Raw genomic sequence first — 48,845 nt, forward strand, 5'->3', positions numbered from 1 at the left:
AGATCCTCGCCAAGGTCCGCTGGGTCCAGACCAGCATCAAGCAACTCGTCGACAACAACTCGAAGTAACGACAGCAGGATCACGAGACACTAGGCTCTGGCGGATCTCAGGTAGGAGTACAGCGGCGCCCGGGCCATCACGGGGGTGGGCCGCAAGCGGGACCACGGCCGACAGCCCGCACCGCTTCATGTACAGCCCCCTACGGGGAAGATCCAAGCATTGGGTACCCGGAGGCGGCGAAAATCGGGCGGCATGGCCCGGCCAGCACACAACATGGCGACATGACGCCGCGGTAGTGGGCGCAGATACGTCGGGTCGAGGGGTGTCCCCGGTGGTGCGCCGGAGGTCAGGCGGCGCGTCGCGGCCGGGGGCGAGGACTGGAGGGGGGTCACAGCTACGCATGCCCCGCCATCTCCTCCAGGCATTCCGGCAAGGGCCACTGTGCATGTGCCAATATTTGCATCTTTGCGCAAATAATAGTTAGGTCGCAGTGCTGCGGGCCGATGTTGGCGCATACCCACTACCGCACTTCACAGATGCCCACCAAGGCGCAGGTCCCGTTCGCAGCCGAGACTTGCGGCCGCCCAGCAGCCCCGGTCCGTATCAAGATCTTGTGGACGCTGCGGCAAGGTGAATCGTCGGTGACCCGTCTGGCCGGCGCCACACCGACCGCGGCCGACCAGTACGTGGCCACGCCCCGACCGCATTGCGTACGGCCCGCGCAAAATGCTCGCCCGCATCGACGCCATCCAGACCGACATCGACGACGTGGACGCCCAGATCGAGGTCCACCTCGCCCCTTTTGCCCACACGGCGGCGAGGCTTGAGCAGATCCCCGGCATCGGCCGCGTCGCTGCCAGCGCCGGTCGGACAGAGACGTTCCTCGGCGAACGGTTCCGGCGCATTCGCCGACGGCGCGGCCCGCAACGGGCCATCGTCGTGGTCGGCCGCTCCGCGCTCGTCATCATCTGGCACCTGCTGTCCAACCCCGAAGCCAGCTATCAGGACCTCGGCGTCACGTTCTACGACACTCGCATCAACCCCGAACGCCGAGCCCGGCACCACATCCGCCAACTCCAGGCGCTCGGCTTCGACGTCACCGCCACCCTGCCCAACGCCGCGTAACCGACACGATCCGTCAGCGAACTGACCCGTCCCGCTCCGCTGCGCTACGCGGGACCGCTGCTGCGCGCCCGGGTTGCTGTGGTTTTCGTACTAGACATCCACGAACGTAGCGTGAAGGAGCCCACCTGCCATCCCAGGACGGACCGAAAGCCCAGGTCAAGTGTCGGGTCTAGATACCCTCGCAAGAGCCGCATCCGTTGATTGTCTGCGATCTCTTAGACCGCTTGAGCCCTGATGTCTGCCCGACTGGATGTTGAGAGTTATTGTGCTGCGAGCCAGCATGATCCGGCATAGGACGACCCGGAGTAGGAGCGAGGCGTGCAACCGAGCAATCAACCGAGCAGCGACATCGGGATTCCCGGGTATGGCGACTTCCGGTTGCTCGGCCGGGGTGGCTTCGCGGCCGTCTACTCCGCCCGGCAAATCGACTACGACCGCCGCGTCGCGGTGAAGATCCTCGACATCGGGATCAACGACGACGGCCTGCGCCGCAGGGTGCAGCGCGAACGCGCGGCGACCGGGCGGCTGACCGGACATCCCAACATCATCACGATTCTCGACTCGGGCTTCCTCGCCGACGGACGGCCGTTCCTCACGATGGCGCTGTGCCCGCAAGGTTCGCTCGCCGACCGGGTGACCCGCGAGGGTCCGCTGCCAATCGCCGATGTCCTGCACGTGGGCGTGCTGATCGCGGGCGCGTTGGAGACGGCGCACCGCGTCGACGTCATCCATCGCGACATCAAGCCGGAGAACATCCTCATCACCCCGCTCGGCGAACCGGCCCTCGCCGACTTCGGGATCGCCACCGTCGCTGACCAGCGCTCGATGACCCGCAACACCCAGGCTTACACGCCGAATCACGCGCCGCCGGAGGTGCTGCGCGGAGAGCCCGCCGGGGTCGCCTCCGATGTCTACAACCTGGGCTCGACGCTGTATCAACTCCTTGCGGGGCATCCGCCGTTCGCCCTCTCGGGCTCGGCGGGGCTCGCCGTCTTCGTCGACAAGGTACTCAACTCCGAGGCTCCGCCGCCCCGCGACGACCTGCCGGAGTCGCTGCTCGGCGTACTGCGCAAGGCCATGGCCAAGGACGCCGCCGCCCGGTACACGACCGCGGCGGAGTTGGGCGAGGCGCTACGCGGGGTGCAGCAGGAGCTGCGCCTCCAGGTCGATTCCCTGCCGGTTATGGCTATCTCCGCTGAGGAGGAACGGACCGCGGCGCCGAGAGCGGACGCGACGGTGCTGCCGCCCACGCCGACAAGCGTGCCGCTGATGCCTGGATTGGCCTCGTTCCCCGAACAGCCCGGCCAGGGGCAGGCAACGCAGCTGGGACTGGAAGCGCCACGCGGAGCAGCCACACCACAGGGACCGGACGCGACGGTGCTCCCGCCGACGCCGGGCATGACGTTCGCCGGTTCTCCCGCCGGCGGCTCCGCGACGCGGATGGCCGCCCCGCCGCCGCCTCCGGTGACGCCACCGGCGCCTCCGCGATCGGACGAGCCCAAGCCGCGACGGCTCCTTGTGCCGGTGCTGATCGTCGTGCTCGTGATCGCCGGGCTGGGCGGCGGTGCCTATGCGGCCTGGACCTTCGCCAGCGGCAAGGGCAAGTCCACCCCGCCGGCAGCGGCGCCTTCGACGGGACCGAGTCCGGCGTCGTCAGATGGCCCTGCCAGCGCTTCGCCTTCGTCTGCAGCGTCCCAGTCATCATCGCCGTCGTCGACCCCGAAGCCGACTGGCCCGATGATGACCTCAATCGTGGTCAAGAACATCACGTGCCTGGTCAACTCTGAGGGCGGTCCGTGGGAGGGTCAGTTCGATGTTTCGTGGGCTGCTGTGCAAGCGGACCACGTCCAGCTATATGGCCCGACGGCCAAGGACTCGCTCGGCGGGTTCGACGGCGCGAAAGGCGACGCGACATTCGCCTTCCCCTGTACGCCCAACGGCACCTTCTTGTTGCGCGCGGTTCCGCAATCGCAGTCGACGGCTGGGCAGCTCAAGGACTACCAAGGCAAATGGCCAGACGGAACGGACGTGACCAGTTTTACCGTCTCAAACGCTCAGTGCGTAGGTGGCGAGGCGAACGTGGATCTGACCTGGAAGACTCGCAACGCGACCGCGGTCAGCGTCTTCGTCGACGGCGTCCGCAAGATCAACTTGAACGCGTCGGGCACGTACGGTCCTTTCAAGATCGACTGCACGCCAGGTGCGGCCACCGTGTTGCGTGTCGTGGCATATAACGGGCCCGCGTACGGTGGCTCACGTGACAAGACCCTGAAGTGGTGACCCATGGATGTCCTTCTCACCGTTGTGGATACGACGGCCGTCGAGCATGACTTTCGCCTGGTCGCCGACGGGCGGGCCGATGCTGCCACGCTGCTAGAGGGCGTACGCCGGACGCTCACCGGTCCCGCAGTGGGGCAACGGATGTTCCTCGATCGGACGGGCGCCGAGGTGGTCGCCGGGAAATCGATCGCGGACCTGGGCGTACGCATGGGCGATCGGCTGCTGCTGACCGGCCCCATCGCGCCACCGTGGCTCGCCGCCAGCAGCGTGAAGGCCGCGTTCGAGGTCGTGATCACCGGCGGTCCCCAGGCGGGCAGGCGCCTGCCGATGGCGGCGGGCGCGAGTGTCTACGTGGGACGTGACGCGGCTTGCCAGATCGCGCTGGACGACTCCGAGGTCAGCCGCAGGCACCTGCACATCGGCGTGGGCTCGCGTCAGGTGACCGTGACGGACCTCAAGTCCAGCAACGGCACCTTTGTGGACGGCGTACGCGTCGACGACGCGGTCACAGTTGAGCCGGGGCAGGTGATCGCCGCCGGCGCGACGACGTTGACCGTGCGGCGGCCAGATCCGTCCACACCGGAAGGAAAAGTCCGTGATGGGCGGATCGCCTTCTCGCGGCCGCCGCGTGTACAGCGACCGATCGAGAAGCAGGAGATTACTGTACCGAACGCCCCGGCGACCCCGCCAAAGCGGAAGATCCCGCTCGTAGCGGCGCTCGTGCCGGTGGTGCTCGGCGTCGGCATGACCGTCGCGATGGGCAGCCCGATCATGCTGCTCATGGCGCTGGCCGGACCGGTCATGCTCGGCGCGACCTTCTGGGAGGACAAGCGCTCGGGCAGGCGCGACTTCAAGGCCGCGACCGAGCAGTACGCCGCCGAGTACGCGACTGCGAGCGAGCGGGTAGCGAGCGTGTACGGCGACCTCAGCGCGGCGCGCTTGGCCGCCGCGCCCAACCCCGCCGACCTGACCGCCCGGGCAGTGCGGTACTCGCCGCAGTTGTGGGAGCGGCGGGCGGCCGATCCGGATTTCCTGACGGTCCGCGTCGGTACCGCCGACCTGCCCAGCTTCCTGAACCTGCGGATACCCGGGGATGCCGAACCGGACGAGCGCGCGGCAGCGCTGCTTCAGGCGTACTCCATTGACAGAGGCGCACCGGTCGACGCTGATCTGAGCGCGGTCGGGGTGTTGGGTGTCGCGGGGCCGGAGCGGGACGCGCTGCTGCGGTGGCTCGTGGTGCAGTACGCGATCCTGGCGAGTCCGCGCGAACTGGCGATCGTCGTGCTCGGCGCGAACGAGCAGTGGGCGTGGACGCGGTGGCTGCCGCACACGGAGACGCTGACCGCCGGGTTGCCCGGTGTACGCACGGTGGCCTTCGAACCGCAGGACGCCCGCGCGGTCCTCCAGCTGGTCGACGACCTGGTGCAGCAGCGGCGGATCACGCTGGAGCGGCGCGGCGACCCCGGCGCCTGGCTGCCGAACGTGCTGCTGGTCGTGGCCGATGACGCCGGGGTGCCACGCTCGGCGCTGTCGCGCGTGCTGGCCGACGGGCCGCAGCTCGGCGTATACGCCATCGCGACCGCCCCGACCGCGCAGACCCTGCCGGGCGAGTGCCGGGCGATCGTGCGTACCGGACCGGGGCACGAGACATCAGTGACGGTCGCCGTGACGGGCCGGACGATCGACGACATCGTCGTAGACGGGGTCGCGCCGCAGGTCGCCGCCGACATCGCGCGCAGGCTCTCCCCGCTTGCCGACAGCTCGGCTGCGGCCGCCGCCGGAGACCTGCCTCGACAGGTGCTCCTGCTCGACCTGTTGGGTCTGCCCGAACCGGACGCCGCCGGGATCACGCGACGGTGGCAGACTTTCGGCAACGACGGTCTCGGCGCTCCGATCGGCATCGGCCCGCGTGGGCAGTTCACCGTGGACTTCCGGCGGGACGGTCCGCACGGGCTGACGGCCGGGACCACGGGTGCGGGCAAGTCCGAGCTGCTGCAAAGCATGATCGGCTCGCTCGCGGCCACGTACCCGGCGAGCCGCCTGACCTTCATCCTCGTCGACTACAAAGGCGGTGCGGCCTTCAAAGACTGCGTCGGGCTGCCGCACACCGTGGGCTTCTTCACGGATCTCGATGCCCATCTGGCCCGGAGGGCACTCATCTCGCTCAATGCTGAGCTGCGTCGCCGCGAGGAGGTCCTGCGTGAACACGGCGCCAAGGACCTCATCGAGCTGGAACAGCGGTTCCCCGTCTCGGCGCCCGCAAACATGATCATCATCATCGACGAGTTTGCTTTCTTGAAGAAGGAATTGCCCGAATTCGTCGCGGGCGTCGTGGACATCGCCCAACGTGGACGGTCGCTCGGCGTACACCTCATGCTCGCGACGCAGCGCCCGGCCGGGGTCATCGATGACAACATCCGCGCTAATACCAACCTGCGCATCGCCTTGCGCGTAGCTGACGAGGGCGACAGTAACGACGTTCTCGACCGGCCCGACGCCGCCCGCATCCCCAAGAGCCTGCCCGGTCGCGGCTACATCCGCGTCGGACACAGCGACATCAGCCTCGTGCAGAGCGCCTACGCCAACGCGCGTACCTCTGCGGGCACCCAGGCCAGCCCGACCCTGGTCGCCATCGCGCCGCTCGGTTCCGGCCTGCGGGAACAGCCAGCCGCGCGCGGCTCTGGCGGCGGGGGCGACGACCAGCCCACGGACCTCCAGCGTCTTGTCTCAGCGGTACGCACAGCGCATCAGACGGGCGGCGTCGCCGACCAGCCGCGCCCCTGGCTCGACGCCCTCGCCGGCCACTACGATGTGCTCACCTTGCGAGGCAATGACTTCGCCGTGCCACTGGGCATTGTGGACCTGCCGGAGAAGCAGGCGCAGCAACCGTTCCTTGTGGACCTCACGGCGCTTGGGCACCTGCTCGTCTACGGGACCGCGGGATCGGGCAAGACGCAGGTGCTGCGTACGCTCGCCGCCGGGCTGAGCAGCCTCGACCCCGCCGACGTGCACATCTACGGTCTGGACTTCGCCAGCGGTGGCCTGCGGCCGATCGCTGACCTGCCGCAGTGCGGCGGTGTCGTGGGAGCGGACGAGCCCGAGCGGGTCGACCGCCTCTTCGCGATGCTCGACGGGGTCATCGCTTCTCGCAAGCAACTGCTGGGCCAGACCGGCTCCTCGTCGCTCGCGGAGTACCGGCGCAAGACCGGTACGCGGTTGCCCTTCCACTTCGTGCTCCTCGACGGATACGCAGCCTTCCACAACGCGTACCTGAACGTCGATCGGGGAGAACTCGTCGATAAGCTCGCCCGGCAGATCGCGGACGGGCGGTCGGCGGGCGTACTATTCGTGATCACAGCCGACCGGCGCAACGCGATTCCGTCCACATTATCCGGTTCGATCTCGGCTCGGCTGGTGCTGCGGATGGCCGACGCCGAGGAGTATGCCGCCCTCGGCTTGCCGATGTCGGTCGCAGCTACGGAACTGCCGCCCGGTCGGGGGTTCTTCGGCGGCGACGAGGTCCAGATCGCGGTGCTCGGGCCGGACGCGTCGGGTGCGGCGCAGGCGGCCGCTCTCGCCGCCCTTCCCCGGCGGGCTTCCTCGGTCCGGCCGCCCGCGGTCGCTGTCCTCGCCGACTCCGTTCCGCTCGCCGCCGTCGAAACGGGACCGTTGAGCGTACCGTTGGGGGTTTCTGGGGTGACGCACTCCGTCGTCTCCGTCGACCTCGATGACGTCCCCGTGTTCGCGGTTTTCGGACCCGATCGCTCCGGGCGCTCCCAGGCTCTGTCCACTCTGTGCACTGGAGTCCAGGGACGGTTGCCGGGCATCGAGGCGTACCTGCTGGCTCCGCGGCGTACCCCGTTGACGGGTTTGGCGGGCTGGACCGAGACGGCGGTCGGGCTGGACGCGTGCGACGCACTGGCCCGGCAGCTGGAGGCCCTGGTCCGCGAGCGTGCCGCCGGGCCGGGTACGCCGTGGCTCGTGGTGATCGACGACGGCGAGGAAATGGCCGACTCGATGGGTGCGCCGGCGCTGTCCACATTGGTACGCCGAGGCCGCGACGCCGGCATGGTCCTGCTCGCCGGGGCGGCCGTCCACTCGGTGCACCGCTCCTTCGGCGGCTGGCTGACCGACCTGCGCAAGGCGAAGCACGGCGTGCTGCTGCGGCCCGAGGTGGACGTGGACGGGGAACTGTTCGGCATGCGCCTGCCGCAGAAGGCCAGCCGCCGTTTCCCGCCCGGCCGTGCCTACCTGGTACGTCGGGGCGACATCGACTACGTCCAGGTCAGCATCTGAGCCGTTGGCCCGGCAAACCTCCTCCGGGCCAACGGCTCAGATGGATCAGACAGTGACGTGGAGGGAGGCGAAGATCGCCCGGAACGTCACCGCGTAGTCGTCGGCGAAAGCGGCGGGGCAGGTCGAGTAGCAGTGCAGGAGATGCTTAGTGCCCTGGCCGACCAGCAGCGCCGCCTGTGTCTGGAACAGCGGGAACGGTAGCTTCTCGCTGCGGAACGTAACCGCCGACAAGACCGCGTCGCGCCCGTCGATGGTCTCGTGCCGCCGCCCGTGCAGCTGCGGTTCGAGCATATTCGTCTTGTTCGACTCGGCGGCGGCCTCGAACAGCTCGTCCAGCGACGCCTCCGTCAGTACACGCGAACTCAGCACCACGAGATTGACGGTGAAATCGGCGGGGGAATGCGTGTCGACCGCGAACGCCGACGCTGACGCGTGCGCACGTTCCTGCCAGCTTTCCGGCAGACTCAGCCGGAAAGCCGGCGGAGCCGGTGACAATAGGCTCGGATAGGTCAGTTCCATGGCGGTCCTCCGACCGGGTTTCCTGCGAGAAAGCGAGCAGCCGCGGTGAGCGACTCGCTAGCGGCTTGGTCGGGCGAGGTGGCGGCGGCCAACGCAGCCGAATGGTCGGCACTGGGCTGCCCCAGTACGCTCTCCAGCGCCCGCTGCGCCGTATCGCGAGCGCCGGAGTCGGGTTCGTATCCGGCACTGGCGCTGACGCCCACGCTAGCGCCGCCGGAGCCGGGTTCGAATCCGGCACTGGCGCTGACGCCCACGCTAGCGCCGCCGGAGCCGGGTTCGAATCCGGCACTCGCGCTGACCCCAGCGGTTACCCCGCCTGCCGGATCAATCCCTGCGCTGGCGCTGACCCCAGCCGCGTCGGCGGCGTCACCCAAGGCCCCGGCCGCGTCGCCGAGGCCCGCCCCGTCGAGGAGCGAGTCGCTCAGGCCAGGCGGGTCGAAGAAGTCCGACACCGCGTCCGCCACGTCGACGGCGGCGTCCGCGATGCTCGAAGCGGCGTCTCCGACCAGGTCCAAGGCGCCTTCGATCGTCCCGATCGGGTCGGTGATGGCATCGCCGATGGCGCCGAAGATCTCCTTGGGCGAGATCGACAGGTCGAGGGAGAACCCGGCGCCGATGCCGAGCGCGGCACCGACGTCGAAGTTGAACCCGACCTTGTCCCACGACACCGTCCCGCCGCCGTGCACCTCGATCCCGATGCCGACCTTCCCCGAGACGCCGGCCTTCGCGTTCCCGGCGCTGCCACCGATGGTGGCACCCACTCCGGCGGACGCGCCCGCCTCGGCGCCAAGCCCGGCCGAGGCCGAGACGCCGTCCGTCCCGACCGAGACCTCGCCGTGGCCGTGCGCGTGCGCACCGGCCTCTGCTTCGGCATGGCCGGTGGCCTTGCCAACCCCGTCAACGGTTACGTCGCCCTGCGCGCTCGCCTTCGCCTCGGCCGACGCTTCAGCGCTGCCCGAAGCCTTGACGCCGTCTGGTCCGATTGACGCGGACGCCTCGACCTCGACTTTCGCGGCCACGGACGCGTCGGCCTTGCCCTTGGCGTGCACCGGCCCGGCGTCGATGCTGCCTTCCGCGTGGACGGACGCCTCGAAGCCGGCTCCGGCCTTGGCGTGCGCGTGGGCCGTGCCGTCCTTGTCGACCCCGGCGTCGGCCTCCCCGTAGGCCCAGCCGCTGGCGGACCCCTTGGCGCTGCCGGAGCCGGAGACGACCCCGGCGCCGAAGGAGCCGCGACCCTGCCAGGAAGTGCCGAAGCCCGCCCGCGCCTCGGCGCTAGCCTGCTCGGGAAGCGTGCCGTCGGGGTTGACCCATGGACCGTTCCACGGATCCGGCGCAGGCTTGCGCAGACGCCACCACAACCCGAAGTCGAGGATTCGGAAGGGCGATTCGCCCGCGGGTGCCGCCGGTGGGGGCGGCGGTGGCGGGGCTACAGGTGCATTCCCTTCGTCGGCCTCGATCGCGAGGACCTGCTGAGCGAGATTGGCCTGGTCGTCGGCGATCACGTTGCCGATCGCCTCGAGCCGCGCCATCGCCTGCTCGAGGCTCGTCAGGGCCGGCTGGTACTGCGAATCGGCCAATATCGAACTCGATCGCAACAGGTGCATGCGTATGTCGCCGACCTGCTGCAAGGCGCCGTTCAGGGTCCGGGCCAACTCCCTGAGGTCGTCGGTGTTGATCAGGATCCGTTCGGTCACGACCCGCTCGCCGTCTGCTGGCCTTCCACCCGGAGCTGGCGGCCGAGGTCTCGCAGCTGCTCGGCGAGTTGGGTCGCCTCGGTGCGTCGCCCCCGCATGGCCTCGCGGAATCGGTCGGCCTTCGCGCAGCGCCAGTCCACGCTCTCGCTCTTGCTGACGAGCTGCTGGCCGAGGTAATAGACGTCGTCGGCGCGGTTGAGCAGCACCCGCGCCAGCGCTTCGAGCTGCGCCGCGTCCAAGGCCACGGTCAGGAGCCGGCCTTCATGAGGGCGTCGCGGCGTCGGGCGATCTCCGCGCCCGCCTCGCCCATCTGCTGCTGGAGGCGCTGCAACATCGGCTCGAAGTCGCTCTGCCACGACTCGCGGAACCGGGTCGCGGCCGGACCCTCCCAGTACGTGTTGCCGAGCTGGCTGCGGATCGTGCTGAGCACGTCGGCGACCATGCCGGACTGCCGGTCGAACGTGGCCTTCAGCGCAGCGAGCTGGTCGAGCTCTCCACCGATCATGGGCATGGCGTGTCTCCCTAGTTGTGGAAGGTGAACGAGGTACGCAGGGCTTCGGCCAGCTCGATGCCGGAGACCGGGGTGAGCTGCGCCTTGATGTCGTCGGTTGCGGTGCCGGGCGTTCCGGCGAGCGGGGTCAGCGTCGTCGGGATGAGCCAATATCCGTTGGTCGCCGCCCACGCGAGCTCGCCGCCAGCGCGGCCGCCCGGGACGCGTGCGTACGCGCTTACGGCCGTCATGCTAGTCAGGTCGGGCAAGAGCGCCTCATTGGTGCCGGTTCCCGGGCGGGGCAGCTCCTCGATCCCGGCCCGCGCCGCAATCCGGGACAGCAGATCGTCGCTGTGGAAGGGTGTCAGGCGTACACCGTCCTCTTCGGACAGTATCTCGACGGCTGCGTCGGCCGCGACAGCGTACCGGATGGACTCCTGCCAAAACCCTTCGCGATACCGATGCACGTCGCTACTCAAGGCTGGTCTGCAGACGATCTGCACAAGGCGTACCACGGAAAGGGGTATCCGGGGTGGATGACCGGGCAGCACGACGGCGCGCTCCACAAGGGCCCGGCGGGACGCCGCGAACGCCTCCTCCCGCCGAAGGCGCGTGTACGCCGCCACCGGCGCGCCCAGATAGTCGGGCACCGGCTCGCCGAGCAGGCCCGCGACCTGCACGAAGTCGGCGTGGCTGAGGGCGAGCGACTGTTCTTCGGTCACGCCCGCCGCCGTTCGGCGGCGAGGCTGAGCACGTCGGGCAGCGCGGCGTCGCTGATGCTCGGCAAAGGGGTTCCGCGCTGGGCGGCCTTCCACTCCATGGCGCCGAACACTCCGTTCGATACCATCACCATGAGATTCTTGCCTTCGGCGGCCGCGTACACAGTGATCGACGCCGGCCCTCCAGGTAGTGGCGAGCGGCCAGACCGAGCAGGGTCGCCTCGGCGGGCCGCTCCTGCGAGGCCGGCGCCGGATCGATGCCGCGAGGCTTGGCGACGGCGAGCATCAGGGCGTACGCGCCTAAGAACAGTGCGAGGGAGCCGACGACGGCGGCACCCCCGAGGATGACCGGGTTCATGGGCAAAACCGCACCTGGACCGGGTCGCGCTCGCAGCCCTCGGCCTCGATGAACTGCTTCTCCTTGACCACCAGCAGGCGCGCTGGCCCGCGCACAACTGTTGTGACTCCAAGCCCACTCACGAGGGCGCCCTTCGCTACGACTATTCCTACGGATCTGGCCGGGAGTATGCCATCCCCGCTCAACAAGGGCATCCGTCTTTCAGCGCTTGTGTTGTGGATCTATAGCCGACCCGGAGCGCAGGTCACGACACCGCCCGCAGCACCGGTGGCGGCTCGACCGCTAGGACGGGGCGCGTGCTGTGAGCGGCGGACGCGGAGGACGAATCCCTCCGCGGTCGCGGGTACCGCATCCGGCCGAGGGTCTCAGTCGAGCGGCGAGTGCACAGCGGGTGTGAGCAGGGCTGTCAGCTGAGCGACGTCGTCGAGGGTGTCGATGCCGAGGACGGCTTTTTCGATGGCGGCCTGCCGCTCAGCAGGGATGGCGCGGTGGGTCAGCTTGGCATACTTGTCACGGATATCCGCGTTCGTCAGGTTCCGGTCGCCAGTACCGCGCGGGTGCACGACCTTGGCGGCACGAGCGCTCCCGTCCTTGCAGGTCAGCCGCACCCGGGTGGTGAGCCGCTCGTCGGCCGGGAGGTGGTCGTAGGCCTTTTCGTGGTGTGTGAGCGTCCGGTCGATCAGGGCCCAGACGTCATCGCGGTTGATCCGGTCCGGCCGGAACTGGTCGACGAGCACGTCGCCATCGAGGAGGGCCACCGCCACCGCGTATGCGACATTCATCTGAGCGCCGATTACCTGCAGCGGGCGCTCAGCTTTCCACCCGCCATGCGCGTAGGCGGCTTCGCACATGTCGATGTCGATCCGCTGGATCTGGCCGACGTCGACCTTGGGCCGCAGCTCGAGTGCGGCGTCGATCGCGGCGTGCAGCAATCCCATGCACGAGTACGCCTTCACGGCGATCCGTTCGGTCTCCCACAGGATGCCGAGACCTGCGTAGATCTCTTCGGGGTAGGTGCGGTGGCCCTCGCCGAAGACGGCCAGCCAACCACCGTAGGGGCGCTCGAACACCCGCTTGATGCCGATGTAGCCCGATGCTGCCAGCGCGGCGGCGGTCAGGCCGTTGCGCGAGGCGAAGCCGTGCTGCATCCGCTTGACCATCGATTCGTACATCGCTGACATCAGCCCGCACGATTGGGTGGCCGCCATCCCGAAGGCATCCTCGAACCCGGCCGCGTCGAGCCCATACAGCGATCCTGCGGCAGCGGCCGCAGAGATAGTGCCGAAGACCACGCCCGAATGCCACCCTCGCGAGAGCATGTCCAGGCCGCCGAGCGCCTGCCCGACCCGCGGGCCGGTCTCGTACCCTAGGACAGCGCCGAGCAGGAAGCGCTCGCCGGAGACGCGGCCCACGCGGGGGGCGGCGGCGAGCATCGCCGGGAGGATCAGCGAGTTGCTGTGCAGCGGGGCCAGCGGGTGGTAGTCATCCAGCTCGAACCCCTGGATGAAGCTGGAGTTCAACATGGCCGCCGACGTGGCGCAGGTAGCCCGGCCGTCCCAGCCGATCAGTGCGCTATCCCCGGCGCTGTCGAGCGCTGTTACCCCCTCGACGCCGATGCGGGAGACGGGCAGCTGCGCACCTACCGTGGCACAGGCGATGCCGTCCAGTACTAGGTGCTTGGCCCGGTCGCGGACGGAGGTGGGAACGTCGTCCAGCGTTGTCTGAGCGACCCAGGTGGCAAGGCGACCAGTCGGGCCGGCAGGATCCGTGGCGGGACGGCCTGGTTTCCCCGTCTGCTTGACGGCGACGGGCGCTTGGGAAGCAGCCATCGCAGTTTGGCCCTTCACTTCGGTTATCTCGAGTTCGGGTGTGGTACACGGCGTTCCGTTCTCGCCGCCAGTGCCCCGGGTTGTTCCTGCACGTGTTCGCCGTCAAATCGGCACTCTTCTTGGCCCGCGTGGGCGGCACGGCCGTGGGTGACTGGGTTACCCGCCTGCGCCCGCCGCCTATTTGGCCGGCTGTGCTCGCTGCGCAAAACTGTGTAGGCCACCCATGGTCGAACGAGGTAGGTCCACACCTCCATGATCATGTCGCTGCCGAAATGACGTATGCCCCACAGCGGCCGCTTCAAACCAGACGGTGGGCCGGTGCGCGGTTGGTTAAGGGATCTCCCGTCGCTGGGCGCCAAGCAGCCCCATTTGCCGCCCGGCGCGCTGCCATATCGCCGGCGCCGTTCGAGTTCGCGCACTTCCTCGGTGCGACGTGCCCGGCTCGGGCGGACCACGAAGTCGGTGGCGCTGATGCTGTGGGGTGTGTGACTTTTGTGGAGGCGGAAGAGCAGGTTGAAGACCACCGCGACGGGCGCCGCGGCCAACACGATGGCGCCCTGCAGGGACTGCCAGTAGAAGAGGTCGCCCCGGATCAGCTCGGTGGGGATTCCGGTGGAGACGACCTTCCCGGTGGTAGGGGAGACGAACGCGATCGCGTACAGGTACTCGCTCGCGCACAGGACGAAGCTGAGCACCACGACCGCGACCAGCCCGGACACGGCCATCGGGTCGGCCAGCACGACCTCGATGCCGGCCAGGCCGGCCCGGTCGAAGGTGGGCTGTTACGCACCCTGGTGCGGACTGCGGGGGAGGGGCAGCTGGACGGTCGCCGTGCAGCCCGCGTTCGGGCTGGAGCGCAGCGACAGGGCGCCGCCGGCGTCGGCCACGGCCTGTGCGATCAGGGTCAGGCCGACGTGGCCGGGTTGCGGCCCGCGGCGGGGATCGAACCCGGCGCCGTTGTCGTCGACCGTGAGCCGCAGTGTGTCGCCGATGTCGAGGACGACGCTGACACGGGCGGGCCGGCCGTGCCGCACGGCGTTGCGGACCAGTTCCCGGGCGCTGCGGGCGACAAGGAGCGCGTGGTCGTCGTTGAGATCGGCGCCGGGATCGTGGTGCGCGACGCGGACGTCGAGCGCGATCGGTTCCGGTACCGCCGGGCGAAGCAACGCGGGCAGCTGGGCGGCGAGGTCCGCGGCCGGGATCGGGTCGGGAACGACGTCGTCGGTCAGGGTTCGCAGCTGCCGGATGCTGTCGCGGACGAGGTCGTGCGCGAGCGTGCGGGAGCCCGCCGGTGGTACGCCCGGCAGTGTCATCGTGTCCAGCGACATCACGACACTGGCGGCGGAGAGGGCCTGGATAGGGCCGTCGTGCAGGCGCTGGGCGAGCTCACGCCGCTCGCGGTCCGACGCCGTGACGGCCAGTGTGGCGAGGATCGCGTAGCGCTCGGCGGTGCGGCGCGTGCGCCGGCTCGCGGCGACGGTGAGCGGGAGCGTGGCGAGTCCGATGCCCAGTGCCCCGGCGACGAGCAGCGGGAGTTGGTCGGTCATCGCTTGGAGTGCGGCGGCGTCACCACCGGCCGGTACGTAGAGCTCCAGGCTCAGGACGTTGCGTGCCGCGTCGCGGAAGTCGAGGAAGACCTCCAGCAACTTGTCCTGGCGGGTTGTTTCGTAGCGGTGCTCCACGTCGTTGGGCACGTCGAAGGTGCGTTGCCCCGCCGACCCGATCGATCGCAGCGGTCCGCTGTCCGTGTCCCGTGACGTTCCCTCGAGGCGCGCCTCGTCCGACACCAGGATCCTGGCCCGTTCGCCCTCGACGATCCAGAGCTTGACGCGATACAGGGTCCCGGACAGTAGGAACGGTTGCAGCCGGTCCAGGACGTCCGCACGGTCGTACCCGCCGGGTGCGCCGAAGTCGTGCGTCGCGAGGCTCGCGATCGCCGCGTCGGCGATGGCGGCGGAAACCTGGAGCGCGGCGCGCGCCGCCTGCTGGTTCGAGGTGCGCCACGCGGTGGTCCCCGCGCCGGCCGCGGCGAGGACCGTCACGAGACCGGCGAGCAGCACGTGGCACAGCAGCGCCCGCCGTAGCGTCGGCCGGCGGGATGGCCGCTTCACCGGAAGCGGTCCGTGCGGACGATCAGGCCGAGCCGGTCGGCGGCGGCCACGGCGTCGAGCTGGGAGTGCGCTCCGAGCTTGGACAGGATCGCCTTGACGTAGTCGCGCACGGTGTGCACCGACAGGTCCAGCTCGCCGGCGATCTGCCCGGCGTGCGCGCCCGTGGCCAGCAGGGTCAGCACCTCCCGTTCGCGCGGGCTCAGGCGCGGGAGCGGGACAGGTGCCCCGCCGGCTGCCTCGTCCGGCGGTTCGGTGCCGCGGATGACGTCGAGGACGCTGCGCAGCGCATCGTCCTTCGCCAGCAACGCGTCGGCACCGGCGTCGCGGGCCTGTTCGGCGAGGCCGGGCCGAGGATGGCCGGTCAGCACCATCAGCTGTGCGTCCGGGCGCAGGGCACGCAGCTCGCGCACGACGTCTAGGCCGGTGCCGTCCGGCAGTTGCAGATCCACGATGGCCACGTCGAAGCCGCGATACGCCGCGGTCGCCAGCGCGTCGCGCGCCGAGTGTGCCACGGCCACGCAGCGGAGGTCGGGCTGCGCGTCCAGCGCGAAGCTGAGCACATCGGTGAACACTCGGTGATCGTCGATCACCAGCACGTCCCGGGAACGCCTGCTGGCCCGGGCCGTTTGTGTGAGCGATGCCGACCGTGTCATCGGCGTTCTCAACGGCTCGTCATCGCAGACAGGTTCCTTCGGCAGTACCCCCCCAATTTTGGGGGATTGGCGAAACATGCGGCAGTGCAAAAGCTAGGTTAGGCAATCCTAACACGCCTAGCCTGGACCCCCGACCGAAGGAAGCCCCCGTTGTTGATCCCCGCAAAGACCGTTCGTCGTCGCCTGCTCGCGATGCTCACGGTGCCGGTCGTCGCCATACTCCTCACCGCCTGCGGCGGCGGATCCGGTGCGGCGCCGGAAGCGGCGGCGTCGGGCGGCTCCACCGCCGCGCTCGACCCCAGCGTGACCCTCGTGCTCTACAACGCGCAGCACGACACCCTGACCAAGGAATGGGTCGCCGCGTTCACCGCCAAGACCGGCGTCAAGGTCGAGATCCGCCAGGGCAGTGACCTGACGATGGCCAACCAGCTCGTCGCCGAGGGCTCCGCGTCGCCGGCCGATGTCTTCCTGACCGAGAACTCCCCGGCCATGTCCCTGGTCGAGAACGCGGGACTGTTCGCGCCGATAGCCCCGGCGACGCTCGCGCAGGTGCCGGCCGACTACGTGCCGTCCACCCGGAACTGGATCGGCATCGCGGCACGCTCGACCGTCCTCGCGTACAACCCCACCATGGTCACCGAGTCGGACCTGCCCAAGTCGATCATGGACCTGCAGGACCCGAAGTGGAAGAACCGCTACGGCGCCGCGCCCAAGGGCGCCGACTTCCAGGCGATCGTCAGCGCGATGCTCGAACTCAAGGGCGAGGCGGCCACCAGCGCCTGGCTGACCGCGCTGAAGAACAACGGGCAGGCGTTCAGCGGCAACAGCGCCGCGATGAAGGCCGTCAACGCCGGCACGGTCGCCAGCGCCGTCATCTACCACTACTACTGGTACGCCGACCAGGCCAAGACCAAGGAGAACAGCAGTAACGTCAAGCTGCACTTCTTCGGCAACCAGGACCCCGGCGCGTTCGTCAGCGTCTCCGGCGGCGGCGTGCTCAAGTCGAGCAAACACCCCAACGAGGCGCAGGCGCTGGTCAACTTCATCACCGGCAAGGAGGGCCAGACCATCCTCGCCAACGGCACCGCCTTCGAGTACTCGGTGGGTCAGGGCGTCGCCTCGAACCCGGCCCTCAAACCGCTGTCGGAGCTCGGCGCACCCGCGATCGACGAGTCCAAGCTCAACAGCCAGAAGGTCACCCAGCTGATGACAACGGCCGGACTCCTCTGAGTCACATGCCGCAGACCGAACCGGCGGCAGGCGCGGCGGCGCGGCGACTCCGGTCGCTCCCACCGCTGCGCCTGCTGGCGCTGTGTGTTCCGGTCACGGCGTTCGCCGCCGTACCGCTGGTGTTCATCATGTTTTACTCCTACGGGGTGGGCTGGGACGGCATCCGGCCGCTCGTGTTTCGGCCGCTCATCGCCGAACTGCTGGGCAACACTCTCGCGCTGTGCGGCACCGCCACCGGATGCTGCCTGGTGCTCGGCACCACCCTGGCCTGGATCGTGGAACGCACGTCGCTGCCGTGGCGCGGGATGTGGCTCGCGCTGCTGACCGCTCCGCTGGCCATCCCGGCGTTCATCAACAGCTATGCATGGATCACGGTGCGGCCCGGCCTGGACGGGCTGGCCGCGTCCACCATCGTCACCACCCTGTCGTACTACCCGTTCGTGCTGCTGCCGGTGGCGGCGACGCTCCGCGGCCTGGATCCAGCCCTGGAGGAGTCGGCCCGGGCGCTGGGATCCGGCCCGGTACGGGTCTTCGCCCGCGTGGTGCTGCCGCAGCTGCGGACGGCCATGGCGGGCGGGGGCCTGCTCGTCGCCCTGCATCTGCTCGCCGAGTTCGGCGCCATCGAGCAGCTGCGCTACCCCACGTTCACCACCGCGATCATCGCCCAGTACGAGTCGACGTTCGCGTCCGCGGCGGCCAACATGCTGGCCGCGGTCCTCGTGCTGTGCTGCCTCGCGTTCGTCACCCTCGAAGTGCTGGTCCGCGGACGCGCCCGGACCGCCCGCCTCGGCGCCGGTGCCGCCCGTCCGGCGGTGCCGGCCCGCCTGGGGTGGCTCACCGGACCCGTCATCGTTCTGCTACTGGCCCTGCTCGGGCTGGCGATCGGCGTCCCGGCGTACAGTGTGATCCACTGGCTCACCTACAGTACCGCCGGCGCATGGGACCTGGCCGCGCTCCTGCCGGTGCTGGGAACCACGGCGAAGCTCGGCGCGCTCGCCGCCGTGGCCGCCGTCGCGATCGGATTCCCCATGGCGTGGCTCGCCGTGCGGTACCGCAGCATCGTGAGCACCGTCATGGAACGCAGCACCTACCTGGCCAGCTCCGTGCCTGGTGTCGTCGTCGGCCTGTCGCTGGTCACCGCATCGATCCGGTACGCCCGCCCGCTCTACCAGACCACCACGCTGGCCGTCGCCGCCTACGTGATGCTGTTCCTGCCCCGCGCCATGGTGAACCTGCGGGCGGCGATCGGCCAGGCGCCACCGACGCTCGACGAGGCGTCGCGCGCGCTCGGACGGTCGGCCCTGGCAACCTTCCGCCGGGTGACCGTTCCGCTCGCCGCACCGGGCATGCTGTCCGCGGCCGCTCTCGTGTTCCTCGCCGTGACCACCGAGCTGACAGCGACCCTGTTGCTCGCGCCCACCGGAACCCACACGCTGGCCACGGAGTTCTGGGCCGCCACCGCCGAGATCGACTACCCGCGGGCCGCGCCCTACGCGGTCTGCATGATCGCGCTGTCGTTGCCGGCGGCGTACCTCCTGTTGCGTCAGTCCACCCGGGGAGCCAGACCATGACCGCGCTGTCAGTGCGAGACGTGCACAAGAGCTACGGCCAGGCGCGGGTCCTCGACGGGGTGAGCCTGGACGTCGCCGAGGGCACGACCACGGCGATCCTCGGCCCCTCCGGCTGCGGCAAGACGACGCTGCTGCGGCTGATCGCCGGGTTCGACCGGGCCGACGGCGGCACGATCGCCCTTGCCGGCCGGGTGGTTTCAGCGGTACCTCCGGAGAAACGCAGCATCGGCTATGTCGCCCAGGAGGGTGCGTTGTTCCCGCACCTGACCGTCCAGGCGAACATCGCGTTCGGCCTGTCCCGGGCCGCCGGGACCAGGGCGGAGCGCAGGCACCGCGTCGCCGAGCTCCTCGATCTCGTCCGTCTCGACGCGTCCCTGGCCGGCCGTCATCCGCACGAGCTGTCCGGCGGGCAGCAGCAGCGGGTCGCGCTCGCCCGGGCACTGGCCCGCCGCCCGGCGCTCGTACTCCTCGACGAGCCGTTCTCGTCGCTGGACACCGCCCTGCGTTCGGCCACGCGCACCGCCGTCGCCGACGCCCTGCGCGCCGAACGGGTGACCACGCTGCTGGTCACCCACGACCAGGCGGAGGCGCTGTCGCTGTCCGACGAGGTCGCCGTGCTGACCCACGGCAGGTTCACGCAGGTCGCACCCGCCCGCGAGATCTACGCCACCCCGGTCGACCTCGACACCGCACGGCTGCTCGGCCCCGGCACCACGTTGCCGGGGAAGGTCGACGCCGGCGCGGCGTCGTGCACGCTCGGCACGCTCCGTGTCGCACAGCCGTGCCCGGACGGCGACGCCACCGTGTTCGTCCGGCCCGAACAGCTCCGCGTGACACCTGCCGCCGGTGGCAACGCCGTCGTCCGCGCCAGCGGATTCCTCGGCGCTGACACCGTCCTCACCGTGGAACTGCCCGACGGCACCCTGCTCGACGCCCGCGCCGACGCCACGGTGGCGTACACCGCTGGCGAACGGGTCACGGTCGACGTGGTCGGCGCCGTGAACGCCTACACCACCCGCACCTGAGCCACGGCGGCTGCCGATGGCATCTGTCAGGACCGCTGCGGCGGGGCCGTGATCGGGTGTCGGACACCCCGGTCACGGCACCGGCCGTCCCCGCTTGATCACACACCCCCGTGGACCTCTGCCAGGCGGTCGACAAGTGCCTCGCACGCCACCGCGCCAGCCTGCGTGAACCGGAGCCCGCCCAGCCAGCGGCGGATACGCCCGCGCCGCAGCCGGCTGCGGCGGCCAAGGCGGAAACGCTGCTGGCGGTCCGGACGCGGCACCGCTATGCCGAGGTCCAGGCCCTGCTGGCCAAGGGAGTGTCGCGTGGGGGTGCGTGTCGAAGGGAATCGGGCCCAGAAATCCAGCACACACAACGTTGCCGACACGGCCACATCAGTGCGAAGCCATGTGAGAGTGGACGGCAGCGGAACCTGTACGTCCGCGAAGATCGTAAGGTCGAGATGACTGACCGACAGCGGTGCTGGTCTTGGTGCCGATCAGACGCCCCGGCAGCTCGCCGAGCATCCGCGTTGGTGACGACTCGTCGTGACCTGCGACGACGAGGGTGGGTGCGAGGTCCCAGGCTCCGGTGAGACCGGATGCTAGCTCGATCTGGCGATTCCGGTTTGACTCGTTCGCCCGATTTGTCGCCGGGTAGGGAGTTAACGTGTCGAAGGGCATCGCCTCAGAAATGCGGCGTACACGCTCAAAACGTGTGCACATGCGGATCGCATATGCCAGCCCGGGCACGCACGTTCGACCCGGCTTCGACGCGGCAGCAAACTGGGTGACGTAGTGGCGGTTGTCGCCGGTCAGCGACGCGCACAGCGGGATGCCCTCGGTCAGGACGTGGTACTTCGAGCTCGGCCCGGTGCAGTCGACCGGGCTCGGACCGCGGAGGCCGGCGAGAAGCAGCGTGTGTGCACCCTGGCCGGAAAGCCGCACACTGGTAAGTATGACGCAGTTCGCGACCGAGTTCCGTGGCTACGACCGGGCCGAGGTCGACACGTTCGTCCAGAAGGCCAACGACGCCATCGCGTCCGACGACCCGACCCGACGGGCCAAGGCCCAAGCCGATGCCCAGGCGGTCAGCTTCCGGGTGGCCCTACGTGGGTACAACCGACAGGAGGTCGACCACTACCTGCGCCGGATCGCCAAGGGCCGCCCCGACGACCGGACCTGACGCCCCGACGACCGAGAGATGGGGCGGAGGCAGGCGCTTCCGCCCCATCGGTGTTACGCGCGGTCGTGGGCTCGAGGTCATGAACGGCACCTGGACCGAACAGGGCTCCATGCGGCGGCTCCATGCCGCTCCAAGCCGCTCCATGACAGTGCAACAAGTTACCGAGTTCGTCGGTAGCCTCGGGAACCTCACGGCGGTGCCGCGACAAAGCGGCAGCCGGCGGATCAGCACGGCGAGCACCGCCCGGTCAGCCCAGTTGAGCTTCGGTCTCGGGTTCGCCCCGCCGCAGGATCGCATTCTCGTGACGCAGCACGAGCAGTTCCGGCTCCAGACTCGCGTTGTCGCGGGCCAGCAGGACCTACCATCCAACGATCCGGCAGAAGGTGAGCTACAGCAGCCGCATCGACACGATTCCGACTACGCTCCAGCTCGAAGCAATGCCACACCTCTGCCCAGGTCAACGTCGGGGCGTTGGAACCCCGCAGGGAATTCCGCAGTGTGCTGGCCCGGCCGACGTTGGAACCTCCTGGGGGGGGGGGGGGTAGACCAACCGCCCGAGGCGAGCCGTGCCGGACGGGTACAGGCGCCTGGGTGGCGTCGAGACCTGTGTACAGGCTTGTTCCTGCACATCCCGTTCCTGCCGGTCGAGCTGTTCATGCAGTGCACCCGGCTGCTGCGCGGGCTGCTCGGCGCTGGTACGACGGACTCACCGTCACCGGCCGGGCCTTCAGACGATAAGCGGCACATTGACGGTGCGGGCTGGGAAGCCGCCGAGGACCGTGTCTCGTCAGCGGTCAGACGTTCGTGTGTCGAGGAGCCGACCGCGATCACACCGCCGAGGTCTGGAGCGACCGCCGCTCCCCCCAATACCCCGTGCCGCAGCGGTCGGCATACCGCGACAGGGCACGGCTGAGCGATAGTTGATCGTGCCGGTGCGATGATGTCATCGGTCTTCGTCGTCCGCACTGCCTTGAAGCGTTGCAACAGCGGGGCGCCCAACGCCCGCCGGTGCCTTCAACCGCAGTCGGGACACTCGGTCCGAAGAGAGGGAGAGTCGAGGCTGTGCGGAGGAGCCGAAGGGAATGAAGGTGGTGTGTCGAGCGGCGACAGGCATGGCTGACCTTTCTGTCGACGTGCGTCGAAGGCGTCGGTGTCGGGCGCGTCATCACGTCGCAAGGGTTTGTGGAGACCGGAACCGGAATGGCGGTCCACTTGGGGACTGTGCACGCAGCTGGCGTACCAGTGGTCACGTTCGTCGCCCGACAGGGATGAGCTGCGCTCGGGCGATCGGAGGGCCCCGCCGCACCCTGGCATCCGGCGACGGTCCGGTCGATTTCGCGTGGCCGCTGACGACTTCCGAACGGCGCTAACCTCCGTAGCGCGACCAGCTGTGCCAGCACCGCGTCCGCGCACTGGATCCTGATCACCCTCACTCCGGTGACCATCGCACCGATCACCTACGACTACGCGTGCTGTTCGGCGGTGTCGCGGGCGCTTGTCATGGCCATGGCGGGGCAACGGGTAGCGGCGAAGAGCTGGGCCATCACTCCACGATCTGACCGCGCCGCCCGACGCGGCCTGCCGATCCATGAGGAGCCGACCCTTGCAGCGAATCAACCATGGCGGCCTCCACACAATGGCCGTGAGGGCCGGTGGCCGGCGCCAAGTTCGTTCGGCTCTGGACGCCGTGACGGACGGAGGGGCCGCCGATGTCGGGTCGGCTTCAGCTGTGGATGGCAGTGACCTCGAGAATGAGGTTCAGGTAGCGGGCGGTGATGGCTTTGGATTTGGTGAGGCCGAAGGCGTAGCGGTCGATGAGAGCGGTGACCTGCGCACGCAGCTCGTCGTCTCTGGTTTGGAGGTGCTCGATGGTGAGTTCGACCGGGCGGGTGGTGGCGCGGACGGTGAGGTCGCCGTGCACCAACCACTGGTTGCCGTAGCGGCGCGCGCCGTGCGATGTGAAGGTGATGTCAGGGTGATGGGCGGTGTCGAGGAATTTCGCCGAACGCACGGCCGCGTCGCGTCGACGGTTGTGGGTGGTGAAGCTCGCCGCGTCGATGGACACGGTCGCGGTCGACGCGGTTACCGGTGTGGCGATGACGATGTGGCCGGAGCGGATGGCGAACGTGCCGGCGACGTTCGTCAGGCCGAAGAGGTGGTTGGTCTGGAACCTGACGGCGGAGCGGGCAGCCATGATGCGGTACGTGCCCTTTGCGGGGGTGGTCGGCGTTGGCTGGGTCACGGTCGTCTCCGGATGGATGCCACTGCGGTAGGAATGGGCGCGGCTGACGCGATCTGTTCGACCCCGTCGAGGATGGCGGGCGAGTTCAGGCAGGCGCTGGTTGTGGTTGCGAGCAGCTCTGGCATCGGCACCGGCCAGTCGGTGCGGAAGTACTGCGCGCGGGCTTCCGGTCGGTTTAAAGTTGGAACGGCTCCAGCAGTCGGGTCCGCTTCGGTAGAGACGCCCACCTTAAATTCAAGTGTGCCGCGCCGGCCGGTCAGCGGTAGCTCGGTGCGGCGCGGCACGGTTGGCGCCGTCGAGCACGAGCAGGCGGCATGCGGTGTCCGCCGGGTGTGTCGGTCGGTCGATCGCGGTCGAGATCGCGGGACGGGTGAGGAGATCGCGGGCGGTAGGTTTCGGCTGACGGACGCGGCCGCATGATCGTCGGCCCGGACCGACGCGCGGGCCGACACACCTCGGCCGAAGCGGCGTGCGGAGCAGCCGCGATCTCCTGCCATCGTGGTGCGGGTGAAAAAGTGGTCACCAGCCTCGGATCGGTCATACTTGACATCGTCTGGGCTCGCCGCGATGCGCCTGGATGCCGGAGTCATGTCCGATTCCGTGACCACGGCTGCGGGCGCTGGGCCGGGAGAGAGCGCAGCGCCACCCGATTCCCTGCGAAAGGGGGCCAGTCGTGGTTGACAACATCGAACTGGTCATGCGATTCCACCCGGTAGGCGGAGAAGACGTATCCCTGCTGAGTACGGATTTCGGTGGACCGGAGGAGGCGTTGAAGGCGATTGCCTGTGCCCTGGACGAGCGGCGGGGCCTGGTCTTGACCCATGCGAAGTATGACCGCGCCGCCAACGAGAACGGTGTGGTCATCAACCTCGCCAACGTGGTGTCCGTTCAGGTGTCGAAGACCGACAGCGACGCGACCGGCCAGTACCTGTAACAGCTGGTTCAGCGGGCCAACACAGGCGTTCCGCGAGTGCCCGTTGTGCTCGAGACTCGCCGCCTCTGGCCGACGCGGGGCTGTTGTGGCAGGCCATCGGCCACCCCGCAGAGAGGTGATCAGCAGAGGCGAAAGCAGGGCGAGGACCAACAGCAGTCACCGGATCCGGCCGGCGCGCGGGACTGTGGGGCGCTGGGTTCTCGCACTGCCCGTCCAGGACACGCCGATCGAGACCATAGTCCGCCCGCCTCGTCGCGGCTCGGCCGAGGCGTTCCGCCGCTGGCGGGCCCGCCGCACCACTCGCGTCTACGACTGACCAGCACGCGATTGCGCATGCCCACGACCCGCGCGGGCATGCGGTCGCCAGCCGGGAGCCCGGTGCCGACGTCAGCAGCGGCGGGCGTAGGCGGTGCCGACGACCAGCGCGGCGAGGCCGGCACCAGCAGCCCCGGCAAGCAGGCCGAGCAGCGGGACGGCGTCGTAGGCCCAAGCGCGCTGCCACGTGGTTCGATCAGCGACCTGGCGGATTGGCAGCAGGGTTTGTGGTGCTCGCGGGCTGAGCGGACCAGTGTTCTATCCGTGTGCCGGCCGCATGGCGTGTCCGTGGGGCGCCGTCTCAGCCGCCGGGGCGATGGTGTCGAACTCGATCGGGAGGTGGCGGGGCCGCGGAGTTCTGGGCTGGGCGGGTACGGCGGCGGATCGGCCACCAGCCGGGGATTGACCAGTCGGCGGGCGAGCGCGGGCAGTGCCACCTGCGCCTCGACGCGGGCGAGTGGGGCGCCGAAGCAGGCGTGGATGCCGCTGCCGAAGCCGAGGTGGGCGTTGTCGGTGCGGTCGGGGTCGAAGCGGTCGGGGTCGGGAAATGGGGCTGGGTCGCGGTCGCCGGCGGCGAGGACCAGCGCGAGGGGCGAGCAGGCAGGGATGGTGAGCGGGTAGCCGGCGGGGCTGTGGGATCGGTGGTCCTCGGTCCGAAGGGTCAGGCGCTGGTCAGGTTGCGGGAGGCGGCGATGACGGCGCTGGTCTGGCTGGCGTCGAGGCTGATCGGTGTCGGGTGGCTGAAGTCTCCGGTCTTTCGCCAGTAGGAGCGAGTGGGCCAGTCCTGGCGACCGGTGGCGTTGATGGCGTTGTGGGCGGCCTTGTCGATGGAGTCGAAGAACAGTGGTCCGAGGACGGTGGCGGTGGCGCGCATCCAGCGCGGCTGCATGCGGAAAATGTCGGTCCGGGCGGTGCCGGCGTTGACAACGCCGGTAAGCAGGCCGGGTTCGGTGGCGGCGAGGTGAGCCGCGTAGTGATGGTTCGCGATCTGGATCGGCTTGCGCATCCGGGTGAAGCTGAACGGGGTGTACTGCGGGAAGTCGGCCATGTCGATCCGGGTCGTCAGGGGTACATGAGCGGTCATCATGACCACGCGCGGGTGTTCGGCGTGACGCAGGGCGGGCAGCAGGAGCTGGGTGAGGTGGTAACGGCTGAGGTAGTTGACCGTGAAAAACGGGTGCAGGCCGTCGGCGGTGCGCAGATCCTCAAACGTCATGACACCGGTGGTGTGCAGGATCGCGTCGTAGCGTTCGTGCGCGGTGAGGAGTTCTCGGGCGGCCTGGCGGACGCCGTCGTGGGTGGACAGGTCCGCCTGCACGAACGAGGCCCGTTCGCGCGTCGCGCCGAAGGAGGCCAGGGCGGACTTGCCCTTACGCGGGTCACGGCCGAGGATGACGACGTGGTGGCCCTGCTGCAGGAGGCTGCGGGCGGACTCGAGCCCGATGCCGCTGTTGCCGCCGCTGACGATGATGTTCTGCATGATGTGGTCCTTGACCTGGGTGTGCGGGGAAGGTCCGCGATGATTCGCGGGGGATGGTCAGAGGCTGTAGGGGCCGAACCGGCCCCCGGCGAGCACGGCCGCCAGCGTCAGCAGGATCGCGTTGGCGGCGATCATCTGCGGTTCGCCGCGACGGGCGTGTGTGATCGCCGCACCCGCCATCAGCAACACCAGTCCGAGTGCCGCGAGAGGCACCAGGATCTCGGCGACGCCGAACACCGCGGGCAGGGTCAGCCCGATCGCGGCCAGGACCTCGGCGGTACCGATGAGCTTCACCGTCACGATGCTGACCTCCGCGGTCCAGCTCAGGCCGGAGGCCGCCCAACTGCTTGGTCGTCCGGGTCAGCTTCATGGTGCAGGTGGCCAGGAACACGACGGCCAGCACGTCCGCGACAACCCACATAGCGACGTGCATTGTCTATCGAACTCCCCGGCCATGACTAAAAGCTTGTAGTTAAGCTAGCAGCATTTCACTACAAGCTACAAGTCAAAACCGTCTGGCATGACTACAAGCTTGTAGCTATGCTGGGGGCATGGACGACACCGAGGCACCCCGCTGGCTCGACGAGGAGCAGCAGCGGATCTGGTACCTGTTCGCCTACGCGCTGATCAGGCTGCCCGCGACGCTGGATACGCAGATGCAGCGCGACGCCGGCATCAGCCAGTTCGAGTACATGGTGCTGTCCTCGCTGTCCATGGCTCCTGATCGCACCTACCGGATGAGCGTGCTGGCCGGTTACACCGCCAGCACCCTGGCCCGGCTCGGCAATGTCGTCACCCGCTTGGAGCGGCAGGGCTGGGTGCGCCGCGCCCCCGATCCGGCCGACGGCCGCTACACCCTCGCCACCCTGACCGATGAGGGTTGGGACAAGGTCGCCGCTGCCGCCCCCGCGCACGTCGCCGAGGTCCAGCGGACCGTCTTCGACCCGCTCACCAAATCTCAGCAGCGACAGCTCGGTGTCATCGCCGAGCGCCTGCTCAAGGCCGCCGACCCGGACGGCCCCCTGAGCCACACTTCCGACCGGTAACCACCGGCTCCCTGCGCCTTTCTTCTCGCGCCTGACAGCAGGTGTCAGGCGTTTCGTCACCATGCCCGAAGGGTTTCGCCTATGCCCACCATCGCCATCGTCGGGGCCGGTCCCGGCCTCGGACTGTCGCTCGCCAAGGTCTTCGGCGGTCACGGCTTCCAGGTCGCCCTCGTCTCGCGCAGCAAGGACAAGCTCGACGCGCTGGTCGCCGAACTCGCCACCGCAGGGGTCACCGCCGCGGGCTTCCCCGCCGACACCGCCGACCAGGCCGCCCTGGCCGGAGCACTCGAGCAGGCCGCCGCACACGTCGGCGGGATCGACGTCCTGGAGTTCTCCCCCTACGCGGGCCTCAACCAGGTCTTCCCGCACGAGGTCACCGTCGACAACCTGCGCCCGGAGATCGAGCACCTGCTCTACGGCGCCGTCACCGCCGCCCAGACCGTGCTGCCCGGCATGCTCGCCGCCGGCACCGGCACGCTGCTGTTCACCACCGGCGGCGGCGCGATCAGCCCGTACCCGATGCTGGCCGCCACCAACGCCGCGCATTCCGCCCTGCGCAACTGGGTCCACAACCTGCACAACATCCTCACCGACCAGGGCATCTACGCCGGCACCGTCGCCATCAACCTCTTCATCGGCGCGACCCCACCGGCCCCGGGCATCCCGCACGCCGACCCCGACGACATCGCCCAGGCCTACTGGGCACTGCACACCCAACGTGACAAGCCCGAGCACATCATCAGCCGGCTGACTACACACCCACCTGCGACCATCGAAAGGTCTTCCGCATGACCGACCTCATCACCGCCGACGCCCAGGTCGCCGCGCTCCAGGCGATTATGGCGCAGTTCGGTGCGTCCACCGACCTGCTCGCCGGCGCCGGCAAGCAGTCCGACGGCGACTCGCCGCAGACCACCGAGGGGCCGTACTACATTCACGGCCACGACGCCCTGTTCCGCCGCGACGTCGCCGACGGCCGCCCCGGCATCCCGCTACAACTGAGCATTCTGGTACGCGACACCGGCGGCGCGCCCCTCAGTGGCGCCGTCGTCGAGGTGTGGCACTGCGACGCCCTCGGCTACTACTCCGGACACCTGGCCCACAACCCGGACACCCTCCCGCAGCTGGACGACGATTCCTCCGACTTTCATGTCCCGCCGACCGACGACTCGCGTTTCCTGCGCGGCCTGCAGCACACCGACGCCAACGGCACCGCAACCTTCGACACCATCTATCCGGGCTGGTACTTCACCCGCAGTGTGCACATTCATCTCAAGATCCACGCTGGCGGACGGGAGATATACACCAGCCAGCTCTACCTGCCGGAGGAACACAACGAAACCGTCGGACAACTGCCGCCCTACAACCAGCACACCACCCTGCAGCGGCTGCCCAACGCCGACGACCTCGTCTACCAGAGCGCCGGCGGCAAAGACCTCCTCCTCGACCTGCAACCCGTAGACCCGGGCCGGCCGGCTACCGGGTTCACCGGCCAGTTCACGGCCACCGTCAGCCCCGCCCGGTAGAATCCGGACAACGACTCTCCGACGGCGCGGGGAGACAGAAGCTCAATCCGTCCCTTTCTCGCCCGCTGGAGACATCGTGAGGTGGCGACCTGGGTGTCGCCCGTTCGCGATCGGTGACGAGACGCAGCTCTGCGGGTGTGCTGGACGTCTACTTCGCTTGGGCAATGCGAGCGAAGAAGTCGAGCCGGTCGATTGTGGCATTGTGATCGCTGACCGCCGTGCTGCCGCAGTCCCACCGTGATGGCGCCTTCAGAAGCGGATACACGTATCGTCAACTTCGCCGAAGAATCGACCACAGAAGGAGCCAGATGGAGAGGCCGATCGAGGTGGTGCGCAGGTTCTGCGCGGCATGGTCCGACAATATCGGGCCTGTCGAGCTGGCTGCATTTTTCACCGATGATGCCGTCTACCACAACATCCCGTTCGCGCCGGTCGCCGGTAGGGAGGCCATCGCCGACAACATCGCCTCGTTCATCCGCCCTGGGCCGCCGGGCATTGAGCGAATCGAGTTCAGGGTCATCAACATCGCGGCTGATGGTCCGGTCGTGATGACCGAGCGGGTGGACGTCTTCACGCTCCCTGACAAGTCGTTCGAGCTGCCGGTCATGGGAACCTTCGAGGTCAATGACGGCAAGATCAAGGCGTGGCGGGACTACTTCGACACGAACCAGTTCACCAGCCGGATGGGATAAGGGGCGGATCCGCTCACCACGAGCTGGTGCAGATCCGGGCGGTGAGCGCGGTCGGCGCGGGGGCGCTGCGGCTGCTGGCCGTGCTGGTACGGGCAGCTGCTGGTAGTGGCGGCGGCGCAGGCGGCGGGGTCGATGGTGTTCACCGCCGCCAGCGGCGCCCACCTCAAGCAGCTTGTGCCGGCAGATTGCGCGCGCGGGCGGCGAGCCGGTTCGAGACCACCATGTGGACCGCGACGTTCGCCGGCCCGCAACTGGGTGGGCTGATGCCTCGTGAAACGTGGCTCCGTGATGGGTGGTAACAGCGGAGTGGAGGGACCCTCGACTGTGAGGGTGGCGCCAGTCTTGTGGATGGTGTTGTGGACGCCGCTGGTGCCCCCAGCGGCCCATGATGCGTCCATGAGAGAACAACGCTCGTGAGTCCGGCGATGCCGAAATCCATCAGGCCGAGAACTGTGCAGGGAGGGGCCGCGCATGTCGCTTGACCCCTCCCTGCCTTCAACGGCGTACTCGTCGACCTACTCGGTGGGGATGATGCCGAGCTGCTGGAGGACTTTCACGCCGTCGTCGAGTCCGACCTCTTCGACGATGAGTCCGTCGGCGACCTTGAGGACGGTCGTGCCGGTGAAGCGGAGCGTCTTGCCGGACGCCGCCGGCACCGCGCCGATGGGCAGGTCGTCGAAGTCGATCGGCCCGGTGTGGGTGCCGCCGCCTTCCCACTGGCCGACCACGTAGTCGCCCTCGGCGATCAGGTCGGCGGTGCCCCAGAAGTTGAGGTCCGGGAACGCGGTGCGGAAGTTGGTCGCGAACGCCCGCACTTCGTCGCGACCGCGCATGGGCTTGTGCAGCGAGTACTCGAAGCGGATGTCGGGGTGCGCGAGCTCGTCGATGACCGCAGGGTTCCAGGGGTTGCCCCAAAACTCGGTGAACCAGCGTCCGACGATGGCCTTGTTCCCTTCCAGCGACATGATGTCGTCCTATTTCTCCTGTGGGTGATCGCCGGCCGGTTGCTGGCCGCCGATACTGGGAAGACGGGTCGGGCGGGTGTTTCGTGAGACCGCCGCCGGGATTCTTTACTCAGATCGCAGCCCGAGCGACAGATAGAAAACTCGGAACGGATGTCGCCCGGCGTCTACAGGGTGGTGTGGCCGGCTTGCTTCGCGGCGAGCGGTGCATGGCGCTTCTGACAGTGGCTGGTGCGGTATTCATAGGTACCGCACCAGCCAGCATGGGCCCGTTGCGTTAAGCAGAACCCTCGACCAGCACACGCCGCTCCTCACGCTGGCGGGCTGCGGCAGCCTGTACTGCGGTCGCCTCACTGCAGCCCCGGGCCCCGAATGATCGCGTCCTTGGCGGCGTCGATTGCCTCCCGCATGGCAGCGCGCCGACGCGCCTGGTCGGCGGTGAGCGGGCTTTCGACCGGCGCCTGGTCGGAGCGTAGCCAGTCGGCGGCGTCGCCGAGCGCCCGGTAGGCGACGGAGAGCTCGGCCTCGGCGTTGGCGAAGACCTCGTTGATGGTGGGCAGGGTGCTCACCGGCCCGGGTCTCGTCGATGATGTGACGAGCGAGCGCGGCATCCCCGCGGTCGAAGCAGAGCGCCCTCGTCGCGCTCGGCGGCGTCATCCTCATCTCCGGCCCCGGCGGCTACTTCGACGCCGCCGGGTACGCGTTCGGGCTCGGCGCCGCCGTCTTCTTCGCCCTCTACACCGTGTCGGCGGAGAAGGTCGGCAAAGCCGCGTCAGGGCTGTCCGGTCTGGCGCTGTCCGTCGTCGTCGCCGCCGTCGTGTCGCTACCGTTCGGCGTCGGCACGATCACCACCGTGACCGGCAGGCAGTGGGCGATCCTCGCGATCTCCGCCGTCGTCGGGATCACGATCCCGTACACGGTCGACACGATCGCCGCCCGGGTGTCCTCCGCCCGGTGGTCGGCACCCTGTTCAGCATCGACCCGGTCATCGGCGCCCTCGTCGGGCTGCTGATCCTCGACCAGGCGGTCCGGCTGCCCGCCGTCGCCGGGATCGGGCTCGTCGTCGTCGCCGGCGCGGCCATCGTCTGGATGTCGGAGGCTTCCACGCCCCCTGCAGCCGACACGCCATCGGACCGCACCGACACCAGCACCGACACTGACACCGGTGATGCGTTGGCGACGAGCGGTACTGATCGGGTCACCCCGCTGCCGTAGCCACATCAAGGCAGGTCACGGAGCATCACGACGCTGCGGTACGTCTTGCCCGGCCACTGTACGGTGTCCACAGCGGTGAACCCCTGGAATGGGCGTCCCGGCTGTGATGACGGGGCGGGTACGTTGTGTCGGGCAGTCTGCTGCCTACGCTGGTTGCTATGAGGGAGTCGCCTGGTTTCGGCGTGCTGTTAGGACGGCTGCTGGCGGTCCGGCGGGCTGACCCGGCAACGGTGGCGCAGACTGCGGGCGTGTCCGTACCGGAGCTTGCCGCGGTGCTGGCCGGCGGCTACGCCGGTGCCGCTCTGCTGCGTCGTTTGGCACCTGCCTTGGATCTGCACGCTGCGGACCTGTTCGTGATCGCCGGTCATGACGTGCCGGGCGACTTGGCCCCGGCGAGCGGCACCCATCCCTGGCACGTCGGGCACGTGATGCGCTCAGCCATGCGTCTGCTCGGGCCGCGTCTTGAACGGCTACATCACTACATCCGCTCGCTTCCGGTGCTTGTGCCTGATGAGCCGCTCCGGCCGGCGCGCGTTCCGCCAGGGCCCGGCGCGCTGGTGATGGGTCTGCTGGCCAACCGGAACATCCGCCCGCACATCGCGCAGCTGCTGCACGACGTAGGCGACGGCCCCTACGTCTCCGACTCGACGATCTACCACGTGGTACGCGGGGAGTCGGCGCTGACTCCGCGTTACATCACTGCATTCGCAGCAGTGCTCGGTATCGAGGCCGGTGACCTGGCCGCCCTGACCGGCGTCGGCCCGTCCACGGACACCGCACGCTTGTACCCTCGCCGGGCCGAACTCGCCGCCTTGGCCTGGGATGCCAGGCGGCTCAACAGCGAGCAACTGTCGCAGGTCGAAGTGCTCGCATCCGACCTGGCGCGGGTTGACGCACCCACGTAGCACAGCCGCTGCCTGCCACGCCACGGGACCGCGTCCAGGTGACCTCCGGGGCTTCGACGTATATCCCGGCGCATTCTCATGCCGCCGTACGGTCGTTGCGTGCCGGATCGATGATCGGCGGGAGTCGGCCGCACGATCGTGTCGCTGAGTGAATGGATGTGCGGTGGATGGCCAGGGTGTCGGGGCCGGGTCGTCTACCCTCAGCTGACCCGCTTCGGCGGGGCGCAGCGGCGTAGCCAGGCGGCGGCCTGGTCCGGCGGCAGTTCGCCCTCGAACTCGATCTGGGCCACCATGCCGGGATAGATCCGAGCGGTCTTCCAGGTGCGTGTCGCCGTCGGGGGGTCGATGACCACCACCCGCACCCCGTCGACGGTGGCGATGTCGGCCGGGATGCCGTTCCACACCCATTCACCGGCGGTGTCGTTGAGGATGATCGTGCCCGTGATGGGCTCATCCAGGTCCAGTACCTCGCCCGTGCTGGCGGGCGACGAGATCGCCGTCGGTGGGCCGCCGACCGGGCCGCCGACCGAGCGATTCGGGTCCGACGAGGAGCCCGGCCAGCAGGGTGTGCAACTGCCGGTGGTCGCCGACACCGGTGAGGCGCAGCCGGAAGCGGGAGTGTCAAGATGTTTTGACACTGCCCAGCGGCCAGGTGACCAAACTCGGGTAGACCAAACCACCCACCCCTCACTTGTCCCGTGCCATCGAAGCTTGTCCGGTGCCATCGAAGTTTGTCCACCGGGCACGATGCTGTCTGAGTGACGCTCGTGGATGAGCTTGTGGTCTCGGCGGCGGTAGACGGTCGATCGACGTTCGCGGTCAGGTTCGTGGACGGAGACGGTGAGGTCCAACGCGGGCGCCTCGGGTCCTACTGGCAGGTGGAGTTCGAGCAGGTGCCGCCGGTACGGCAATTTCGATGGGCCAAAGGGACCGGCAGTTTCGCCGGCTGGTGGTGGTCGGAGACGATGGCGCAGCACGTGGGGTTCGAATCCTGGCTCGAACGCGACCACGCGATGCTGTTGGACCAGGACCGGGATGTGGTGGCGTTTGCGTCGCAGCCGTTCTGGCTGCTGTGGACGCAGCACGGGCGGATGCGTCGGCATGCACCGGATTTCTTCGCTCGGCGCGCTGACGGGACTGCTGTGGTGATCGACGTGCGTCCCGACGATCGCATCGAGCAGGCTGACGCGGAGGCATTCGATGCGACGGCGAGGGCGTGTGCAGAGGTTGGGTGGTCCTACCGGCGGGTCAGTACGCCGGATCCGGTGCTCGTGGCGAACGTGCGGTGGTTGGCGCGGTATCGACATCCTCGTTGCCGGGGCCGGCGCGACGTCGTCGAGGCGCTCTTGGCGGTGTTCGCCGAGCCGACCGGCTTGTTCGCTGGCGTGGCGGAAGTCGGGGATCGGCTTGCGGTGCTGCCGGTGGCGTATCACCTGCTGTGGCGGCAGGTGCTTCGGGTTGACCTGACTACCGAGCCTTTACGGCCGGGGAGCCTGGTCCGGGTGGGTCGGCAGCCATGAGCGGGCCGGCCGTGCTGACAGTCGGGGACCGCGTGCGCGCTGACGCGGCGGTGCGCACCGTGGTCGGGTTCTCAGGCGTGTTGGCGCGGTTGGTTGACGCGTGCGGTGGCATGACCGAGATGCCGCTGACGTCGCTTCAGTCCAGACCGGACTTCGCGGTGCTGGACCGTCCGGCACCCCGGGCACTGCCCGCGACGGGGTTGCTGGAAGGACTGCCCGACGAGGTTGTCGCGCGGGCGTTGTGGTGGGAGCCGCATATTCTCGAGGTGCTGCATGGCGTCCGGCCCGACGCGGCACCGGGCACCTTACCTCGATCGTTGTACGACCCGTCGCTGCACTCGCTGACCAGCAGGGAGCGAGCGAAGGCGGCCGAGTTGTCCGCTGACGGGCAGGCGGTGACCGCCAGAACGGTCAAGTACCATGGAACTGATCTACGAGGCGCAGTACTGCACGAGCACGTGTCAGGTGACGGACCGGTACAAGGCGAACGTCACGGTGAACCCGGGGGCCACGACGACGCGGTTCAACGGAAGCAACCTGTATTTCCCCGATTCCGGGAACTTCCAGAACAAGCACTTCAAGATGTGGTCGGTGTGCCAGGGCTCCGTTTGCGGCTCGGCGGACACGGGCAATCTCCTGAACGCGAGCGTCGACTACCTGAGCGGCTACGGCGACCGGCATGGGAAGGTGCTGACCAGTGCCGTGACGCTGTGGGTGTACTTCGCACCGTGGGCCTCGTACCAGTCGGACGGTGCGAAGACGCACGACGCGGACTGCGAAGCCGCCAGTGTCGGCAATGCGTGTCGGTATAGTTACTGACCATGGCAGACGACGGACAGATCACGCGGTCGGATGTGCTGCCGGTGACGGTCGCCGAGTTCGATCGAGTGCTGCTGGCTGACGAGCGGACCGTGGTCGCGATGGCGGCGGCTCGGGTCCTACCCAGGGCACTCGTCTTTCAGTTTCTGATCCGGCTCAAGGACAACGACGCCGGCACGAATCCGAACCTGGCGTTCGACCTTCCGCATCTGCTACGTCCTGGGGATCTGCGGCTCGGCGTTCGGGCGCAGACAGCGTCCGGTGTGATGGACGTTCCGGTGCATGTGGCCGGCGGCGGTGGCGGAGACGGGAGCTTCGAGTTCAAGATGTGGTTCGAACTCCCGGACGGCGCAACGGCCCTGCAACTGTGGTCTGAGTGGCCGGAACGGAACCTGCCGGAGCGCGGTACCGACCTGGACCCGGACCTCATCCGCCAAGCGGCGGCCCGGTGCGCGCCGCTGTGGTAGGCGCCACCAACAGCTAGATCCGTCCGGATCCGGGCGGTACAGACACGTCGGCGGTCCCGGGGCATGTTCTCCGGGACCGCCGACGCCAGGTACCCATCGGGCTGCGTCCGCTCATCGACCGTCGCGGCGGACCGGTTGACGTCGAGGACGCTCGGGCCCGCTGGTCCGAGCACATCACCGCGGCCGCGGCCGGCACCATCACTGTGAATCACCCGCGACCGGTACCAGTGGGCAGCCCTGGTGCCGATGAGCGAGGTCACCGAAATCTCCCTCCACCTGCTGACCTGGCCGGTGTCCGAGGCGCGGGCCAAGCCCGGCCACCTTCGTCGGCGAGGTCCACGACCTAGACCCCCGCGTGCAGGTGCTCACCCGCCACCGCCGGCCCGTCGCCCCGCTCATCGACCCATCGTCCTGGTCGACCGGCCGAAGCCCGCCACCCGGCATGGAACAGGCCCTGCGGTTGCACCGCCACCAGCCCGGATCGCTGGTCGCGCAGGCCAAGTACCTACACCAGCGCACCGGTGGGCTGATCAGCAGCCTGTCCCACATCATCCGTGCCGCCGCGATCTACGCCATTGTGGAGGGCAGCGAACAGATCACCCGGGACCTGCTGGATGTCATTGTGGTCGACCACGCCACCGAGTCCGCCTCACCCAAACCACCCCGATCCCGTCAGACCAGCCGGTGAGCGTCACGATGCTCGAGCACATGTTCCGGGCCGGTCCCCGCCGGGCGCTGCCCCGCACCTGCCGCCCCGCGCAGGACGAGACCACCGGCTCCTACCTGCTGCGGCTGGTCACCGCCAACCGGATCACCGGTGCGGACCTCGTCGACTACCTCACCGCCGGAACGTCGCAGTCCATCGCGAAAGTCAGCCTCGGCGCGCTGGCCAGCGCCAGCGGGCAACCATCCATCGTGCTGGCCTACGCGCTGCCCGAACTGCGATCTCAATACCCCGAGCCGCACGGGATGGCGCTACGGGGACGCACTCTGCCCGGCAAACCCAACACCGTGCGCCCCGCCTGCCGCCGCTGCACCAGCATCCGCACCAGCGCGGAGCGCATCGACATGTGGTACCGGCACGACCACAACATCTGCCTACGTCACCACCTCTGGATCGGCCCCGGCGCCGAGCATCCCCGAGACCAGGCCGACCTGGCCTGGCACCCGGAGATCGAGCACGCCCAGGTCCGCCACCGTCGCCTCATCCGCGCGCACGGACACGGCATCGTGCACACCCGCCGCTCGCGAAGTCTGGGAACTCTTGACCTACCGCGGCTGGGGACTGCCCTACGCTCTGGCCCGCGACATTGCCCTGCCCCGCCGGTTCGGCCACCAGGACTGGCCGGCCGACGCCCGGGACCCGGTCCACCGCGCGGCCACCTATCCCGAGGTCATCACGCTCAGCGAACTACTGGTCTCGCCCGATTGGCGACCATTCGCCATGTCGGCATCCGCTGCCGACCGTGACCGGTTCCGCGTCGAGTTCCAACGCCGGCTCCCACCGGCATACCACGACCTGGCCAACGCCGACCTTCAACTGTTCGCCATTGTCCGGCACTCGTCGGTCGCTCAGTGGCACGACCCAGCGCCCGAGACCCTCCCATCCACACCAGCGCAAGGAGCTGACCGGTGACAGCAACCGCGACACCGTTGGAAGACGGCGACACATCCGGGCCGACGAAAAGGAACGCAGACGACTGGTTGGCAGACACCCGGACCTCCTACGACACGGTCGCCGACAGCTACGCCGACTACATCCGCGACGCACTGGCTGGGGAACCGTACGTGCGCGCGGCTCTGGTGTTGTTCGCCGACCTGGTCCACGCCGCCGGCGGCGGGCCCGTGGCGGACGTGGGCTGCGGACCAGGACATGTCACCGCTCACCTGCACACGCTGGGCCTCGACGCCTTCGGCGTCGACCTGTCGCAGGCAATGATCGACGTGGCTCGGCGCGACCACCCCGGCCTTCGGTTCGAGGTGGGATCGATGACGGACCTGCACCTTGCCGACGCCTCGGTTGCCGCTCTGCTCGCCTTCTGGTCGCTGATCCACATCCCGGACGACGCGATTCCCACGGTTCTCGGGCAGTTCCGGCGGGTGCTGCGCCCCGGCGGACCACTTCTGCTCGGCTTCCACGTCGGCGACGAGTCCCGGCTGAAGACGCAGGGCTACGGCGGCCACCCGATGAAGGTTTACGTTCACCGCCGCCAGCCCGACCAGGTGGCAGCCTGGTTGCGCGAAGCCGGATTCACGGTCAAGGCTCAAATGCTGCTCGACCTCGACCAGAGCGCCTCAGGAGCGGTCCTCTTCGCGCACCGCCAGCCCTGACCTCGCCTGCGATTCGCCTGGCGTCCGCCACATTGAATGAGACGTCGATCCGCATTCGGCGTCACAGCGACAACTTCGATGAGACTTCATCTCGAACCCGTCTCATCGAAGTTGTCCTTTTCCAGGTCACAACCCTGCACTTCGCCAACTTGACTGCGACAGGACACCACTGGCTCGCGCGGCCGGCGCCGCCATGCGACCGGCGGGCATCTTCCACATTCTGTTCTCGATCATCGGCGTGTACATCGCCGCGCGGGTCATGAGCGGGCGCGGACGGCCCACCAGCTCCGTTCGTTCGTAGCGCCGTCGTCCTCAACGCTGCACGCAACGGCGGTCGCCGGATCCGTTTCGTGGCGGCCGTGCCGGGTACGAAGCGCGATTCGAAGCAATGCTGCAGTACCCCTACGGATGCGGGAGACGAGTCCGTGCTCGCCGTCGGTGAGGCCTGTGTCCGGGTACCGGACGGTGGCGTGGCCGCTGGATCCGGGGCGGAGGGAGGGATCATGAACTGCCGGACGCAGGTGTTGCTCGCCGCCGGGGTGGGTTATCTCCTGGGGCGCCAGCACAAGTTGCGTTGGGGGCTCGTCCTGGCCGCGGCCGCTGCGGCCGTCGGCCGGATCAGCGGGCCGGGCGACATCCTGCAGCGGGGGGTGCGGGCACTCAGCGGATCCAAGGAGCTGGGCAGACTCGCCGAACTCGGTGCTCCCCTGGTAGCGGCGGGCAAGGACGCGGCCAGGACCGCCGTCACCGGTCAGATCGAATCGGTCACCGATCGGCTTCGTGAGCGTGCCGATCTGCTGCGTCGGCCCGGTGGCGGGCGCTGGGCTCGCGAGGCGGAGCCGGAAGAGGAGAGGGCCCGGCCGCGGCGCCGTCCTAGTGCGGAGCGCGAGGAGTACGAGGAATACGAGGAGGAGCGGCCCCGGCGTCGTCCCGCGGCTGCGGCGAGCGAGGAGGGATACCCGCAGGAGGAGCGAACCCGGCGCCGGCCCCCAGCCGCGCCACGTGCCGAGGAGGAGGACGAAGAGTACGACGAGCCGGACGACGAGGAGCGCGAGGCGCCGTCGGGCGTCGCCCGTTCACGTCCCGATGCCGGTCGGCCGCCTGTGCGACGGCGGGGGAGGTGATCTGCTATGGCGTCGAAATCGGATGGTCGTGCGGGGACGGGTATCGGGCAGAAGATCGCCGAGCTGCTGCTGGGGGAGTTGCGCAATCTGGCCTCGGCCGCCGGTGAGCGCGCGCTGGCCTCGGTCGGTGACAAGGTCGGGTCGGTGACCGAGCGGCTGACGGAGTACGCCGAGGGCAGCGGCAACACCGGCCTGGTGGCGGCCGTGACCGGCGCGAAGAAGATGGCCGAGGGGCGTTCTCCGTCCTCGGCGATGGTCAGTGGCGGGCTGGCCGGCATCAAGGAGAAGGTCAAGGGCTTGTTCGGCCGCGGTAAGGGCAAGGGCGCGGACAAGAACTTCAACCGGAAGGTCACCAACATCGTTGAGACGCTCGACGTCGGCGTTCCGCTGCGGGTCGCGTACAACCAGTGGACGCAGTTCCAGGACCTGCCGAGCTTCATGAAGAAGCTCGAGAACGTCAAGAAGGAGTCCGACGAGAAGAGCGGCTGGAAGGCGCAGGTCTGGTGGTCGCACCGTGACTGGGAGGCGACGATCGTCCAGCAGATACCGGACTACTGCATCGTGTGGCGCTCGAAGGCGGCGAAGGGGCGCGTCGATGGCACGGTGACGTTCCACGAGCTGGCGCCCAACGTGACCCGGATCCTGCTGGTGCTGGAGTACCACCCGCAGGGCCTGTTCGAGCAGACGGGGAACCTGTGGCGGGCCCAGGGCCGTCGCGCGCGGCTGGAGTTCAAGCACTTCCGGCGGCACGTCATGACGCGCACGATCCTGAACCCGGACGAGGTCGAGGGCTGGCGCGGCGAGATCCGCGACGGCGAGGTCGTCAAGGACCACGAAACAGCACTTCAGGAAGAGCAGGAGCAACAGGAGCAGCAGGGCCGGGCCGAGCGGGGCGAAGAGGAGCCCTACGAGGAGGCGCCGGAGGAAGCCGGCAAGGAACCGGGCGGGGAGAAGCCTGAGGAAGAAGAAAAGCCTGAGCGAGAAGAGAAAGAGCCTGAGGAAGAACCGGAGCAGGAGCCGTCGTCGCGAAGGCGGTAGACGGGTGCCCGGACGAGAGCCCGGGTAACCGAGGAGTGAAACACCATGACCACGGCTGTGCTGTCGCGTTAGCGAGCGGCGCAGCCGGCGGTGTTGAGTTCGCGCAACGGCTCCCGTACGTCCGCGCATGACACCGTACGCGTTGAGGATCCGCGACCTTCCGCATGTCCGCTTGGACCCGGCGTAGACCAATGCGCCCGCGACGAGGACGACGTGCCGCCCGCACCCGCGACGTCGCGGCGCATGGCGCCCTGGTAGGGGCATGCGGTTGTGGCGCTACGCGGGCGGCGGCGCCGGCGCGGACATGACCACCTCGCGCCGCCGCCGCAGCCAGCCGTTGCAGCATCTGCTGCACGACCGGGGCCCGCCAGTGCACGTCGACGACGCCGGTGTCCTGCCCGGCCGGCTGCGCGTGGCCGCGAGCGACCGGCACGACCCCTGGTGCTGCGGATCGCCGACCGGGACCTGGACCCGACGGGGCCGGACCCGCGGGGGGCGTGGGAGCGCACCGGGGCCGCCTGACCCGAATTCGTGGCCACCGCACCGAACCAGGTGTGGTCGTGGGACATCGAGCGCCATGAGGCGCCACGAACCGAGTGGAAGTGAGAGACCATCACCGCTGTCCTGTCGCGGCAGGGCGGTAAAGCAGGGGGCAGCCTGATCCGGAAAGATGCTGGGGAAGGTGGGAAGCAGTCCCGACAACGACGGGATGCACCGGCACTACCGGACGGTGCGGGTTCGGCAAGCGAGACGGGAAGGTGGACGCGAGGAACCAGCGCTGTAAGCCCCCCAAGAGCTACCGTCAGCTCGAATCCGGTGGATACGGGCTGGATTGCGGTGCTTTCCCGCCCTTTCATGACGGGCGGAGAACTTCTGGGCTGGTTGATGTCGCCGGTCAGGCCACGGTGAAGGTCTGCGGCGTAGCCGTGGCGATACCGCAGGGGCATAGCTGGCCACCTCACCTGTCGATCGGTCGTGGTGAACGTGGGAACCGCCCCGGGGTTCCCGTCCGGGGCCCGCCAGCCGGGCGGGTCGCGGCGGGTTGGCGCGTCGTCAGCCGATGGCTGCGGGGTGGGGCGGAGGGCTGGTAGTAGTCCGAGGACGGGGAAGGCCGTCCACAGGGCGAAGCGGCCCAGAGGGGTTGCGCATGTGAGGCAATGCGATGGTTGGAGGCGCTGGTGAATACCGGTGAGCCGTGGCCCACCTCGATGAGGCGTGGCCACGGGTGCGGCGGATGTAGACCAAGCTGCACCTATGGGCGACCACAGATCCCGGTCGCCGGTTTCAAGATCTGTTTCAACCTCGTCTATCAGCCGGACTTCTCACCGTGGCGTGGGAACGGGTGACGGGTGCGTCAGGGCGGGGATGCGGCCGCCGGCGAGCAGTATGTTGATCTGCCGCTCGGACAGCCGGTGCTGGGCCTGCTGGGTCGTGTCGCGGGTGGCGTTGCGGACGGTGATGCCGGTGCCGGCGTGCAGTGCCTGCGCCACGTTCCGCACGATGAGCCGGTCGCCGACCTCAGGTGTCGGGCCGTCGTACTCCAGCGGCAGGACACCGAAGTTGATCAGGTTCTGCCAGTGGATGCGGGCGTAGGAGCGGGCCAGGACGAGCCGGAGGCCGAGCGAGCGCGGCGCGAGGACCGCGTGTTCGCGCGAGGAGCCTTGACCGTAATTGCGGCCGGCGACGATCGCGTGGGCGCCCTGGCCCCGGACGCGGGTGACGTACTCGTCGTCGACCCGGGCGAACGTGAACTCGGCCAGCTTCGCGATGTCGCTGCGGTAGGGCAGCGCCTCCGCGCCGGCCTGCAGGATCTCGTCGGTGGACAGGTCGTCCCCGACCGCGATCGCCACGGTCGCCTCGAGCTCGTCGGGCATCGGGTCGAGGTCGGGCAGCGTGCCGATGCTCGGCGCCTTGTCCAGCCGGACCTGGACGGCCTCGTCGGCGGGGGGCGGCGGTTCGAGCATGGCCCGGTTCACCGCCGACCGGTTCGGCAGGGACAGCGGTGGGCAGGCGATGCCGAGCCGCCGGGGGTCGGTGATCTCGCCGGTCAGCGCGGCCGCGGCCGCGGTTTCGGGCGAGCACAGCCAGACCCGGTCGTCGGCGGTGCCGGATCGGCCGGGAAAGTTCCGCGGCATGGTGCGCAGGCTGTTGTGTCCGGCCGCCGGGGCCTGCCCCATGCCGATGCAGCCCAGGCAGCCGGTCTGATGCAGCCGCGCCCCGGACTGGATCAGCGAGAGGGTCGCGCCCATGCCGGTGAGATCGGCGAGGATCTGCCGCGACGACGGGTTGATGTCCAGCGACACCTGCGGATGCGCCTGCCGGGCGGCGAGCACCGCCGCCACCATCGCGAAGTCGCGCAGGCCCGGGTTGGCCGAGGACCCGACCACGACCTGGTGCACCGGTGTGCCGGCGACCTGCGCCACCGGCACGACGTCGCCGGGCGAGCCCGGGCGGGCGATCAGCGGCACGAGGCTGGACAGGTCGATCTCGTCGGTCAGGTCGTAGCCGGCGCCGTCGTCGGCCGTCAGCCGCGTGAAGTCGGCCGCACGGTCCTCGGCGGCCAGGAACTCGCGCACCCGGTCGTCGGCCGGGAACACCGTCGTCGTTGCCCCCAGTTCCGCGCCCATGTTGGCGATCACGTGCCGGTCCATCGCCGTCAGCCCGGCCAGGCCCGGCCCGTGGTACTCGATGATTCGGTGCACGCCGCCGTCGACGCCGTGGCGGCGCAGCATCTCCAGGATCACGTCCTTGGCGCTGACCCAGGCCGGCAGTTCGCCGGTGAGGTGCACGCCCCAGATCTCGGGCATGACGAGGTAGAGCGGCTCGCCCGCCATGGCCGTCGCCACGTCCAGGCCGCCCACCCCGATCGCGAGCATGCCCAGCGAGCCGGCCGCGCAGGTGTGCGAGTCCGACCCGATCAGCGACTTCCCGGGCACGCCGAAGCGCTGCATGTGCGTCGGATGTGAGACGCCGTTGCCCGGTTTGGAATACCACAACCCGAAGCGGCGGCAGGCCGAGCGCAGGAACAGGTGGTCGGCCATGTTCCGCTCGTCGGCCTGCAGCAGGTTGTGGTCCACGTATTGCACCGACACCTCGGTGCGCACCCGATCCAGGGCGAGTGCCTCCAGCTCCAGCATCACCATCGTGCCTGTGGCGTCCTGGGTCAGCGTCTGATCGACGCGCAGCCCGACCTCCTGGCCCGGCACCGGCTGACCCGCCACGAGGTGGGATCGGATCAGCTTCTGCGCGACATTCAGCGGCGCCATACCGGCCGGTTACCCGACGGACCAGACCTCAACCCAGGTCCCGGCCACCGCTGCCACCCCGGCACATGGCTGGTGCCTATCGCAAAATCTCCATTGCCAATGATCGAGGCCCCAGGACCGGACAACGACGTGCGCTCTTGGATTCCGGCGACGAGTTGGCACCTACCCTCATCCTTTTATCCGGTTGTAGCGCTTCCGCCGTCTTCGAGGCGGGACTGCCGAACGCTCGTGCAGGACGGCGACGCCGGTCATGAAGTACGCTCCGCCGCACGCTGGGTTGGCCGCCGCGGCAGTGGGTAGCCGTCCAACATGACTGTTACGCCAACGCAGGTGCAGCGGTCCCTCGGCGACATGGACTACCCGACGGACAAGCAGCACCTCGTGGAACACGCCCGCGAGCACGGTGCCGGCAGCGACGTGGTCCAGACCCTGCAAGCCATGCCCGGCGAACGGTTCAACTCACAGAACGACGCCAGCCAGGCCATCGGTAAGCAGACACAGACCCAACAGCAGGACGTCGTGGACATCCTGCTCACCCAGCACGGTGAGATCAAACAACTCTTCGCACAGGTAGCGTCCGCCCGGGGCCGGCGGAAGGAAGAGCTGTTCCACGACCTCGTCCGGCTGCTGGCCATTCACGAGGGCGCGGAGGAGCAGATCGTGCATCCAGCCGCACGCAGCATCATTCCCAACGGCGCCCAGATCATCGACGAACGGCTCCACGAAGAGTCTGATGCCAAACAGGCACTGTCCGACCTCTACGACATCGGCGTGGAACATCCGGAGTTCGACCGGCACCTCGCCGTGCTCCACGAGTCGGTCTCGGCCCACGCAGCCCAGGAGGAACGCAAGGAATTCACGCAGCTTCGCCAGCACGCCGACGGGCAACGGCTCCGACGGATGGCCAGTGCGTTTGAGGCAGCGGATGCGCTGGCGCCCACGCGTCCCCACCCCGCCACCGGAGAGTCGGCCATCGCCAACCTGTTCGTCGGACCGCCGGTTGCGGTGTTCGACAAGGTCCGCGACGTGATGCGCGACTGGCGCAAGCGGGTCGGCGAGGGGTGACTGATCGCGGCCACCGAGCTGTCGGGCCAGGGATAGGTCCGGTCCCCGATACATTGTCCGGTGCCAGTGCGAGGGGATCATCCGTCGCCGCCAGCGCCATGGTATCGGGCCGATGAGGTAACCGTGAGTGTGATCAGCGCCCAGGCGGCGCACCGTCCGATCGGCGATGCATGGCGAGGCGGTAGATGGTGAAGGTCGCCGCACCGATGATCATGCCGAGCTGATTCCGGGACGTCGGCAGCACCCGTGAACGGGAACGTGACCATGAGGCTGTCCAGCGCCGCCGACGGCGCCGGTGGAGAACACGTTGGCGAATCGATTCGGTGCTATAACGAGCGACACCGCGGCGAACGCCAAGACGGACAAACCACCGGCCAGCGCCTCCGTCGCGCAGCATCGCAGTGAGCGGGCATAGCCCGATCGAGTCGTTCGGGCAATGCCATATGCGCCTGGAGCCAGGTACCCCGGTGCTCGACGGTCTCTTGATCAAGAACAGGCCCAGTTTTACGTGATGCGGCGGCGTGTGTTCGCGTACCACGTTGCTGAATTGGCCCGCCCGCGGGCGGTAGCGCCTCGGCATCGGCCGGCGAGCGCCGAACGGTCGTCATCGGGCAGCGGACACGCGACAGTGTGCGGCCCCACCGCTGCGAGCCGCGCACGGTCACTGTCCGCGGCGTCCTTGACGATCTCTCGCTGCGCGCCCAGGGCCGTCACGTTCCACCGCCTCCGCAAGCACGCCCGGCTCCACCAGATCGTCGGCGATGGTCCGCACCTTTCCCGGTATGGCGCCGTCGTTGACCCGCCGCAGCACCTCAGCCAGGATCTCCGTCGCCGTCGGCAGCCTCTCCATGCCGGGCAGTAGACCATGCGCGAGTAGGTACGCGCTGATTTCCTCAGCCGGTTCACCCTGGCGCTCCCCACGTACCACATTCCGAGTACCCCACCGTGTCACCCCGCCAACGCCGGAATTCCCCGCCGGGCGAGGTCATGGCGACCGTGATGGGTAGCCCTCCGCGGGTGAGGTCACGTTTATGCCGGAACACCAGCCACACCGCAACAGTGTTTGGCCTGTCGGCCGCCGTCGCGTTCACAACCGACCTGTTTCCGCACCTCGGTGCCCTCGTCGGCGGCGCCGACCCCGGCCTCGAGCGGGTCGAGGCCCGCGAAGCGCTGAAGCCACTGCTGGCCGCGCTGCCGGACCGGGAGTGGTAGATCGTCACGATGCGGTTTTTCGGCAACTGCACCCAATCGCAGATCGCCGCCGAGCTCGGCATCTCCCAAATGCACGTCTCCCGGCTGCTGCGCCACCCTCGACACCCTGCGCATCGGCCTCCTGGCCGACTAAATTGAAATAGATCTGCGGGATGCCGGCGGCACTTCCGGACGCAGCGGTGGGGCCGCACACTGTCGCGTGTCCGCTGCGAGCAGCGGGGTGGCGCCGTCGGCGTCGGCGTGCCGCCCGCTGACGGTGAACGTGACCCGGCCGCCGGACGTCACGTCGGGCCGGAATCGCTCCACATGCAGCCGGTCGCGGAGCCCAGTGCGTCGCCAGTGCCGCTCGGCCTGCTCGAGCAGACCGGCTGGCCCGCAGGCCCAGACATCGCGGTGATGCCAGTCCCGGCAGATCCCGCGCAGCTGCGCCATCGTCAGCCGGCCGCCGCCACGGGTGTACCACTCGTGCAAACCGCAGCCGCGGAAACCGGGCGGCCAGGGCCCGCAGCTCCACACCGAAGATGACGTCCTGCGCGGTCGGCGCCGAGTGCACCAGCACCACGTCCGGCGTCTCGCCCTGCGCGGCCAGGCTGCGCAGCATCGCCGCCACCGGGTGATCCCGCTACCGGCCGTCAGGAACAGCAACCGGGCCGGCAAAGGCTCCGGCAGTACGAACTCACCCTGCGCCGGTGTGAGGTGGACGATGGTTCCCGGCGCCGTCCGACGCGCCAGGTAGGGGGAGACCAGCCCGTCCCGGGCTTCCTTCACCGTGATCGTGATAACCCGTCGGCCCGCTCCGGCAGCGAGGACACCGAGTAGCTGCGCGCATGCCGCACCCCGCCGACGTCCACGCCGACCCGTACGAACTGCCCGGCCCGATGCCGCCCCCAGCCACGCCCGGGACGGATCACCAGGCTGGCCGCGTCCGCGGTCTCCGGCACTACCGCCTCGACCCGCCCACGCACCTCCCGGGACGACCACAGCGGATTGAGCAACCCGAGATAGTCGTCCGGCACGAGCGGCGTGGTCAACCACGCGGCGGCCCCGAGCAGGCGCTCGCGAACGCTGAGCCGGCTTGCTCCCCTGACCGCCTCTGCCATGGCCCCGGTCTTGGCTTCGGACGCAAGAGCCAACCCGCGCACCCCCTTCACGTCGACTGTCACCTGCCCTGCCCCGACCGGCACCTAACCTCGCCCCGCGGCTGAGCGACCGGATGACGCCCGGTTCGCCAGGCAACCGGTACGCCGAGATCGCCCCGAAAGGTCGCGACCTCTGCGAACGGTTCGGGTTCCGGTACACGGCGCTCGCACCATGCCCTTCGTGTCGGCCAGGACGCATCAGATCCTGCGGGAGAGTTGTCGGAGTGTCCGCATGGCGGATCGGCGTACGTCTCATGACCGTCTTCGCCGATGCGGTTGGCTGGCCATGTCTGCGCGGTGACCTTGTGTCTGCCAGCAGCGCGGACCGATGAGGTTTTCGCGCAGCGTCCGTCTGTACGTATGAGATCGACTGACGAGAGGCTGGCATGATGCGGAAACTGATCTTCGGCATGAATGTGACCCTGGACGGCTACATCGCTGCGCCCGGCGGCGACCTCGGCTGGAGTGGCGGTGAGGGACCGGACTCGTCGCCGAGCGATGAGCTGTTCCAGTGGTGGTCCGACCGGGTGGGGGCGACGGGCCTGGCGCTGTATGGGCGCAGGCTGTGGGAGGCGATGAGTTCCCACTGGCCGACCGCCGACCAGCAGCCCGGCGCCACACCGGCGGAGATCGAGTACGCCCGCCGCTGGCGGGACATGCCGAAGGTGGTGTTCTCCTCGACGACCAGCACGGTCGACTGGAACACCCGCCTGGTCACCGGCGACGCGGTCACCGAGATCACCCGGCTCAAGACAGAGGACGCCGGCCCGATGGACATCGGCGGCGCGACGCTCGCCGGGGCGGCCATGCGGGCCGGGCTGATCGACGAGTACATGCTGGTCACCGTGCCGGTCCTGGTGGGCGGCGGCACGCCGTTCTTCACCGCGCTGGACAGCTGGGTGAACCTGAACCTCGTGGAGACGCGGACATTTCCCGGCGGCGTCGTGCTGACCCGATACGAGACGAGGCGATGAGCACGGGCCAGTTGCTCGGTTCGTGAGGCCGGGTCGAAATCCTTCCTGACGTTCTTCGGGCATCACGATGCCCCGCCGGCAACGCCGGCGGGGCGGTGGTGTTCGCGTTGTCGCGTTGGTGTTCAACCGGTCGGGGTGCTCATTCCGCGGTGACTTCGGTGACGCCGGCCCGTGGCGCTGGACTCGTCGACGACGGGGACTTGTCTGATCACAGTGTCGGGGGCAGGTCCAGCCATGGTTTGTCGGTGGCGTCGAATCCGGTGAGCTCGGCGATCTTCCCGTCGACGATGTGCAGGACCGCGATGTTGAACAACCGGTACTCCGGGTCGTCAGGGGTGCGGAGGTACAGCGCGGCGGCGGGCATGCGGTTGACCGTCGTGGCGATACAGCGCCAGTCGTCGTAGCCGGGCTGGAAGAGCCCACCGCAGACCCAGCCGTCCACCGCGTCCTTGGCCGTGATGACCGAGGTGCCCGCCTCGGGCAGCATCACGAAGCGCAGGTCGTCGCGCAGCAGGGACATCAGCCCGTCGAGGTCGTTGCGCTCATGGGCGTCGATGTACGACTTCACCACGCCGCGCTCGTCACTCGACAGCTCGTGGGCGGCGGGTCTCCGCCAGTCGAGGCGGCGGTCGGGCAGCTGCTCGCGCATCGTCACGCGCGCCCGCTGCAGCGCGCTGGTCACCGATGCGATGGTCAGCTCGAGGGCGTCGGCGGCCTTCGCCGCCGGCCAGCCGACGACGTCGCGCAGGATGAACACCGCCCGCTGCCGCGGCGGCAGGTGCTGGACGGCGACGATGAACGCCAGCTCGATCGTCTCCCGCGCCACCACCGATTCCTGCGGGTCCTCGGGGAGCATCCGGTCGGGGTACGGCTGCAGGTACAGCACCTCGGAGCCGGAGTCCGACAGCCCGGACGGTACGGGTGTGCGGTCATTGCGCTTCTCCAGGAAGTCCAGGCAGACGTTCGTCGCGATCCGGTACAGCCAGGTCCGCAGGGCAGCGTGGCCCTTGAACGACTCCCGCTTGTGCCACGCTCGCAGGAACGTCTCCTGCGTCATGTCCTGGGCGTCCTCGTAGTTCGCAAGCATCCGGTAGCAGTGCACCTGCAGCTCACGCCGGTGGCGCTCCGTGATGAGCGCAAACCGCGCCGTATCGCCTGAGCGAACCACCGCGATGAACGAGGCCTCGTCAGCGCCCAGCGATCTAGCGTCGGTCATGGTCACCAATCCTTCCAACGGTGCGAGGGGGCTACCAGAACCGACGACGTGGCGGAAGAATTCTGATCGGTGAAGCCGCTGACACCGGGCCGTTCGTCAGGGCGGATGGGTCGGGTCGATCCAGGGTAGCTGCTCCAGGTCAGACACATGCCGCCGTAGTACCCGATGAACACCTCGTCCAGGACCCACATCAGCATCAACGCCGTTGCGTTTGGTGATTGGCGGCGGTGTCAAGGGGGCCTGCAGATGCGAACGGGACTTCTGGTAGATCAACTTGTGTCGAGCAACTTGA

General features: G+C 68.9%; 50 protein-coding genes and 1 pseudogene. 26 read left to right on the plus strand and 25 right to left on the minus strand.

The genetic code is table 11. The annotated features are described in order from the left end of the window. Window positions 1-726 precede the first annotated feature (726 nt). The 3 genes from AB0367_RS35075 to AB0367_RS35085 all read left to right on the plus strand — a co-directional run bounded on the left by AB0367_RS35075 (window position 727) and on the right by AB0367_RS35085 (window position 7,701). Entirely contained in the window at window positions 727-1,125 is a 399-nt protein-coding gene (locus tag AB0367_RS35075; RefSeq protein WP_366230810.1) for a hypothetical protein, read from the plus strand. Window positions 1,126-1,443: 318 nt separating this feature from the next. After that, on the plus strand, window positions 1,444-3,405 hold the full coding sequence (locus AB0367_RS35080) for a protein kinase (RefSeq protein WP_366230811.1): 1,962 nt from the start codon (window positions 1,444-1,446) through the stop codon (window positions 3,403-3,405). 3 nt (window positions 3,406-3,408) lie between these two features. Beyond that, window positions 3,409-7,701 carry an FtsK/SpoIIIE domain-containing protein gene (locus AB0367_RS35085; RefSeq protein ID WP_366230812.1) on the plus strand — a complete coding sequence of 1,431 codons (4,293 nt, stop codon included), beginning with the start codon at window positions 3,409-3,411 and terminating at the stop codon, window positions 7,699-7,701. Window positions 7,702-7,746: 45 nt separating this feature from the next. Here the strand turns inward: AB0367_RS35085 and AB0367_RS35090 are convergent, their stop codons facing one another. The 11 genes from AB0367_RS35090 to AB0367_RS35140 all read right to left on the minus strand — a co-directional run bounded on the left by AB0367_RS35090 (window position 7,747) and on the right by AB0367_RS35140 (window position 16,152). Next, entirely contained in the window at window positions 7,747-8,220 is a 474-nt protein-coding gene (locus AB0367_RS35090) for a DcrB-related protein (protein WP_366230814.1), read from the minus strand. Continuing rightward, on the minus strand, window positions 8,211-9,914 hold the full coding sequence (locus tag AB0367_RS35095) for a hypothetical protein (RefSeq protein ID WP_366230815.1): 1,704 nt from the start codon (window positions 9,912-9,914) through the stop codon (window positions 8,211-8,213). The genes AB0367_RS35090 and AB0367_RS35095 overlap by 10 nt, the downstream gene beginning before the upstream one ends. Then, entirely contained in the window at window positions 9,911-10,159 is a 249-nt protein-coding gene (locus tag AB0367_RS35100; RefSeq protein ID WP_366230816.1) for a hypothetical protein, read from the minus strand. The genes AB0367_RS35095 and AB0367_RS35100 overlap by 4 nt, the downstream gene beginning before the upstream one ends. A 2-nt stretch (window positions 10,160-10,161) precedes the next feature. Then, window positions 10,162-10,425: a WXG100 family type VII secretion target gene (locus AB0367_RS35105; RefSeq protein ID WP_366230817.1), complete on the minus strand. Its 264-nt coding sequence runs from the start codon at window positions 10,423-10,425 to the stop codon at window positions 10,162-10,164. Between the two features lie 11 nt (window positions 10,426-10,436). Then, window positions 10,437-11,126, minus strand: a complete 690-nt coding sequence (locus AB0367_RS35110) for a hypothetical protein (protein ID WP_366230818.1) — start codon at window positions 11,124-11,126, stop codon at window positions 10,437-10,439. Further along, complete coding sequence (locus AB0367_RS35115) at window positions 11,123-11,254, minus strand: hypothetical protein (RefSeq protein WP_366230819.1); 132 nt, start codon at window positions 11,252-11,254, stop codon at window positions 11,123-11,125. Before AB0367_RS35115 ends, AB0367_RS35110 begins: the two co-directional genes overlap by 4 nt. Beyond that, window positions 11,251-11,481, minus strand: coding sequence for a hypothetical protein (locus AB0367_RS35120; protein ID WP_366230820.1), 231 nt, complete (start codon window positions 11,479-11,481; stop codon window positions 11,251-11,253). The genes AB0367_RS35115 and AB0367_RS35120 overlap by 4 nt, the downstream gene beginning before the upstream one ends. A 365-nt stretch (window positions 11,482-11,846) precedes the next feature. After that, a complete protein-coding gene (locus AB0367_RS35125) occupies window positions 11,847-13,328 on the minus strand; it encodes an MmgE/PrpD family protein (RefSeq protein ID WP_366230821.1) in 1,482 nt (493 codons plus the stop codon). Window positions 13,329-13,333: 5 nt separating this feature from the next. Next, entirely contained in the window at window positions 13,334-14,050 is a 717-nt protein-coding gene (locus AB0367_RS35130) for a hypothetical protein (protein ID WP_366230823.1), read from the minus strand. Between the two features lie 42 nt (window positions 14,051-14,092). After that, window positions 14,093-15,421 carry an ATP-binding protein gene (locus AB0367_RS35135; protein ID WP_366230824.1) on the minus strand — a complete coding sequence of 443 codons (1,329 nt, stop codon included), beginning with the start codon at window positions 15,419-15,421 and terminating at the stop codon, window positions 14,093-14,095. Beyond that, window positions 15,418-16,152, minus strand: coding sequence for a response regulator transcription factor (locus AB0367_RS35140; RefSeq protein ID WP_366230825.1), 735 nt, complete (start codon window positions 16,150-16,152; stop codon window positions 15,418-15,420). Before AB0367_RS35140 ends, AB0367_RS35135 begins: the two co-directional genes overlap by 4 nt. A gap of 72 nt (window positions 16,153-16,224) precedes the next feature. On the opposite strand from AB0367_RS35140, the gene AB0367_RS35145 reads away from it, so the two are divergent. From AB0367_RS35145 to AB0367_RS35155, 3 genes are read left to right on the plus strand one after another with little or no spacing between them, the layout of a single operon-like run. Further along, complete coding sequence (locus AB0367_RS35145) at window positions 16,225-17,304, plus strand: iron ABC transporter substrate-binding protein (RefSeq protein ID WP_366230826.1); 1,080 nt, start codon at window positions 16,225-16,227, stop codon at window positions 17,302-17,304. Window positions 17,305-17,309: 5 nt separating this feature from the next. Continuing rightward, window positions 17,310-18,875, plus strand: coding sequence for an iron ABC transporter permease (locus tag AB0367_RS35150; protein WP_366230827.1), 1,566 nt, complete (start codon window positions 17,310-17,312; stop codon window positions 18,873-18,875). Continuing rightward, window positions 18,872-19,900: an ABC transporter ATP-binding protein gene (locus AB0367_RS35155; protein WP_366230828.1), complete on the plus strand. Its 1,029-nt coding sequence runs from the start codon at window positions 18,872-18,874 to the stop codon at window positions 19,898-19,900. Before AB0367_RS35150 ends, AB0367_RS35155 begins: the two co-directional genes overlap by 4 nt. A gap of 375 nt (window positions 19,901-20,275) precedes the next feature. Here AB0367_RS35155 and AB0367_RS35160 read toward each other — a convergent pair whose 3' ends face one another. Further along, window positions 20,276-20,827, minus strand: a complete 552-nt coding sequence (locus AB0367_RS35160; protein ID WP_366230829.1) for a hypothetical protein — start codon at window positions 20,825-20,827, stop codon at window positions 20,276-20,278. Between the two features lie 10 nt (window positions 20,828-20,837). On the opposite strand from AB0367_RS35160, the gene AB0367_RS35165 reads away from it, so the two are divergent. Further along, window positions 20,838-21,065, plus strand: coding sequence for a DivIVA domain-containing protein (locus AB0367_RS35165; protein WP_366230830.1), 228 nt, complete (start codon window positions 20,838-20,840; stop codon window positions 21,063-21,065). A gap of 1,723 nt (window positions 21,066-22,788) precedes the next feature. Here AB0367_RS35165 and AB0367_RS35170 read toward each other — a convergent pair. Next, window positions 22,789-23,307: a YceI family protein gene (locus AB0367_RS35170; RefSeq protein WP_366230831.1), complete on the minus strand. Its 519-nt coding sequence runs from the start codon at window positions 23,305-23,307 to the stop codon at window positions 22,789-22,791. A 673-nt stretch (window positions 23,308-23,980) separates the two neighbouring features. On the opposite strand from AB0367_RS35170, the gene AB0367_RS35175 reads away from it, so the two are divergent. Next, window positions 23,981-24,241, plus strand: a complete 261-nt coding sequence (locus AB0367_RS35175) for a hypothetical protein (protein WP_366230832.1) — start codon at window positions 23,981-23,983, stop codon at window positions 24,239-24,241. A 119-nt stretch (window positions 24,242-24,360) separates the two neighbouring features. Here the strand turns inward: AB0367_RS35175 and AB0367_RS35180 are convergent, their stop codons facing one another. The 3 genes from AB0367_RS35180 to AB0367_RS35190 are packed head-to-tail and all read right to left on the minus strand — an operon-like array spanning window position 24,361 to window position 26,336. Then, entirely contained in the window at window positions 24,361-25,320 is a 960-nt protein-coding gene (locus AB0367_RS35180; protein ID WP_366230864.1) for a cytochrome P450, read from the minus strand. Then, a complete protein-coding gene (locus AB0367_RS35185; protein WP_366230833.1) occupies window positions 25,218-26,036 on the minus strand; it encodes an SDR family NAD(P)-dependent oxidoreductase in 819 nt (272 codons plus the stop codon). The genes AB0367_RS35180 and AB0367_RS35185 overlap by 103 nt, the downstream gene beginning before the upstream one ends. Window positions 26,037-26,093: 57 nt before the next feature. Then, the gene (locus AB0367_RS35190) at window positions 26,094-26,336 is read right to left on the minus strand and encodes a DoxX family protein (protein WP_366230834.1); all 243 of its coding nucleotides are present in this window, start codon (window positions 26,334-26,336) and stop codon (window positions 26,094-26,096) included. Window positions 26,337-26,587: 251 nt separating this feature from the next. Here AB0367_RS35190 and AB0367_RS35195 point away from each other — a divergent pair, with 251 nt between their 5' ends. The 4 genes from AB0367_RS35195 (at window position 26,588) to AB0367_RS35210 (ending at window position 29,300) form a co-directional block, all read left to right on the plus strand. Then, window positions 26,588-27,082, plus strand: a complete 495-nt coding sequence (locus AB0367_RS35195; protein WP_366230835.1) for a winged helix DNA-binding protein — start codon at window positions 26,588-26,590, stop codon at window positions 27,080-27,082. Between the two features lie 81 nt (window positions 27,083-27,163). After that, a complete protein-coding gene (locus AB0367_RS35200) occupies window positions 27,164-27,874 on the plus strand; it encodes an SDR family NAD(P)-dependent oxidoreductase (protein ID WP_366230836.1) in 711 nt (236 codons plus the stop codon). Then, the gene (locus tag AB0367_RS35205; protein WP_366230837.1) at window positions 27,871-28,608 is read left to right on the plus strand and encodes a hypothetical protein; all 738 of its coding nucleotides are present in this window, start codon (window positions 27,871-27,873) and stop codon (window positions 28,606-28,608) included. The genes AB0367_RS35200 and AB0367_RS35205 overlap by 4 nt, the downstream gene beginning before the upstream one ends. A gap of 308 nt (window positions 28,609-28,916) precedes the next feature. Beyond that, the gene (locus AB0367_RS35210; protein WP_366230838.1) at window positions 28,917-29,300 is read left to right on the plus strand and encodes a limonene-1,2-epoxide hydrolase family protein; all 384 of its coding nucleotides are present in this window, start codon (window positions 28,917-28,919) and stop codon (window positions 29,298-29,300) included. A gap of 515 nt (window positions 29,301-29,815) precedes the next feature. Here AB0367_RS35210 and AB0367_RS35215 read toward each other — a convergent pair. Further along, complete coding sequence (locus AB0367_RS35215) at window positions 29,816-30,265, minus strand: ester cyclase (RefSeq protein WP_366230839.1); 450 nt, start codon at window positions 30,263-30,265, stop codon at window positions 29,816-29,818. 347 nt (window positions 30,266-30,612) lie between these two features. Next, the gene (locus AB0367_RS35220) at window positions 30,613-30,831 is read right to left on the minus strand and encodes a hypothetical protein (protein ID WP_366230840.1); all 219 of its coding nucleotides are present in this window, start codon (window positions 30,829-30,831) and stop codon (window positions 30,613-30,615) included. 173 nt (window positions 30,832-31,004) lie between these two features. Here AB0367_RS35220 and AB0367_RS35225 point away from each other — a divergent pair, with 173 nt between their 5' ends. From AB0367_RS35225 to AB0367_RS35235, 3 genes are all read left to right on the plus strand, one after another. Next, window positions 31,005-31,274: a hypothetical protein gene (locus AB0367_RS35225; protein ID WP_366230841.1), complete on the plus strand. Its 270-nt coding sequence runs from the start codon at window positions 31,005-31,007 to the stop codon at window positions 31,272-31,274. Next, window positions 31,217-31,477, plus strand: a complete 261-nt coding sequence (locus AB0367_RS35230; RefSeq protein ID WP_366230843.1) for a hypothetical protein — start codon at window positions 31,217-31,219, stop codon at window positions 31,475-31,477. The genes AB0367_RS35225 and AB0367_RS35230 overlap by 58 nt, the downstream gene beginning before the upstream one ends. Window positions 31,478-31,725: 248 nt before the next feature. After that, window positions 31,726-32,382, plus strand: coding sequence for an XRE family transcriptional regulator (locus AB0367_RS35235; protein WP_366230844.1), 657 nt, complete (start codon window positions 31,726-31,728; stop codon window positions 32,380-32,382). A gap of 200 nt (window positions 32,383-32,582) precedes the next feature. On the opposite strand, the gene AB0367_RS35240 is transcribed toward AB0367_RS35235, so the two are convergent. Further along, window positions 32,583-32,975: a hypothetical protein gene (locus AB0367_RS35240; RefSeq protein WP_366230845.1), complete on the minus strand. Its 393-nt coding sequence runs from the start codon at window positions 32,973-32,975 to the stop codon at window positions 32,583-32,585. A 165-nt stretch (window positions 32,976-33,140) separates the two neighbouring features. Between AB0367_RS35240 and AB0367_RS35245 the strand changes: the two genes are divergently transcribed. From AB0367_RS35245 to AB0367_RS35280, 8 genes are all read left to right on the plus strand, one after another. After that, complete coding sequence (locus tag AB0367_RS35245; protein WP_366230846.1) at window positions 33,141-33,902, plus strand: TnsA-like heteromeric transposase endonuclease subunit; 762 nt, start codon at window positions 33,141-33,143, stop codon at window positions 33,900-33,902. 420 nt (window positions 33,903-34,322) lie between these two features. Further along, entirely contained in the window at window positions 34,323-34,721 is a 399-nt protein-coding gene (locus tag AB0367_RS35250; RefSeq protein ID WP_366230847.1) for a hypothetical protein, read from the plus strand. A 44-nt stretch (window positions 34,722-34,765) separates the two neighbouring features. After that, window positions 34,766-35,188 (plus strand): hypothetical protein, encoded by a 423-nt coding sequence (locus AB0367_RS35255; RefSeq protein ID WP_366230848.1) that lies wholly within the window; start codon window positions 34,766-34,768, stop codon window positions 35,186-35,188. Between the two features lie 442 nt (window positions 35,189-35,630). Next, a complete protein-coding gene (locus AB0367_RS35260; RefSeq protein ID WP_366230849.1) occupies window positions 35,631-35,876 on the plus strand; it encodes a hypothetical protein in 246 nt (81 codons plus the stop codon). After that, entirely contained in the window at window positions 35,873-36,658 is a 786-nt protein-coding gene (locus AB0367_RS35265) for a TniQ family protein (RefSeq protein WP_366230851.1), read from the plus strand. The genes AB0367_RS35260 and AB0367_RS35265 overlap by 4 nt, the downstream gene beginning before the upstream one ends. 162 nt (window positions 36,659-36,820) lie before the next feature. Beyond that, window positions 36,821-37,519: a class I SAM-dependent methyltransferase gene (locus AB0367_RS35270; RefSeq protein ID WP_366230852.1), complete on the plus strand. Its 699-nt coding sequence runs from the start codon at window positions 36,821-36,823 to the stop codon at window positions 37,517-37,519. Between the two features lie 503 nt (window positions 37,520-38,022). Then, window positions 38,023-38,643 (plus strand): hypothetical protein, encoded by a 621-nt coding sequence (locus tag AB0367_RS35275; RefSeq protein ID WP_366230853.1) that lies wholly within the window; start codon window positions 38,023-38,025, stop codon window positions 38,641-38,643. Between the two features lie 6 nt (window positions 38,644-38,649). Continuing rightward, window positions 38,650-39,681 (plus strand): SRPBCC family protein, encoded by a 1,032-nt coding sequence (locus AB0367_RS35280; RefSeq protein ID WP_366230854.1) that lies wholly within the window; start codon window positions 38,650-38,652, stop codon window positions 39,679-39,681. Between the two features lie 1,322 nt (window positions 39,682-41,003). Here the strand turns inward: AB0367_RS35280 and AB0367_RS35285 are convergent. Continuing rightward, on the minus strand, window positions 41,004-42,947 hold the full coding sequence (locus tag AB0367_RS35285) for an aconitate hydratase (RefSeq protein ID WP_366230855.1): 1,944 nt from the start codon (window positions 42,945-42,947) through the stop codon (window positions 41,004-41,006). Between the two features lie 330 nt (window positions 42,948-43,277). Between AB0367_RS35285 and AB0367_RS35290 the strand changes: the two genes are divergently transcribed. Then, entirely contained in the window at window positions 43,278-44,012 is a 735-nt protein-coding gene (locus AB0367_RS35290; RefSeq protein ID WP_366230856.1) for a DUF2795 domain-containing protein, read from the plus strand. Window positions 44,013-44,673: 661 nt separating this feature from the next. On the opposite strand, the gene AB0367_RS35295 is transcribed toward AB0367_RS35290, so the two are convergent. After that, entirely contained in the window at window positions 44,674-44,862 is a 189-nt protein-coding gene (locus AB0367_RS35295; RefSeq protein WP_366230857.1) for a hypothetical protein, read from the minus strand. A 260-nt stretch (window positions 44,863-45,122) separates the two neighbouring features. Here AB0367_RS35295 and AB0367_RS35300 point away from each other — a divergent pair. Further along, window positions 45,123-45,362 (plus strand): annotated as a pseudogene (locus tag AB0367_RS35300) (sigma-70 family RNA polymerase sigma factor); the annotation flags it as partial. Here the strand turns inward: AB0367_RS35300 and AB0367_RS35305 are convergent. Both AB0367_RS35305 and AB0367_RS35310 read right to left on the minus strand, forming a co-directional pair. Further along, the gene (locus AB0367_RS35305) at window positions 45,354-45,695 is read right to left on the minus strand and encodes a hypothetical protein (protein ID WP_366230858.1); all 342 of its coding nucleotides are present in this window, start codon (window positions 45,693-45,695) and stop codon (window positions 45,354-45,356) included. The pseudogene AB0367_RS35300 and the gene AB0367_RS35305 sit on opposite strands and share 9 nt — an antisense overlap. A gap of 293 nt (window positions 45,696-45,988) precedes the next feature. Beyond that, on the minus strand, window positions 45,989-46,324 hold the full coding sequence (locus tag AB0367_RS35310; protein WP_366230859.1) for a hypothetical protein: 336 nt from the start codon (window positions 46,322-46,324) through the stop codon (window positions 45,989-45,991). 425 nt (window positions 46,325-46,749) lie between these two features. Here AB0367_RS35310 and AB0367_RS35315 point away from each other — a divergent pair, with 425 nt between their 5' ends. Further along, on the plus strand, window positions 46,750-47,337 hold the full coding sequence (locus AB0367_RS35315) for a dihydrofolate reductase family protein (RefSeq protein WP_366230860.1): 588 nt from the start codon (window positions 46,750-46,752) through the stop codon (window positions 47,335-47,337). 208 nt (window positions 47,338-47,545) lie between these two features. On the opposite strand, the gene AB0367_RS35320 is transcribed toward AB0367_RS35315, so the two are convergent. Next, on the minus strand, window positions 47,546-48,553 hold the full coding sequence (locus AB0367_RS35320) for an RNA polymerase subunit sigma-70 (RefSeq protein WP_366230861.1): 1,008 nt from the start codon (window positions 48,551-48,553) through the stop codon (window positions 47,546-47,548). Between the two features lie 96 nt (window positions 48,554-48,649). Next, the coding region (locus AB0367_RS35325; protein WP_366230862.1) for a hypothetical protein at window positions 48,650-48,845 on the minus strand (196 nt) is incomplete at its 5' end.

This window comes from Dactylosporangium sp. NPDC051484, from assembly GCF_040689395.1.
Classification (GTDB): Bacteria; Actinomycetota; Actinomycetes; order Mycobacteriales; family Micromonosporaceae; genus Dactylosporangium.

Bases quoted from the DNA above. Each gene is read 5' to 3' on its own strand.
- AB0367_RS35205 (WP_366230837.1), top strand. From the start codon at position 27,871: ATGACCGACCTCATCACCGCCGACGCCCAGGTCGCCGCGCTCCAGGCG.
- AB0367_RS35085 (WP_366230812.1), top strand. From the start codon at position 3,409: ATGGATGTCCTTCTCACCGTTGTGGATACGACGGCCGTCGAGCATGAC.
- AB0367_RS35275 (WP_366230853.1), top strand. From the start codon at position 38,023: ATGAACTGCCGGACGCAGGTGTTGCTCGCCGCCGGGGTGGGTTATCTC.
- AB0367_RS35090 (WP_366230814.1), bottom strand. From the start codon at position 8,220: ATGGAACTGACCTATCCGAGCCTATTGTCACCGGCTCCGCCGGCTTTC.
- AB0367_RS35140 (WP_366230825.1), bottom strand. From the start codon at position 16,152: ATGTTTCGCCAATCCCCCAAAATTGGGGGGGTACTGCCGAAGGAACCT.
- AB0367_RS35280 (WP_366230854.1), top strand. From the start codon at position 38,650: ATGGCGTCGAAATCGGATGGTCGTGCGGGGACGGGTATCGGGCAGAAG.
- AB0367_RS35200 (WP_366230836.1), top strand. From the start codon at position 27,164: ATGCCCACCATCGCCATCGTCGGGGCCGGTCCCGGCCTCGGACTGTCG.
- AB0367_RS35210 (WP_366230838.1), top strand. From the start codon at position 28,917: ATGGAGAGGCCGATCGAGGTGGTGCGCAGGTTCTGCGCGGCATGGTCC.
- AB0367_RS35195 (WP_366230835.1), top strand. From the start codon at position 26,588: ATGGACGACACCGAGGCACCCCGCTGGCTCGACGAGGAGCAGCAGCGG.
- AB0367_RS35285 (WP_366230855.1), bottom strand. From the start codon at position 42,947: ATGGCGCCGCTGAATGTCGCGCAGAAGCTGATCCGATCCCACCTCGTG.
- AB0367_RS35120 (WP_366230820.1), bottom strand. From the start codon at position 11,481: ATGAACCCGGTCATCCTCGGGGGTGCCGCCGTCGTCGGCTCCCTCGCA.
- AB0367_RS35295 (WP_366230857.1), bottom strand. From the start codon at position 44,862: ATGGAGAGGCTGCCGACGGCGACGGAGATCCTGGCTGAGGTGCTGCGG.
- AB0367_RS35075 (WP_366230810.1), top strand. From the start codon at position 727: ATGCTCGCCCGCATCGACGCCATCCAGACCGACATCGACGACGTGGAC.
- AB0367_RS35155 (WP_366230828.1), top strand. From the start codon at position 18,872: ATGACCGCGCTGTCAGTGCGAGACGTGCACAAGAGCTACGGCCAGGCG.
- AB0367_RS35320 (WP_366230861.1), bottom strand. From the start codon at position 48,553: ATGACCGACGCTAGATCGCTGGGCGCTGACGAGGCCTCGTTCATCGCG.
- AB0367_RS35250 (WP_366230847.1), top strand. From the start codon at position 34,323: ATGGAACTGATCTACGAGGCGCAGTACTGCACGAGCACGTGTCAGGTG.
- AB0367_RS35165 (WP_366230830.1), top strand. From the start codon at position 20,838: ATGACGCAGTTCGCGACCGAGTTCCGTGGCTACGACCGGGCCGAGGTC.
- AB0367_RS35310 (WP_366230859.1), bottom strand. From the start codon at position 46,324: ATGGCAGAGGCGGTCAGGGGAGCAAGCCGGCTCAGCGTTCGCGAGCGC.
- AB0367_RS35150 (WP_366230827.1), top strand. From the start codon at position 17,310: ATGCCGCAGACCGAACCGGCGGCAGGCGCGGCGGCGCGGCGACTCCGG.
- AB0367_RS35185 (WP_366230833.1), bottom strand. From the start codon at position 26,036: ATGCAGAACATCATCGTCAGCGGCGGCAACAGCGGCATCGGGCTCGAG.
- AB0367_RS35105 (WP_366230817.1), bottom strand. From the start codon at position 10,425: ATGCCCATGATCGGTGGAGAGCTCGACCAGCTCGCTGCGCTGAAGGCC.
- AB0367_RS35315 (WP_366230860.1), top strand. From the start codon at position 46,750: ATGATGCGGAAACTGATCTTCGGCATGAATGTGACCCTGGACGGCTAC.
- AB0367_RS35260 (WP_366230849.1), top strand. From the start codon at position 35,631: ATGGAACAGGCCCTGCGGTTGCACCGCCACCAGCCCGGATCGCTGGTC.
- AB0367_RS35215 (WP_366230839.1), bottom strand. From the start codon at position 30,265: ATGTCGCTGGAAGGGAACAAGGCCATCGTCGGACGCTGGTTCACCGAG.